The 57,671-nt window shown below is 56.0% G+C and carries 36 protein-coding genes, 1 pseudogene and 1 CRISPR repeat array (2 of these 38 cut by a window edge); of the genes and pseudogenes, 26 read left to right on the forward strand and 11 right to left on the reverse strand.

The annotated features are described in order from the left end of the window. The 3 genes from ACFFT4_RS15725 to ACFFT4_RS15735 all read left to right on the forward strand — a co-directional run. A protein-coding gene (locus ACFFT4_RS15725) for a carbohydrate ABC transporter permease (RefSeq protein WP_378049163.1) crosses the window boundary here: on the forward strand, positions 1-698 show its 3' portion. It extends 208 nt beyond the left edge of the window; 698 of the gene's 906 nt are visible here — the last part of the coding sequence; its start codon lies beyond the left edge, outside the window; the stop codon is at positions 696-698. A gap of 129 nt (positions 699-827) precedes the next feature. Continuing rightward, positions 828-2,435, forward strand: coding sequence for an ABC transporter substrate-binding protein (locus ACFFT4_RS15730; RefSeq protein WP_378049165.1), 1,608 nt, complete (start codon positions 828-830; stop codon positions 2,433-2,435). A 108-nt stretch (positions 2,436-2,543) separates the two neighbouring features. After that, positions 2,544-3,566 carry a LacI family DNA-binding transcriptional regulator gene (locus ACFFT4_RS15735; RefSeq protein WP_378049166.1) on the forward strand — a complete coding sequence of 341 codons (1,023 nt, stop codon included), beginning with the start codon at positions 2,544-2,546 and terminating at the stop codon, positions 3,564-3,566. Between the two features lie 897 nt (positions 3,567-4,463). Here the strand turns inward: ACFFT4_RS15735 and ACFFT4_RS15740 are convergent. Further along, entirely contained in the window at positions 4,464-6,422 is a 1,959-nt protein-coding gene (locus tag ACFFT4_RS15740) for a PAS domain-containing hybrid sensor histidine kinase/response regulator (RefSeq protein WP_378049168.1), read from the reverse strand. 607 nt (positions 6,423-7,029) lie between these two features. On the opposite strand from ACFFT4_RS15740, the pseudogene ACFFT4_RS15745 reads away from it, so the two are divergent. The 12 genes and pseudogenes from ACFFT4_RS15745 to ACFFT4_RS15805 all read left to right on the forward strand — a co-directional run. After that, positions 7,030-9,765: pseudogene (locus tag ACFFT4_RS15745) on the forward strand (DUF5695 domain-containing protein); the annotation flags it as partial. Positions 9,766-10,418: 653 nt separating this feature from the next. Beyond that, on the forward strand, positions 10,419-11,471 hold the full coding sequence (locus tag ACFFT4_RS15755; RefSeq protein ID WP_378049170.1) for a LacI family DNA-binding transcriptional regulator: 1,053 nt from the start codon (positions 10,419-10,421) through the stop codon (positions 11,469-11,471). Positions 11,472-12,062: 591 nt separating this feature from the next. Beyond that, positions 12,063-13,475, forward strand: coding sequence for an ABC transporter substrate-binding protein (locus ACFFT4_RS15760; protein WP_378049172.1), 1,413 nt, complete (start codon positions 12,063-12,065; stop codon positions 13,473-13,475). 72 nt (positions 13,476-13,547) lie between these two features. After that, positions 13,548-14,471, forward strand: coding sequence for a carbohydrate ABC transporter permease (locus tag ACFFT4_RS15765; RefSeq protein WP_378049174.1), 924 nt, complete (start codon positions 13,548-13,550; stop codon positions 14,469-14,471). Then, on the forward strand, positions 14,468-15,337 hold the full coding sequence (locus ACFFT4_RS15770; protein ID WP_378049176.1) for a carbohydrate ABC transporter permease: 870 nt from the start codon (positions 14,468-14,470) through the stop codon (positions 15,335-15,337). Before ACFFT4_RS15765 ends, ACFFT4_RS15770 begins: the two co-directional genes overlap by 4 nt. 96 nt (positions 15,338-15,433) lie before the next feature. Next, positions 15,434-17,392: a glycoside hydrolase family 127 protein gene (locus tag ACFFT4_RS15775; RefSeq protein WP_378049178.1), complete on the forward strand. Its 1,959-nt coding sequence runs from the start codon at positions 15,434-15,436 to the stop codon at positions 17,390-17,392. Positions 17,393-17,650: 258 nt separating this feature from the next. Continuing rightward, entirely contained in the window at positions 17,651-18,571 is a 921-nt protein-coding gene (locus ACFFT4_RS15780) for an ABC transporter permease (protein WP_378049180.1), read from the forward strand. 15 nt (positions 18,572-18,586) lie between these two features. Beyond that, the gene (locus tag ACFFT4_RS15785) at positions 18,587-19,432 is read left to right on the forward strand and encodes a carbohydrate ABC transporter permease (protein ID WP_378049182.1); all 846 of its coding nucleotides are present in this window, start codon (positions 18,587-18,589) and stop codon (positions 19,430-19,432) included. A 116-nt stretch (positions 19,433-19,548) separates the two neighbouring features. Beyond that, positions 19,549-21,123: a type 2 periplasmic-binding domain-containing protein gene (locus ACFFT4_RS15790; protein WP_378049185.1), complete on the forward strand. Its 1,575-nt coding sequence runs from the start codon at positions 19,549-19,551 to the stop codon at positions 21,121-21,123. A gap of 50 nt (positions 21,124-21,173) precedes the next feature. Beyond that, entirely contained in the window at positions 21,174-23,888 is a 2,715-nt protein-coding gene (locus ACFFT4_RS15795) for a cache domain-containing sensor histidine kinase (RefSeq protein ID WP_378049187.1), read from the forward strand. A gap of 3 nt (positions 23,889-23,891) precedes the next feature. After that, positions 23,892-25,412, forward strand: a complete 1,521-nt coding sequence (locus tag ACFFT4_RS15800) for a helix-turn-helix domain-containing protein (protein ID WP_378049189.1) — start codon at positions 23,892-23,894, stop codon at positions 25,410-25,412. Beyond that, a complete protein-coding gene (locus tag ACFFT4_RS15805) occupies positions 25,399-26,787 on the forward strand; it encodes a glycoside hydrolase family 32 protein (protein ID WP_378049191.1) in 1,389 nt (462 codons plus the stop codon). The genes ACFFT4_RS15800 and ACFFT4_RS15805 overlap by 14 nt, the downstream gene beginning before the upstream one ends. Positions 26,788-27,007: 220 nt before the next feature. On the opposite strand, the gene ACFFT4_RS15810 is transcribed toward ACFFT4_RS15805, so the two are convergent. Next, a complete protein-coding gene (locus tag ACFFT4_RS15810) occupies positions 27,008-27,094 on the reverse strand; it encodes a putative holin-like toxin (protein WP_378049475.1) in 87 nt (28 codons plus the stop codon). A gap of 214 nt (positions 27,095-27,308) precedes the next feature. On the opposite strand from ACFFT4_RS15810, the gene ACFFT4_RS15815 reads away from it, so the two are divergent. Continuing rightward, positions 27,309-28,886: an alpha-L-rhamnosidase-related protein gene (locus tag ACFFT4_RS15815; RefSeq protein WP_378049192.1), complete on the forward strand. Its 1,578-nt coding sequence runs from the start codon at positions 27,309-27,311 to the stop codon at positions 28,884-28,886. Here the strand turns inward: ACFFT4_RS15815 and ACFFT4_RS15820 are convergent. Beyond that, positions 28,874-29,875 (reverse strand): AraC family transcriptional regulator, encoded by a 1,002-nt coding sequence (locus tag ACFFT4_RS15820; protein WP_378049194.1) that lies wholly within the window; start codon positions 29,873-29,875, stop codon positions 28,874-28,876. The two genes, ACFFT4_RS15815 and ACFFT4_RS15820, sit on opposite strands and share 13 nt — an antisense overlap. Positions 29,876-30,465: 590 nt before the next feature. Here ACFFT4_RS15820 and cas3 point away from each other — a divergent pair. Genes cas3 through cas2 form a run of 7 tightly spaced genes read left to right on the forward strand, consistent with a single transcriptional unit; the run spans position 30,466 to position 38,403 of the window. Continuing rightward, positions 30,466-32,895 carry a CRISPR-associated helicase Cas3' gene (cas3, locus tag ACFFT4_RS15825; RefSeq protein ID WP_378049196.1) on the forward strand — a complete coding sequence of 810 codons (2,430 nt, stop codon included), beginning with the start codon at positions 30,466-30,468 and terminating at the stop codon, positions 32,893-32,895. A gap of 57 nt (positions 32,896-32,952) precedes the next feature. Beyond that, positions 32,953-33,672, forward strand: a complete 720-nt coding sequence (gene cas5c / locus ACFFT4_RS15830; RefSeq protein WP_378049477.1) for a type I-C CRISPR-associated protein Cas5c — start codon at positions 32,953-32,955, stop codon at positions 33,670-33,672. Beyond that, positions 33,669-35,549 (forward strand): type I-C CRISPR-associated protein Cas8c/Csd1, encoded by a 1,881-nt coding sequence (gene cas8c, locus ACFFT4_RS15835; protein ID WP_378049197.1) that lies wholly within the window; start codon positions 33,669-33,671, stop codon positions 35,547-35,549. Before cas5c ends, cas8c begins: the two co-directional genes overlap by 4 nt. Before the next feature lie 15 nt (positions 35,550-35,564). Then, positions 35,565-36,428, forward strand: a complete 864-nt coding sequence (gene cas7c / locus ACFFT4_RS15840) for a type I-C CRISPR-associated protein Cas7/Csd2 (RefSeq protein WP_378049199.1) — start codon at positions 35,565-35,567, stop codon at positions 36,426-36,428. Beyond that, positions 36,418-37,074 (forward strand): CRISPR-associated protein Cas4, encoded by a 657-nt coding sequence (cas4, locus tag ACFFT4_RS15845; RefSeq protein WP_378049201.1) that lies wholly within the window; start codon positions 36,418-36,420, stop codon positions 37,072-37,074. Before cas7c ends, cas4 begins: the two co-directional genes overlap by 11 nt. Further along, positions 37,071-38,102 carry a type I-C CRISPR-associated endonuclease Cas1c gene (gene cas1c / locus ACFFT4_RS15850; protein ID WP_378049203.1) on the forward strand — a complete coding sequence of 344 codons (1,032 nt, stop codon included), beginning with the start codon at positions 37,071-37,073 and terminating at the stop codon, positions 38,100-38,102. Before cas4 ends, cas1c begins: the two co-directional genes overlap by 4 nt. A 10-nt stretch (positions 38,103-38,112) precedes the next feature. Further along, the gene (gene cas2 / locus ACFFT4_RS15855) at positions 38,113-38,403 is read left to right on the forward strand and encodes a CRISPR-associated endonuclease Cas2 (RefSeq protein WP_378049205.1); all 291 of its coding nucleotides are present in this window, start codon (positions 38,113-38,115) and stop codon (positions 38,401-38,403) included. 233 nt (positions 38,404-38,636) lie between these two features. Then, a CRISPR array of direct repeats spans positions 38,637-39,587; the repeat unit is 32 nt; unit sequence GTCGCATCCTACGCGGATGCGTGGATTGAAAT. A 212-nt stretch (positions 39,588-39,799) separates the two neighbouring features. Here the strand turns inward: cas2 and ACFFT4_RS15860 are convergent. The 6 genes from ACFFT4_RS15860 to ACFFT4_RS15885 all read right to left on the reverse strand — a co-directional run bounded on the left by ACFFT4_RS15860 (position 39,800) and on the right by ACFFT4_RS15885 (position 47,497). Further along, positions 39,800-40,018, reverse strand: coding sequence for a hypothetical protein (locus tag ACFFT4_RS15860; protein ID WP_378049207.1), 219 nt, complete (start codon positions 40,016-40,018; stop codon positions 39,800-39,802). 149 nt (positions 40,019-40,167) lie between these two features. After that, the gene (locus ACFFT4_RS15865) at positions 40,168-40,995 is read right to left on the reverse strand and encodes a carbohydrate ABC transporter permease (protein ID WP_378049479.1); all 828 of its coding nucleotides are present in this window, start codon (positions 40,993-40,995) and stop codon (positions 40,168-40,170) included. Between the two features lie 87 nt (positions 40,996-41,082). Then, positions 41,083-42,003 carry an ABC transporter permease gene (locus tag ACFFT4_RS15870; RefSeq protein ID WP_378049209.1) on the reverse strand — a complete coding sequence of 307 codons (921 nt, stop codon included), beginning with the start codon at positions 42,001-42,003 and terminating at the stop codon, positions 41,083-41,085. A gap of 112 nt (positions 42,004-42,115) precedes the next feature. Next, a complete protein-coding gene (locus ACFFT4_RS15875; protein WP_378049211.1) occupies positions 42,116-43,762 on the reverse strand; it encodes a type 2 periplasmic-binding domain-containing protein in 1,647 nt (548 codons plus the stop codon). 421 nt (positions 43,763-44,183) lie between these two features. Further along, positions 44,184-46,532, reverse strand: coding sequence for a helix-turn-helix transcriptional regulator (locus ACFFT4_RS15880; protein WP_378049213.1), 2,349 nt, complete (start codon positions 46,530-46,532; stop codon positions 44,184-44,186). Between the two features lie 179 nt (positions 46,533-46,711). After that, entirely contained in the window at positions 46,712-47,497 is a 786-nt protein-coding gene (locus ACFFT4_RS15885; RefSeq protein WP_378049215.1) for a class I SAM-dependent methyltransferase, read from the reverse strand. Positions 47,498-47,733: 236 nt separating this feature from the next. Between ACFFT4_RS15885 and ACFFT4_RS15890 the strand changes: the two genes are divergently transcribed. Continuing rightward, positions 47,734-48,192 carry a GNAT family N-acetyltransferase gene (locus ACFFT4_RS15890; protein WP_378049217.1) on the forward strand — a complete coding sequence of 153 codons (459 nt, stop codon included), beginning with the start codon at positions 47,734-47,736 and terminating at the stop codon, positions 48,190-48,192. Here ACFFT4_RS15890 and ACFFT4_RS15895 read toward each other — a convergent pair. Then, a complete protein-coding gene (locus tag ACFFT4_RS15895) occupies positions 48,170-48,673 on the reverse strand; it encodes a hypothetical protein (RefSeq protein ID WP_378049219.1) in 504 nt (167 codons plus the stop codon). The two genes, ACFFT4_RS15890 and ACFFT4_RS15895, sit on opposite strands and share 23 nt — an antisense overlap. Before the next feature lie 124 nt (positions 48,674-48,797). Then, positions 48,798-53,813 carry an Ig-like domain-containing protein gene (locus tag ACFFT4_RS15900; protein WP_378049221.1) on the reverse strand — a complete coding sequence of 1,672 codons (5,016 nt, stop codon included), beginning with the start codon at positions 53,811-53,813 and terminating at the stop codon, positions 48,798-48,800. A 194-nt stretch (positions 53,814-54,007) separates the two neighbouring features. On the opposite strand from ACFFT4_RS15900, the gene ACFFT4_RS15905 reads away from it, so the two are divergent. Both ACFFT4_RS15905 and ACFFT4_RS15910 read left to right on the forward strand, forming a co-directional pair. Next, a complete protein-coding gene (locus ACFFT4_RS15905) occupies positions 54,008-55,129 on the forward strand; it encodes a response regulator (protein WP_378049223.1) in 1,122 nt (373 codons plus the stop codon). Between the two features lie 8 nt (positions 55,130-55,137). Continuing rightward, on the forward strand, positions 55,138-57,671 hold the 5' portion of the coding sequence (locus ACFFT4_RS15910; RefSeq protein WP_378049225.1) for an ATP-binding protein. Its footprint extends 535 nt past the window's final position; only the first 2,534 of its 3,069 coding nucleotides appear in the window; its start codon is at positions 55,138-55,140; the stop codon falls past the right edge of the window.

A 57,671-nucleotide genomic window follows, 5' to 3' on the forward strand; every position in this document is an offset into this window, starting at 1 on the left:
TCTTCGAAAACCCGAATCTGGTCGTCGGAGCGTATATGGTGACCATCGCGCTCACCGTGCTCGGAACCGCAGTCGGACTGTTCCTCGTGGCCATGACGGGGTACGCGCTGCAAAGGCCGGATTTTCCTTACCGGAACCGGATTTCCTTCTTGATCTACTTCACGACTTTGTTTTCCGGAGGCCTCGTTCCGTTCTACCTGCTTATGACGCAGTATCTGAGCCTGAAGAACAACTACCTCTCGGTGCTGCTGCCCGGCTTGCTCAGCCCGTTTCTCATCATCATGATGAAGGCGTTCGTACAGTCGATCCCGCATGCGATTACCGAATCCGCGAAGATCGACGGGGCGGGGGATTTCATGATTTTCCGCAAACTGATCCTGCCGATGACGACCCCCGCCCTGGCGACGATCGGGCTGTTCATCGCGCTCGGATATTGGAACGAATGGTACAACGCGATGCTGTTCCTGACCTCGGACGTGGAATACCGGCCTCTCCAGCTGTTTCTGTACAACGTGATCACGAGGGCGGACTTTATCCGCAATTCCTCGGCCGCATCCAACGTCCCGCTGCGCGACATGCCGCTCGAATCGATGAAGATGGCGACGGCGATCGTGGCGACGGGTCCCGTGATCCTGTTTTACCCGTTCGTGCAGAGGTATTTTATCAAAGGACTCACCGTCGGCGCGGTCAAAGGCTGAGGACCGGACAGCCGGAAGCAAGGCCTAAGCAGGATGTGCCGGAGGCGCCTCGAGGCGCAGCTCCTTCACATATTGGTGAAACCGGTTTCAGGAGCAAGGAGCAAAAACGAATTCAGGGGAGGAAAAAGGATGTTCGGAGCAAAAAGGATTCTGTTCATGGCATTATCGCTCGTTCTGGTCGTCGCTTTGGCCGCGTGCAGCGGCGGCAAGAAGGACAACGGCGGAAGCAAGGGAAGCGCCGAAGCGTCGGGCGGCGGCCAATCGTCGTCGGCCGGCGCCTCGACGGGAGACGGAGGCGTGGATACGTCGAAGTTCGTGAAAGTCAGCTATCTGGTGCTCGGGGACAAACCGACCAACGGCCAATTCGAGAAAGTGCTCGAGAAGGTCAACCAGTTGATGCGGGAGAAAATCAACGCGGAGCTGGAGTGGAAGTGGATCGAATGGGCGGATTGGCAGACGAAATACAACCTGACGCTCGCCTCGGGGGAAGCGATCGATCTGATCACGATCGCGACCGACTGGCTCGATACGTGGAACAACGCCCAGCGCGGCGCGTTCCTGAATATCGACGATCTGCTGCCGACGTACGCGCCCCGGACCTGGGAATCGATCCCTTCCGAGGATTGGGAGGAGAGCAAATTCAACGGCAAGATCGTGCTCATTCCCGAGAACGACTATACCCAATGGGTCAACCACGGCATCTACTACCGCGGCGATTGGGCGAAGGAGGCCGGCATCAACGAGCCGATCAAGGATTTCGAGACGCTCGGCCAGTATTTTCAATATGTGAAGGATAACAAGGAAGGCGTCGTGCCCTGGGATACGCAATCGGGCGGCATTGGCCCCTATATCGGCTTCACGCAATCGTATACGGATATGCTGGAGCTGCCGATCGGAACCGGGTATTTGCCGGTCTTCCACGCGAAGTCGTTCGACGAGAAGTACACGGCGACCAGCCCGATCTTCGACGACGTGTTTCTGAATATGGCGAAAATGATGAAGGACTGGGCGGACAAAGGCTACTGGCGCGAAGACGTTCTGAACTACAAGGGGGATACGAGGTCGCTGCTGCGAGCCGGCCTGACCGGGGCGGACCAGCACCATACGCAGACTTACGCTTCGCTGCGGGTAAACATGGACAAAGACCAGCCGGGCTCCGAGCTGCTGATGTTCCCGTTCTCTCGCACGCGCGGCAATCTTCCGGAGCTGTCCATTACGCACGGGGGCACTTCGGTAGGCGCGCACAGCAAAAATCCGGAGAGAGCGCTGATGGCGTACGACCTGATCCGCAACGACAAGGAAATCTATCAGCTGCTCAACTTCGGAATGGAAGGGGTCCAATACGAGATCAAGGACGGCAAAAGGGTGCTCCCGGCCGGCTATGACGAAGCCCGCGACGCCTTCTACTCCGACTTCTGGGGCGGACGCGTCGACCGGTTCGAGATTCCGTCGGACACGGTATGGGACGGCATCTCCACGCTTTACGACGAATACGACGGCTACAAGAAGCCTTATCCGTACGGCCGCTTCATTTTCGACAAGTCCACGATTGACGCCGAGCTGACGGCCATCTCCCAGGTGACGGGGGAGCTGGGACCGGCGATTCTCTGGGGCAAGGCCGGCGATCCGGCCAAGGCGGTCGAAGAGTTCCGCGCCAAGCTGAAGTCCGCCGGATACGACAAAGCGTTGGAGGAAATCCAGCGGCAGCTGGACGATTTCAAGAAGCAGGTCGAATAGGGAAAAGCGGGGGACGAAGCGGCCGATCCGCCTATGAATTTCTTTCCAATCCTGGTCTGGAAATGCTATGATGAACGAAAAAAGCGGTCGCGTTAAGGATGGATGGTTTTGAAGCAGGTAACGATCTACGATATCGCCCACGAAGCGAGAGTCTCGGTCGCGACGGTGTCGCGGGTGCTGAACAACACCGCGCCCGTCAAGCTCGCGACCCGGGATAAAATTATGGAGCTGATCCACAAATATCAGTTTCAGCCGAACGCGCTGGCCAGAAGCTTGTCGAAAAAAGAGACGGGAACGATCGGCGTCATCGTGCCGGACATCACGAATCCGTTCTTTCCCGAAGTGTTCTCCGGAATCGAGAAGGAAGCCAGGGACAAGGGCTACACGTTCCTGCTGTGCGACACGATCGGCAGCTACGAGCGGGAGTCCCAATACTTGAACATCCTGCGCGAGAAGCAGGTGGACGGCATTCTGTTCATGGGAGGCCGGATCAACCTGTCGCGGTGCAGCCCCGAGCTGGCCGAGGAGGTGCGGGAGGCGGCAAGCCGCACCCCGATCGTACTGATCAACGGCAATCTGCCGGGCAATTCGCTGCATCGCGTCTACATCGACGAGACGCTGGGCGCGGAGCTGGCGACTCGCCACTTGATCGGGCTCGGGCACCGGGAGATCGCGTTTATCGGCGGGCACGACAACATGTCGACGACGGCCCAGAAGGTTCGCGCGTTCAAGAAGGCGATGCGGGAGAACGGGCTGGACATTCCCCGGGAGTGGGTGCTGCACGCGGATTTCTCGATCGAATCCGGACAGCTTCTTATGAAGCGGCTGTTGGATGGGCCGCGCAGGCCGACCGCCGTGTTCTGCGTGAACGATTTTACGGCGGTCGGAGCGGTGAAGACGGCGACGCGGGCGGGCTACCGCGTCCCGGAGGACATCTCGATCATCGGCTTCGACGACATCCCGCTCGCCACCGCGATCAATCCGGAGCTGACGACGGTGAGCCAGAAGATGGAGACGCTCGGCCGAGTGTCGGTGCAGGTGCTCCACAAGCTGATCGGCAAGGAGAAAGTGAAGAAGCAGACGGTTATCGAACCCGAGCTGATCGTTCGGGAGAGCACGTCGGCACGTTGAACAAGCAGGGCGGCGGGAATGAAGGCTTCCCGCCGCCACGAATAGGAGCTGTCTCCTAGGGCGTGTATGCAAACCGCTCAGGGGCATCTATCACCGCCTTTTCGCCCCCTGCTGCGACCCTTTGACGTACCCCCGGTACGCCTTCACAAAAGTTCCTTGCATGGAACGAAAATTCGGCAATATCTGCTTTCCTCGGAGTATGCATACACGCCCTAAGCAAAGACGTACAAGATTATCGATGAAAAAAGAAGGGCATCTATCTCCTGGAGACTGCCTCATACGGTCCTGAAATGACCCTGTCACGGGTTTACCCGTTCAAAATTTCAGGATCGTATAGCAGCGGAAGGAGATAGATGCTCCTTATATGAGCCTGTCGATTAATGAGTCTCTATAAATCTCCCTTTTTTCTTGTTGAATTTCAGAAAAGCAACGGGCTGATGTACTCCAGAATCGTGTATCTCCCCACGAAATGCCTCTGTCCGAGCCCCAATGTTCTACAGAATCATGTATCTTCTCGCAATTCCGTCCCAGCGCCGCCCCAATGTTCTACAGAATTGATTATCTCCGTGCGAAAAGCTTCAATCCGCGTCCCAATGTTCTATAGAATCGTGTATCTCCTCGCAATTCCGTCCCAACGCCGTCCTAATGTTCTATAGAATCGATTATCCTGTGTTGCAGCTTCTCCATGGCTTAAAGTCGATTCTGGGCAGTTTTCGAGTACATTTGTTGGTAAAGCGCGCCCTTCTGGCAGCCGAAAATACAGGCGTATCCGCAGCATCGTCAAGCATTTTTTTCTGGCTTGGAATTAATCGACAGTCTCTATATTCATCCATCGATTATCGTTCAGTACGGCTTTGTTTGCGTAGGAGACAGCTCCTTTTTGCCATGAGGCCTGCTTTATCGCGTACGCCTGCCCGTATCCGGACGAATGTACTTGCGGATCGTATCGATCAGCTTGTCCCGTTCGGACGGCTTGGTCAGATACTCGGAAACCCCGAGCGCGTAGCCCTGCTGTCCGTCGTTGAGCATCGTCCAGACGATAACCGGAATATCGGCGGTGTCCGGATCGCTCTTCAACGCCGCGAGCACGCTCCACCCGTCGATTTCGGGCATGAGAATATCGAGGCAGATGACGTCGGGGCGCTGCGCCTTGGCCAGCCGGATTCCTTTTGCGCCGTTGCCGGCGTAGGACATGGTCCATCCGGTTTTGGCGATATACCGCTGCATCAACTCGCAGTTGGAGGTTTCGTCGTCGATCAGCAGAATGTTGACCGCGTCCTTCTCCCCAAGCGCGCTGCCGGAGCCGTCTTCTGCGGGCAGCAGAGCTTCCTTCGGTTCTTCCGTCGAGACCGGGAGCCAGCAGACGAAGCTTGTGCCTACCCCGAGCTCGCTGTCCACGCGAATGTCTCCGCCCATCATCTGGCTCAGCCGCTGGCTGATCGCCAGGCCGAGCCCGGTGCCGCCGTATTTGCGCGTCGTGGAAGCGTCGGCCTGCGTGAAGGCGTGGAACAGCTTCTCCATCTGCTCCGGCGTCATGCCGATTCCCGTGTCCCGGACGTAAAAGCTGTGTCCGCTCGCGCCATCCCGTTCTTCCCGGAAAATGCGCAGGGTGATGACGCCCGCTTCGGTAAATTTGTTCGCGTTGCTGAGCAGATTGATCAGAATTTGCCGCACCTTGAGCACGTCGGTCGTAATTTCTCCCTGTTCCGCGCACTCGTAATCCAGCCGGTTGCCCTTCTCCTCCGTCAGGGGACGAATCGTTGTGACCACGTCCTGAACCAAGCTGGGCAGGCTGCACGTTTCCAGATGCAGATCCATTTTGCCCGCCTCGATCTTGGAAATGTCGAGAATATCGTTAATCAAAGCAAGCAGATGGTTGCCCGCCTTGCTGATCTTCCCCGAATCTTCGACGAACACCGATTCCCCGAGCTCCTCGGCTTCTTCGCGCAGCATCTCGCTGTAGCCGATAATCGCGTTCAGCGGCGTGCGCAGCTCATGGCTCATATTGGCGAGAAACTGGCTTTTGATCATGCTGGCTTTGATCGCTTCGTCCCGCGTTCTGGCGAGCTGTTCGGTACGCTCGGCCAGCGCCTCCTCGGCCTTCACGCGGTCCGTAATATCGCTGCGGATGGAGATGAACTGGCGAGGCTTGCGGTCGTCGTCGAGGAAGGGCACGATCGTCGTATTCATCCAATACTCCGTGCCGTCCTTCGCGCGGTTTTTGACCTCGCCTCTCCATACCTCGCCGCGTTTGATCGTGCTCCACATTTCCTGGAAAAAGGCTTTCGGATGATAGCCGGAATTGATGACCCGGTGCGTTTTGCCGAGCAGCTCGTGCTTTTCGTATTTGGAGATTTCGCAAAATTTTTCATTCACGTAGGTGATAACTCCGGCGCGGTCGGTAATGGCGACAATCGACGATTCGTCCAGCGCCTTCTCGATGTCGCGCAGGTTTTCCATCGTCTGCACAAGCTTAAGCTTGCTCTCCTTGCGCTCCGATATGTCCGTGCCGACGGAGAGCGCTTGCTGCACGACTCCTTGCCCGTCGACCAGCGGGATGACGGTTAGCATAAGCGAAGCGTGGCCGCCGTCCTTGGCCGCGATGCCGATTTCTCCTCGCCACGTCTTCCCTTGCCCGATCGTCTGCCGCATCTCTTCCCAAGGCTGCTCGGGATTGAGGTCGGAAGCCAGCGATTCATACGTCCGTCCGATCAGCTCGTCCGGAGCGTACCTTGAGACGGAGCAAAATTGTAAATTGACATAAGAAAAAGCTCCATTGCGATCCAGGATTGCCACGATGGAAGATTCCTCTAGCACAGTTGATGGGAACATGACATCCTTGATTTTCGACAGCATGGTTATCCACTTCGCTTTCCTTCGTTATGCCAACGATAGATTCCATTCTTTGGAACAGGCTTTGACGCTCTCATTGTAGCATACGACTTATTTCTACAAAAGACAGAAAAGGGTTCGTTTCGGCAGGGGCCGCAGATCGTTCCGAGATCCGGACGTCAAAATCTTCTTGCAAAAAATCCGGCACAGTGATATAAAAAAGTTAACTTTATCTAAACGTTTAAATTCAGACGCATATACGACTCTCCAGGTTAGACCCTCTCCACATCAGGAATCTTCCTTCAAGAGGCTGTAAACGCACTGTACAAGCCTTTTTCAAAGCATCTCATCTCATGAATGCTCAAAGCAACTTTCCAATGAATCGTTCCGGTTTGCGGCTTATCGCCCCATTAAGATAAACGTTTAAATTCTAAGATTTGTTTTGTGAGGATCGATGGAGTTCCGAGGTCGGCTTCGTCAATATGAAAGCGGTTTATTTTCGAATTCGCGCGGAAGGTGCGATCCGGACTGAAAGCCGCCATTAAGGGAGGTGATGAGTATAAGCTGATCCGACAGGCAGTAGAGGGGCAAGGAATGGACGCAATTTTCAAATCAAAGGAGGCATTTATGGATGATTCCACGTCTGACGCTCGTGCAAATTCCTAAACGCGCGCTGCTGGGGTCGGTTTTGTTGGGAGCGGCGCTGCTGTGCATTGCGCTGTTCCCGCGATCGGCATCCGCCTATACGCTGTCGAACGGCACGTTCGAGGTGCAGACCGGCACGCACGGAGAAATAACATCGCTGAAAATCGTCGGAGACAACTATCCGACGAACTATGTCATGAACGCGACGAACGCGCCCCAGCAGAACACCTCCGATCATCAGTGGTTCGGAGAATTAATGTTCAAGTACCGGCTCGGCACGGGGGCCTGGCAAACCGCTCTGACGCAAAGCTCCGCAGACGGCAGAACGCAAAGCCAGAGTGGAACGACGGCGACGATTACGTATCAGAATTCCGCCAACGCGAACGGAGTCAAAAACTTCCGTCTCGTCGAGACGTATTCGCTCGTGAACGATTATCTCCTCTGGCAGATCCAACTGACGAACACGAGCGCGCAAGCGATCGAGTTCGGCGACATCGGGCTGCCGCTGCCGTTTAACGAATATTGGTCCGGGGGCGGCAACGAGCAAATCTACGAGACCCGGGTCGTAACGCACTCCTTTGTCGGGAACAACGGCTCCTACATTACGGCCGGCAGACCGAGCGGCATCGGCCCCTACTTGCTCATGGTGCCGGACGCGTCGACGGGCGCGGGCTTCGAATATCAGGACCGCTGGAGAGTCGAGGAGCATCCGGGCAGCAAGTGGGCCGGCGATCAAGGCGGCTGGTCCGAAGGTCTTAACGTGTTCTACATTCACTCCAATGTCATCAAGAGCACGAATCGCGGCTACCTGCCGAACACGAGCCTGACGCTCGCGCCGGGCGCAAGCAAGACGTATGCGTTCAAGATTATCAAAGTCGCGAACGAGAACGCGGTCAAGGACCGGCTCTATAGCGAAGGCATGGTCGACGTCACGGCGATTCCCGGCATGATCGTGCCGACGAACCAGACGGCGAAGTTCGACTTGCATACTTCGAAGACGATCACCTCGGTTACGGCGCAGTATCCGTCCGATACGACGATTGTTTCCCTCGGCACGACGGGTACGAACCATAAGCTGTATTCGCTCAAAATGAACCGTCTCGGACCCAATCTGATCACGGTTAACTATGGCAGCGGAGAAAAAACGGTGCTCCAATTTTACGCGATCGAGCCGATCGCGAACGCGCTGCAGCGGCATTCGACGTTCATGGTTAACAGCACGCAGTGGAATGTGCCGGGCGACATCCGCGACAAGGTGTTCGACGACTGGATGATGCAGAGCAATTCCAAGCGGAACGTCTTCAACGGCTATTGGGGCTGGGGAGACGACTGGGGCTATACGCACGCCCAGTTCCTCGCCGAGAAAAACGTGCAGACGCCGGTCGCTTCGGAGGTTACGGCCGTCGACCAGTATTTGCAGACGGCTATCTGGACGAACCTTATGGCGACCAACCATTCCGATTATTTAATCCACGACTTCCTGATGCCGGCGCCGAACACGACGCCGACGTATCGCGGGTACGCGTATCCGCACATTTACAATACCTATTTCAGCATGTACAAGATTGCCAAGATGTACCCCGATCTTATTACGTACACGAACACCAGGCAGACGTACCTGTCTCGCGCCTACAACATTTTCAAAGCGCTGTACGACGGACCGGTCGCGTACAATTGGAACACCGGTCTCATGGGAGAACAGACGACTCCCGAGTTGATCAAAGCGCTTCAGGAAGAAGGCATGACGGCGCAGGCGAACGACGTGATCGCGAAAATGGCGACGAAGTACAATAACTTCAAGAACACGACTTATCCGTACGGTTCGGAGTACAATTACGACAACACCGGAGAAGAAGCGGTCTACATGCTCGCCAAGATGAACAACAACACGTCAATGATGGGCAAGATCAACGCGAAAACGCGCGCGACTCGCGGCCATATGCCCGTGTGGTACTATTATGCGGACCCGGTCACGATTACGGGGGAAAACTGGTGGAACTTCCAGTATACCGTCTCGCTCGCCGGCTATGCGATGGACGATTGGGTGCGCAATTACTCGGCGAACCCGGAAGTCGACCAGCGGATGACCTACGCCGCGAAGATCGCCAACGTGAGCGCGATCAATTCCGGACAAATCAGTTCGGACCCGGCGGATATCGGAGCCGTCGCCTGGACGTATCAAGCGGAGAAGGGCAACTATCCGGCGCTCGGACTCGGCGGCGGCGCGCTGCAGAACGGCTGGCGCGGCATGTCCGGCGAAGCCGATCTCGGCTTGTTCGGCGCGATCCGAATTCTGAGCTCCGATGTCGCGATCGACCCGATCTTCGGCTTGTACTGCTACGGCTGCGACGTGACGGAGTCCGGAGGCAGCTATAGCATCGTACCGAAAGACGGTGTCAATCAGAAGCTGAATCTGATTACGCAGAAGCTGAACATGACGCTGGAGCGGGACAAATATACGTCCGCAACGGTCGCTCTCGCCAAGAACGCCGTCAACTTCACCCTGCAGAACGTAACGCCGGGCAAAGCGCACAACACGAAGGTAACCTTCACGGGACTCGTCGCGGGCAATTACCAGGTGCTCGTCAACAATGCGGTCGTCGGTTCGGTTACCGCGCAGTCTGGAGGGACGACAACGGTGAACCTCGGCATCGGTACGGCAGCCTCTTACGACATAAAGCTTCAACAAGGCGGCGGAGGCGGGCCGACGATAACCGATATCGCGCCGCAAGCGACCGCGACAACGTCGTTCGTCTCGTCCTGGGAGAGCCTCGCGGGGCTGAACGACGGCTATGCGCCGACGAGTTCCAACGATCGCGGTCATCCGGTATACGGGAACTGGGACAACCCGAACACGACGCAATGGGTGCAGTATACGTGGAGCTCGGCCCGCACGATTTCTTCGGTCGAGGTATATTGGTTCGACGACGATCAGGGCATCGATCTGCCCGCATCCTATACGATCCAATATTGGAACGGCAGCGCCTGGGTTAACGTGAGCGGCGCTTCGGGCCTCGGTCTGCTGGCCAACCAATACAACACGACGACCTTCAATCCGGTCTCAACGACGCAAATCCGGTTGAACGTTACGGCGAAGGCGACGACTTCGACCGGCATCGAGTCGTGGAGAGTAAACGGATATTAAAATAGCCGAAGAGGCGGTCCGACAAGCGAAACTGCTTGATGGGACTGCCTCTTTTCCGATATTCGGAGGCTTGCGGGACATCGAGGCGATCCGGGCCGAAAATATAAACGATTAGATTTTATGCGCTGCGGGCTGCCTAAATCAGGAGGATAGCTTGCTTTTATCGCAAACGGAATGATATAACAAGAACAATATTGTATCTATCCGTAACGATGAAGGTGGCGAGAACGGTGTCGGAGAAGGTGAGCATTAAAGAGATCGCAGCCAAAGCGAATGTGTCGATCGCTACGGTCTCCTATGTATTGAACGGCACGCGCAACGTGCGCCCGAAAACGAAGGAACGGGTACTCCGGGTGATCGAAGAGCTGAATTATCAGCCGAACGACATCGCCAAAAGCTTGAAAAGCAAAAAAACGAACACGATCGGAGTCATCGCGGAAGACGTCACGGTGTTCAACGTGCCCGAAATTATCGACGGCATCAACGATTACGCGGATGGCCATGATCTGCACATCGTGCTGACGAACCTCCGGCTGCACAAGCGGGTCGGCCATCATTACGCCGACGTCGAAGCGTACCGCAAATATGCCGCGAATGCCGTTTCCGATCTGATGTCCAAGCAGGTCGAGGGCATTATCTATGTCGGCATCCATCCGCGGGATGTGACCGGACTGATCGATACGAGGGACAAGCCGATCGTATATACGTACTGTTATACGCAGAACGATCTATCCATCCAATACAACGACGAGCAGGCCGCGTACGATTCGGTTTGTTACCTGCGAGACAAAGGCCATCGCCGAATTGCGGTCATTACCGGACTGATGGATTCCATTCCGTCGCGGCTGCGGTTCAATGGCTATTATAAAGCGGTCATGGAGCACCAACTGCCGTTCGAGCCGCAGCTGATCAAGGTCGGGGATTGGGGACTGGATTCGGGACTGCGGGCGACAAAAGAGCTGCTTGAATTGGCGGAACCGCCGACAGCGGTGCTTGTCATGAACGACGTGATGGCGGCAGGCACATTGCGGGCGGCGTGGGAAAAAGGAATCCGCGTTCCGGAGGAGCTGTCGATTATCGGATTCGACAACAGGGAATTCAGCGATTATTTGAAGCCGCGTCTGACGACGATGGATCTCCCCCTGCACGAGATGGGCTACTCGTCCATGAGATCGCTCATGCGGATGGTCAACGGGGAGCCGATCGAACCGGTACCGATGCCGGCATGCGTCATGCTGGAGAGAGAGTCGGTGGCTCCGCCCAATGGCGTCCAGACAAGTTAACCCGGCAGTCTCTGCAGGAGCTCACGCGGAGCCGCGCCGTTTACCCCGGTCCCTATCCTTGGTCAGGTCGAAGAACGACGACGGGGATGGGGATTTATTTGTGCGCGATTCAGAAAGTATAGAATTCGCTATCCTTATCTGAATCGTCTCCGACAAAATTGCCCGAAAGAAAAATAAGCGCTTGCATAAAAATTGAAACCTGTGTTATAAAGAAGTTGCAGAGTTTTTAAACGTTTAGATAACAGCCGAAAAACGAAAATCCGGCACGCTTTACAGGTGGATGTATCTGTTTTATACCGATTCTCTCGACTTATTCGAAAGTTTTGGAAATGTAATCGCTTCCCGATGGATGAGAAAACCCCGAGCCTTATGCAGACTCTGCCAAAATCTAAACTTTTTATTCAAATTAAGATAAACGTTTAGATCTTTGGTGGCCAACGCTTGGTCCTTGTTTCGCCGCAGCACTTGAGTAAAGGATCGGGCGGACGATAAGATGCTGAACGTTTAACTCGAAATCTTGGAATTTCCGAGCCGCCGGGTCAAACGGTTAGACATATAAAATTCTTTAAGCCATGAAGGGAGAGCGGGGCAATGAAAGCAAGAAAGAGACTTGGGGTAGGTCTTCTGGCCGCTATGCTGGCAATCGGCGCGACAGCTTGCGGGAGCAACGAGAAAAATACGGAGAAAAGCGCGACTCCATCGGGAGCGGGCGAGTCGAGCGCACCGGCGAGCGAGCCGTCCTCGACGAAAAAGGTCAAAATTACCTACTCCATGTGGGGAAGCGCGGAAGAAGGAAAGACCGTCCAGGAAACGGCGGACAAATTCAATGCTTCCCAAGACAGAATCGAAGTGGAAGTGGTGGCAATTCCGTGGGAGAGCTACATGACGAAGCTGAATACGCAGGCAACGGGGGGCCAATTGCCGGATACGGGGATGTTAAAGGAGGATGGCGTCATCCAGTGGTCCTCCGAAGGAATGTTGAACGACGTAAGCGCCATGTACGAAGGAAGCGACAGCAAGCCGCTGGATAGCCTGGCCTACAAGTATCAAGGCAATACCGTAGCTTACGCCGCGGCCAACGAAATCCTCCTCCTGTATTACAACAAGGACATGTTCGACAAAGCGAATGTGCCTTATCCGCCATCCGTGCTGGATCAAGCATGGACGTGGGAGGACTTCGTGGATACGGCCAAAAAGCTGACGATCGACAAGAACGGCAAGCACCCCGGCGAGGACGGCTTTGATTCCCAGAGTATCGTTCAATACGGCGCATCCGTCGAAAACCTGCCGTGGCAGCTGGAAACTTGGGCCATCAGCAATGGCGGCGCATTCTACAACGACGACGGAACGGCGGTCAGAATCGGGGAGGACGCCAGCGTCGAAGCGATTCAGAAAGTCGCGGACCTGTACTTGAAGGAGCATGTCGCTCCGCTGTCCGTCGGTCAAACCGATGACGGTATTCAACGCACCGTTATCGCGGGAACGGTGGCCATGGCTACGAACGGCCAGTGGAACGTGGGAACCAGCTTGAACACGGCCAAGGAGCAAGGCCTGAATTACGGCGTAGCCGTATTGCCGTACATGAAGGAGAAGGTCACCCTCAACACGGGCGGAGCGAACGTCGTTTTCTCCCAGACCAAGCATCCGGAAGAAGCGATGGAATGGCTGAAGTGGTACACCTCCGAAGAAAACAATTGGGGACTGATCAGTTCGGGCATCTGGATGCCGGTGCTGGAAAAATGGTATACCGACGAAACGCTCACACGCAAATGGGTCGAAAATCCGAACTTCCCTCCGTATGACGAATACAAATCCGCGGTCGTCGATTATGCGCAATCGTCCGCCGCGAGACCGGCCTCCTGGTTTTACACCAATCATACGACGGAGTTCAATACCCTGCTCGGCTCGATTCTCGGGGACGTCTGGACAGGCAAGACAACGGCCGCGGACGCGATCTCCAATAATCTCGAAGCCTTGAAAGCCGCTCATTCGGGCAACCAATAACAAGATCGGAAGGATGGCCGCCGTTAGCGAGATTCCGGCGGTCATCCTTCACGCATAGGGTGGGAGCGAGAAATGGAAACGATCGGTAAACCGCTAAAACGCCGTTCCCGAATTCATTCGAGCGAGCAACGCGTAGCTTATATCTGTTTGATTCCCGCGTTCCTCGGGCTGATCCTTCTGACGTACGCGCCCCTTCTCGGGGTGCTGGGAATCAGCTTGACGAACTGGACTGGGCTGAAGGACCCGGAATTCGTCGGCTTCGATAATTATATCAAGCTGTTCACGACCGATCCCTATATTAAGGACTCTATTATCGCGACGATTTACTTTGCCGTTTTATCCGTAGCCGGAAGCATGATCTATTCCTTATTCATTGCCATGCTGCTTAATCGTAAAATTCCGGCAAGAGGATTTTTCAGAGCCGTATTTTATGTGCCGTTTGTTTTGCCGGCCGTCGCGATCTATGTCGGATGGTCCTGGCTTTACGAGGCGAATTTCGGATTCTTCAACTATCTTCTCTCCGAAATCGGTTTGAATAAAATTCTGTTTATCGCGGATTCCCGTTACGTAGTCCCATCGCTTTCCTTGATTGCGGTCTGGCTGGCGGGCAACTTGATTGTCATTTTCCTGGCCGGGCTCCAGAACGTTCCTAGCGTCTATCACGAAGCGGCGGAGATGGACGGCGCGAACGGCTGGAAACGCTTCAGGCACATCACCCTGCCCTGTATGACGCCGATCATCTTCTACAACCTGCTGATGAGCCTGATTGCCAACCTCCAGGTTGTTACGCCCGCTCTTGCGCTGACCAACGGCGGTCCCGGCAATTCTTCCCGATTCATGACCTATCTGATGTACGATCAGGCTTTCGTCAATTACAAGCTGGGCTATGCCTGCGCGACGACTTTTATTATTTTCGCCATTCTTGCCGTCTTTACCGCGGTTTTGTTCAAGACGTCGAATCGGTGGATCTTCTCTGAGGGGGGCGACGACAAATGAGCGAATTGGTATACGGCAGACTTAAAAGCAAGAAACGCAGCGAACGAATGGCGAACGTTCTCACGTTGGTCCTTGTCTTGTTCTTTGCCATTCTCGTGCTCTTCCCGATCTGGTGGATTTTTCGTACGTCTCTGATGACGAGCGCCGAGATTTACAGATTTCCGCCGTCTCTCCTCCCGGCAGACTGGCTGTTCTCCAATTATGAGAAAACGCTGGAGATATTCAAGTTCTGGAAATACCTATGGAACACGATGGTCATCATCGTTCCCTCATGTTTGGCAGGAACGTTTACGGCGACCCTGTGCGGGTATGCCTTTGCAAGGCTGAGGTTTCGGGGCAAACGGTTGATCTGGGCCCTGTGCATCGGCTCCATGCTGCTGCCTGCCATGGTTACGCTCATTCCGCTGTACATCGGATGGACGCGGGGGCTGGGGCTTCAGGACAGCTACCTGCCGTTGATTTTGCCCTATTTCTGCGGTGGCGGCGCTTTTAATATCTTCCTGGTCCGTCAGTTTATCCTTTCGATTCCGAGAGAGCTCGATCAAGCGGCCACGATCGACGGAGCCGGATATTTCCGAATTCTGTTCAGCATTATTATGCCGGCCATTCGGCCCGCGATGATCGTCGTCGCGCTGTTTATCTTCATCGGTCTGTGGAACGATTTGCTTCAACAGATGATTTACATCAATTCCAGCGACAAATACACGATAGCGTTGGGACTTACCAATTTCAGAGGCCAATTAAAGCAGGAATGGTCGCTGACGATGGCAGCCACGTGCCTGTCCTTTGCTCCCGGCGTTCTTTTCTACCTGATCGGCCAAAAGTACTTTGTCGAGGGCATCACGATGACCGGGATGAAAAATTAGTCCGGACGAGCGGGCTGGCGGCTTGAGCGATCCGGGGCGCTGAGCAGACAGATAGAACAACTTCAATTTGTGCAACAAAGCGGGGAGGAACCGACTGTGACGATTCAATCTACGAACATAACGCCCCTAAGTCGGGTGTCCATACAAGACGACTTTTGGATGGAATACGTGAACCTGGTGCGGGACGTCGTCGTTCCGTATCAGTGGGAAGCGTTGAACGACAGAATTCCGGATGCGGAACCGAGCAGCGCCGTTCGCAACTTCAAGATCGCGGCCGGGGAGGAGCAGGGCGAATTTTACGGGATGGTGTTCCAGGACAGCGATGTCGGCAAGTGGCTGGAAGCGGTCGGGTATTTGCTAAGCTCGCGTCCCGATCCGGCGCTTGAGCGGATTGCCGACGAACTGATCGATACCCTCGCGAAGGCCCAGCGTTCCGACGGCTATCTGAATACGTACTTCACCTTGAAGGAACCGGAGGGCCGCTGGACGAATTTGGCGGAATGCCATGAGCTGTACTGCGCGGGCCATCTGATGGAAGCGGCGGTGGCCTATTATGAAGGAACGGGCAAGCGCAAGCTGCTCGACGTCATGTGCAAGTACGCGGATTACATCGATACCGTATTCGGGCCGGAACCGGGCAAGCTGAAGGGCTACGACGGCCATCAGGAAGTCGAGCTGGCGCTGGTGAAGCTGTACAGGGCGACGGGCAACGAGAAATATTTGAACTTGAGCCGGTTTTTCCTGGATCAGCGCGGGGCGAAGCCGAACTTCTACGAAATCCAGCTGGCGCAGCGCGGCGGCAAAGTTCATTATCCGAATCTCGATATCGCCCGCCGCTTGTCCTACAGCCAGTCCCATCTGCCCGTTCGCGAACAGCAGACGGCGGAAGGGCACGCCGTCAGAGTCGTCTACATGTGCGCGGGAATGGCGGATATCGCGAAGGAAACCGGGGACCGCGGCATGCTCGAAGCCAGCCGCAGGCTGTGGCGCAATATCGTGGACAAGCGGATGTATATTACCGGCGGCATCGGTTCGATGGAGCACGGGGAAGCGTTCACCTTCGATTACGACCTGCCGAACGATACCGCCTACGCGGAGACTTGCGCCTCGATCGGCCTCATTTTTTTCGCGCACAGAATGCTGCAGCTCGAGCCGAAGAGCGAGTATGCCGACGTCATGGAGCGGGCGCTGTACAACACGGTGCTGAGCGGCATGTCCAAGGACGGTCGGCACTTCTTCTACGTGAATCCGCTTGAGGTGTATCCGGAAGCTCACGGCAAAAACGCGATTTACAATCACGTCAAGCCGGAGAGGCAAGGCTGGTTCGGCTGCGCCTGCTGTCCTCCGAACGTCGCGAGATTGCTCGGCTCGTTGGGGAAATACATCTATTCCGCGCACGGGAACACTCTGTATACCCATCTCTATATCGGAAGCCGGATCGAATGGGGGACGGCAGAGGGCCCGGTTGCGGTCGAACAGGAAACCCGGCATCCGTGGTCGGGAGATGTCCGTCTTCGAATATCGGCGGATAAGCCGTCCGTTTTCGAACTGGCGCTTCGCGTCCCGGATTGGTGCGACGGATACGTCGTACGGATTAACGGAGAAGCGTGGACGAAGACCGAGAGCCTGGACGGCGACGGATACGTCAAAATCGCGAGGAGTTGGACCGAAGGCGACACGGTTGACCTTGATCTTCATATGTCGGCGAGGCGGATGTCCGGTCACCCGATGATTCGCCAGGTCGCGGGCAAGACGGCCATCCAGCGAGGGCCGTTCGTCTACTGTCTGGAGGAAGCCGACAACGGCCCGCATTTGCACGAGGTCGCGCTGCTCAAAGACGGGAAGCTGCAGACCGACTTCGAGCCGGACTTGCTGGGCGGACTCGAGGTCGTGACGGCGGAAGGCGTTCGGATGAAGAGAGAGTCGGGAGACGATCGGTTGTACGAGCCTGATGTCTCGTACCGGGTCGAACCCGCGGCCCTTCGCTTCATCCCCTATTACGCCTGGGCGAACCGCGGCCGGGGAGAGATGACCGTGTGGGTGCGCAGTTTGTAAGGGAGGTGCATAAACTGAACGAATCCGAGTCCATGGGACGATAGCCGTCCTGCGGGCTCGTTTTTATTTTCCGAGTTCGGCCTCAACTTCCTTGCGTCCCGCCCGAGATGCCCGACAACGTCATACGGCGCTCTCGATGGATAGCAAAAAAAAGTCCACCCTATTCCATAAAACCGTTACCTGTTCACGAAGCCATGCAGGCTTTAAGCTTAGATCAACTTATTAAAATCGCTTTCATAAAGCGGATGGGGAGGAAGCATGAACCATTCGAAGGCGGCCGTTAACTGGCGGGCGCGAGTGAGGAAGGACCGTTATATTTACGCTTTCGCGATTCCGGGATTGCTCTTCTATTTGGTATTCAGTTATTTGCCCTTGTACGGCGTCACTATCGCTTTCAAGAATTTTCAGATCACCCGCGGAATCTTGGGCAGTTCATGGGTCGGCCTGAAGCATTTCGAGCAGCTGTTCACGACCCCGGGCTTTACCGACGCGCTCGTGAATACGATTACGATCAGCTTTCTGAAAATCGCGATCTCGTTTCCTTGTCCGATTATTCTCGCCATTTTGCTGAACGAGCTGAGAAGCAGGCGGTTTCGCTCGCTGACCCAAAGCCTGATGTATTTGCCGTATCTCATTTCCTGGATCATCATCGGGGGGATCGTCTACAATTTCCTCTCCATGGACGGGATCGTGAACGAAATCCGCTCCATGTTCGGCTACGAGCCGATGCTTTATTTGGGCGAAAAACAATACTTCAGGGCAATTCTCGTCGTCAGCGACATTTGGAAAAACTCCGGCTGGTACGCGATCATTTATTTGGCGGCATTAACGAGAATCAATTCCGAGATTTACGAATCCGCTACCGTCGACGGGGCAAGCTGGCTGAGGAAGACGTGGCATATTACGCTCCCCGGCATCAAGGACGTGATGATTGTGCTTCTGATTATCAGCATGGGCCACTTAATGTCGGCCGGATTCGAACAGGTTCTCGTCCTGTACAATCAACGGGTCTACGAAACGGGAGATATTCTGGACACGTTCATCTACCGCAACGGCATCCTGCAAAGCCGGTTCAGCTTTGCCGCGGCGGCCGGACTCGTGACCTCGGTCGTCTCCGCGATTCTTCTCCTCGCGACGGACCGGATCGCCAAGAGAAGCGGAGAACGCGGATTAATCTAGATCGGAGGCGCCAGCTTGAACAACAAGAAGTCTTTTTTTCGAACCCTGAACCTGGTATTCTTCGCGCTGCTCAATATCGCGATGATCTACCCTTTTTGGCATACGCTTGTCGGCTCCATGATCTCGTTCGAAGAGTACTCCAACTATAAGCTGCTGCTGTTCCCTCGGGAACCCAACTTCGACGCTTACCGGGAAATCATCGAGCGGGGAGATATTTTCCGACCGCTGCAGAACACCGTAGTCATTACCGTCCTCGGCACGTTTCTCAGCTTGTTCGCGACGGCGTGGACGGCTTACGGCCTGTCCAAGGATTTTCTGGGCTCGAGGGCGATCATGACGATCATCGCGTTGACGATGTTTTTCAACGGCGGGTTGATCCCCCAGTACCTGCTATACAAGCATTTGGGCCTGCTCAACAGCATGTGGGTGTATATCGTGCCCGCCTTGATCAACACGTTTTTCCTGATCATCATGAGGACGAATTTTTCCGGCTTTCCGAAGGAGATCGAGGAGTCGGCCAAGGTGGACGGCTGCAACGAATTCGGCATTTTCTTCCGGATCATTCTGCCGCTCTCCAAGCCGGTAATGGCCACGATCGGATTGTTTTACGCCGTCGGATTCTGGAATACGTTCTATGCTTCCCTTATGTTCGTTACGGAGGCCGGGAAGAAAACGCTCTACGAGTATATTTACAAAATCGTGTCGAACCAAGAGGGCTCCCAGTTCGCGACGTCGGTCGCTTTCGGGGAAGCGACGAAGTTCGCCAACATCGTCATTGCCGTCGTTCCGATTATGCTCGTCTACCCGTTCCTGCAGAAATATTTCGTGAACGGAACGATGGTCGGAGCGGTAAAAGGGTAAAGCCAACGCGGCCTGGAAAGGAGTTGATGCATGAACGGGGATACTTCAGTCAATCGCAATGGGCATCGACGCGAGGAACTTTTTCGTACATTATTTAATCTATGGGGGTTGCCAATTTGAAAACACGGGGCTTTATTCTTGCATTGATCGTCGTGCTTCTGGCGGGCGCGCTCGGCGCTTGCGCCAAAGACGCCGAACCGTCCGGCAGCGCCGGCCCGGCCGCTTCGGGAAGTCCGACCGCCGCCTCCGGATCGGAATTCGAGGAGAAGAAGGACATCGAAGTGATGGCCTGGTGGCCGATCGTCGTCAAGCCCGAGGACGAGGTCATTAAATTCATTAACGAAAAATTCAACGTCAATCTGAAAATCACGGTCGCCGATTGGCAGCCGAACATCGACAATCTGGCCATGCGCGTAGCTTCCGGAGATTATCCGACTTACGCTTTGATGCCGTGGTACTGGGTCGGAGACCTGGGCGTCCAGTACAAAGCGCTGGTGGAAGACAAGGTCGCCCTTAACGTGACGGAGCTGGCCGAGAAGCACGGCTTCACCCGTATTCTGGACCAGCTCAAGCAGGCGGATGAGCTCGGCGTCAATCCGATCTACGCCGACGCGAGCGGCGACTATTATTCGATCCCCCGCAACGACGGATATCCGAATCCGGGACTGTTCATCCGCCAGGATTGGCTGGATCAGCTGAATCTCGCGATTCCGACATCCTGGGACGAAGTCGAAACGGTGCTGAAGGCGTTCGTGGCCAACGATCCCGATGGCAAGAAGAACGTAGGGCTGACCCTGAACGGAGCCGACGGTCTCGGAACGTTCGATCAGATTCTGACCGCGTTCACGGGCGTGCATCCGGTCGGCTGGACGAAGCAGAACGGCCAATGGACGCACAGAGCGCTGCTGCCCGAGTTCAAGGACGGGGTGAAATACTTGCATCGTCTGTACGAGGAAGGCTTGGTCGACAAGGAGTTCGGCTTCCTGAAAGCGTCCAACGCGCGGGAGAAGTTTACGACCGGCCGCGCGGGAATGATCATTCACAATGCGAACGGAGTCGATTACCGCGACTTTATTCAAGTTCCGTTGACGCAGTACAATTCGTCGGCCGAGGTGACGCTGGCCGTGCCGTTCCCTTCCGGGCCTAAAGGCCAGATTCGCGCTTCGGGCAATCCGTACGGCTCCACGGGCATCCTGTTCGCCAATAAAGACGAAGAAGCGAGCGTGCGCATGCTGGCGATTCTGGATTGGCTGCTCTCCGACGAAGGAACGAACCTGAGCTTAAACGGCGTGGAAGGCATTCATTACGACCTGCAGGACGGCAAAGTCGTATACCGCGAAGACAAGTGGCAGGCCGACTTCGGCGGCATCGAGCACCACTTTATCCGCCATCTGATATTCCCGGGCATCGCGAAGGAACAATCGCCCAGGGTGCTGCCGATTTTGCAGGATAACTACAACGACGTCATCGAGCACGGCGTCCGCGAGGAGATCGTCGGCGTGAATACGGAAAACACCGCGAAATTCGGCCCCAAGATGTCCGAGGTCTATACGAAGTGGATCACGAATTTCGTCATCGGGGACGCGGATATCGATTCCGAATGGGAGAAGTTCATCGCGGAATGGACGTCGTACGGCTACGAGGATATCATTAAAGATATCGAGAATTTCGAGGCATCCAGCTCCAATTAATCTCCTTGCCGTTATAGCCTTGGGATTTGATCGCTGCGAGGAACGCGTCTATGACATTGAAACGAAAAGTATTTTTGCAGGCGCTCATGCTCTTGCTCCTATGCGACGTTCTATCGTCGGGGATCAGCTTTGTCGTATCCAAACAGTTGGTCTCCGACCAGATCATCGCCTCGAAGAGGAACGAGCTGACGGCGATCGACGATCGAATCCGGGATACGTATATCGTCGTCCGCGAGAAGCAGGACTTGCTCGCGGACGATTACGATCTGCAAGCCAGAACGGCGGCCGTGGAGCAGCAGTCTTCCTCCTACGAGAAAACCGCGCAGATCGAGAGGGTTCTCAACCAGTTAAGCGTAGAGCTGTACAACCTGAAAGAGCTGGAAAGCTTAAACGTCATTTCCGGCCGCTGGGTGATGAGCGTGGGCATGACGGACTCGGTCGGCTTCACGGCCGAGGGCACGGAGCTGAAGCCGAATCTGGACACCGCCGCCCTGAAGCGCGAAGCGCTGCCGATGCTGTCCCGCATTCATTTCGAGAAAGCGCTTTCCGCCGAGCATGCCGTCGTGTCGCGCATTACGGATAACAGTTACCTGGTCGGCATTATCGATTTCGGGGAGCTCATCACGGATAAGCGGATGAACCTGCAAATCCGCAATAAGGAAGGGCGCTCCTTATACGAGCAGAACGCTCCGGACTCCGCCCGGGAGGGGCAAGCCCGGCGATCTTCTTACCTGGAGATTCGGTATTCCTCGCCGCAGAGCGATATGGAATACTCCTTGTTTCTTAACGAGAAGGATATCGAGGAGAAGTTCCGCAAGCCGTTGTTGATTATTATCCTTCTAAGCTTGTGCATCTTCGTGGCGTTCGGCGCGCTTCTCTATATGAATACCGACAGGCTGCTGAAGCCGATCAGTTCGTTCAGTACCTTGTTGACGCATATCGAGCATGCGTCCCAGACGGACGAAATCGACCGGTTCATCGAGGAGTACAGGCGTAAAGGCCGAATGAGGAAACGGCTGTACGTCTACTTCTCCTTGGGCATCGTGCCGCTGTTTATCGTCATCGTCGCCAACTTCGTTTTTTTCAGGGATGTCGTGATTCTGGAAGCCCGAACGAAGGACGACGGAACGATCCGCGAAATTCGCAGCAATATCGAGTACAAGATGGAAAGCTACGGCATTCTGATGAAAAGGCTGTCTCTGGATTCCTCCATTCAGAACGAGCTGCTGCGGTTGGCGAAGAGCGAGGCCGCGCACGAAGACAGCATAGGGATGTCCGATTTGGTGCTGAACAAAGGCATACTGGCGCAGAACATCCGGTACATCCGGTTTTACGACGAGCGGCACCGTCTTCTCTATACGAGCGACAATGCGGCGAGCTCCGGCGAGAACGAAGCGCAGTGGCAGCGGGCGTTGGCGGATCGGTTAACGCCTTATTATTGGACCGTCGAGAACGAGGAGGATGCCGAGCTTCGTCATCTCGTTCTCTACGGCAAAATTAAATACTTGCCGAGATCAGGCCGCGAGATTCGCGCCTTCAGGCAGATCGGGTACGTGGAAATGGCGATGATGCCGTTCTTCGACGAGAAGATCGGCTTCTCTACCGAGCAGTCGAATCGCGCCATGTACGTCTTCGACGGCGACGGAAACATGCTGTACACCTCCAAGCCTCACGATCACGACTCCGAGCGCAAGGTGCGGCAGTGGCTTGAAGGCGGGAGCCTGCGCCAGAACGAAGCCGAATTCTTCGAAGAGCAAGCCGTCGACGGCATGACGATCGCCAGCGGCAAGATCCAGGGGGCGGACTGGCATATCATATACGCGATGCCTTCGAATGACGGCCTCGCGGGGAACGACCGCATTCTCGTCAACAACCTGATCGTCGTCGCCGTCATGCTGCTGCTAGCCATCGCGCTGTCCGAATGGCTGGCCAAGCAAATTTTAAGGCCGATAGAGAAGCTGATCCGGCTTATGGAGGGCATGGACAGACAGCGGTTGAACCATCGGGCGCTCTACCTGGGCAACAACGAATTCGCCCATATGGCGCTAAGCTTCAAGAATATGCTGGCGCGGCTTCATTCGATGAGCGAGGACATCAAGGCCAAGGAGCTGGAACGCTTCGAGCTGGAGAAGCGCAAGAAGGAAGCGCAGCTTACGGCGCTTCAATCCCAGATGAATCCGCATTTCCTATACAACATTTTCACGTCCATCCATCTGCTCGTCAAAACGAACCAGAACGCCAAAGCGTCGGAAATGATTATGGCGACCGGCAGGCTGCTCCGCTTCGGCCTGTATCGCGGCAACCAGATCATCAGCGTCGCCGAGGAGCTCGAGCATGTCGGCGCCTACGTGCGGATTCAGGAAATTCGCTATCACGCGAGAGTTCGAGTGGACCTGGAATGCGAGGAGGGAATCGGGAGCTATCGCATGCCGAAGTTTCTGCTGCAGCCCGTCGTCGAGAATGCGTTCGAACACGCCTCCAGCCAAGACAAACCGCTGTCGCTTGCCGTGCGTCTTGCCCGGGACGGAGACTCCCGGCTCCTCATTCGCGTGGAAGACGACGGAGTCGGCATTCCAGAGGACCGATTGGCCTCGATCCGGGAGCGCCTAGATCATCATACGCCGTCCGATCATATCGGCTTATTGAACGTTCACGAGCGAATTCGGCTATTTTACGGCTCCGACTACGGGCTCGACATTCGCAGCGTCGGGGGCGAAGGCACCGTCGTCACGCTCACGCTTCCATTGATAAAGGAGGATTCTTAAACCGTGTTCTCTCTGATCATCGTAGACGACGAGGAAATTTTGCGAGAAGGGTTGAAGGAGGCCGTTCCTTGGGAGAGTTGGGGGTTTCGGGTGGCGGCGCTGGCCGCCAGCGGGGAAGAAGGCTTGGAATTGTTCGAATCGATTCGGCCGGACGTTCTGCTGACGGATATCAAGATGTACGCGTTCAGCGGTCTCGACCTGCTGAAGGCGGCGAAGGAAATCCGGCCCCAGTGCGAGGTCGTGCTGCTGAGCGGCTACGAGGAGTTCAGCTTCGCCAAGCAGGGGCTTGAGCTTGGAGCTTCGGCGTACGTCCTGAAGCTCAACCTGTTCGACGAATTGGAGGAGACGTTCGCCAAGCTTCGGTGCCAACTGGACGCGAGACAAGAGGAGGAGCGGAGGAGGAAGGAAGCGGAGCGGGAAAATGCTGCGGCCGAGTTGGTCAAACGGCTGAGAGGGGAGACTTCGCCTGGCGAAGGGCTGTCGGGCTTCTACAGCGTCGCGACGATAGGCGCGGCTTCCGAAGAACGCAATCGGCTGCTGCCGGAGGCCGAGAAGATCGCGGCCGGCTGCGGCTGGAGGGTCGTTCCGATCGGGACGAAGTACGTCGCCGTCTGTATCCCGCACGTCCGGGCGGCGGAGAGCCCGGAAGCCTTGCGGACGGAAATCCATAGCCGGCTTCGCCGTTTAACGGAACCGTATCCGGATGCGATTGCGGGAATCGGCTCCATCGTTCGCGGGGCGGAAATCGAAGTCTCCTATCGTCAAGCGATGAAGATGGTCGATTACGGCCGTCTCCATGGAGGAGGATGGGGGTTCGTTTACGACGAGATCGCCTCCTCGCTGGCCGGGGAGCCGCTGGAAGCGCCGAAGTACGAGGATATTCGGCTGTGGATAGACTTGAACCGCGCCGATGAGCTTCTTCAGGCGTTGGAGCGGTACTTGACGGCGGTCGTGAACCATCTTAAATTCGCGATCCCCGACGTGAGGCTCGTGGCGATGAACGTGCTGATGGGCTTGAACAACCGGATGAAAGAAAGCGGCGTCGAGACGGACCCCGATTCGGAGATCGACGTTCTGGTGGCGGCGCTGAACCGCATGGACAGCATCGCGGATATTCGCGATTGGCTCTTCGAGGTCGTCCGCCGATTGACCGGATCGTCCGTGCATGCGGAACGGGATAACGGCGACTTGTTCGAGCAAGCGATCCGTCTCATCGACCGAAACTACCAGAACGACATCTCCCTGCAAGGCATTGCGCAGTCCATGTACGTGAGCCCCTCCTATTTTTCGGCCAAATTCAAGGAGGCGGCCGGCGTGAACTTCGTCGACTATGTCAAAAGGAAGAGGGTGGATCAGGCCGCCGCCCTGCTCGTCGGAACGAACAAGAAAATCGCGGACATCGCCAAGGAAGTCGGATATGCGGACGAGAAATACTTCTCGCGCGTCTTTAAGCGGGTGAAGCAGCTTTCTCCCCAGCAATTCCGGGAAGAAAATATAAGGAGCGATCAATATGGATCGATATAGACCGATATTCCACTTTACGCCTCGGCGCAACTGGATGAACGACCCGAACGGCCCGTTCCATCTGAACGGCGAGTACCATCTGTTTTATCAGCATAATCCGTTCCTTCCGGAATGGGGGGATATCCACTGGGGGCATGCGACAAGTCCGGATCTGGTCAACTGGACCCGCAAGCCGATCGCGTTGACGCCTTCGCGGGAGCTGGGGGAATGGCACTGTTACTCGGGGTGCGCCGTTATCGACGGCGACGAGGTGAAGCTGTTCTATTCGAGCATCGGGCGCGACGAACGGAACGCGACGACGGGAGCGCAGCAATGGATGGCGAAAAGCAAGGACCTGCAGGCGTGGCAGAAGCCGGTCTCCAACCCCTTGTTGACTTCGGAGCTGCATGGAGACGTCCAAATTACGGAGTGGAGAGACCCGTTTGTCTGGAAGGACGTAGACGGATGGAAAATGATCGTCGGCGGAATACACGAGGGCAAGGGCTGCGCGTTCCTGTATCATTCCGACGATTTGGAGAGCTGGAGCTACCAGGGGATTTTCCATCGGGGCGAGGAATGGATCTGGGAATGCCTGCATCTGTTCCGGTTCGGAGAGAAAACGGTGCTGTTCTATTCTCCGAGCGCGCAGGTGCGTTACATCACTGGGACGATCAATGCCGACGGAGCGCTGGAAGCGGACTACCGCGGAACCGCCGATTACGCGGGCTTCGAAGGCTACTACGCGTCGTCGGGCTTCGTAGACGAGCAAGGACGGTGCGTGCTGCTCGGCTGGATGCCGGAGGGAAGGGGAGAGGATTTTCCGGAGCCCGCGGAATGGGCGGGGGCGTTGGCTTTGCCGCGCCTCGTGTCCTTGAATGCGGACGGCTCGATTCGGATGTCGCCGCTTCCCGAGCTCTCGCAGCTGAGGGGCGAGCGTCAGGCATGGGATAACGTTCGCTTAGGGGCGGCTCCTGTCGATGCGGGGATGCGTTCGAATACGTTCGAATGCGCGCTGGAGCTCGAGGGCGCAGGCGGCGCGAGCGGCGCGGTAACGCTATCCGTGCTTCAATCCCCGTGCGGCCGGGAACGGACGGATATTGTCGTGGACTTCTCCGGCGATCGAATCGTTATCGACCGCTCGCAATCGAGCCTGTTCCTCAATACGCACAAAACTCCGGTCGAAGGCAAGCTGCCCTCCGGCGCCCGCGACTCCCTCGAGCTGCGGATCTTCGTCGACCGGTCGACCGTCGAAGTGTTCGCCAACGAAGAAACATGCCTGTCCGCTCGGGTGTACCCGTCTTTGGCCGACAGCGACGGCATCCAGATTCGTTCGGACGGAGAGGTTCTCTTGAAAAATTGGCAGGTATGGGCGATGAACTCGGCGGCTATTGGGTAGGGGATCGTTCGAAGGGGAATGGGAAGCGGCTCCGGCTTGGGAAATGACAACTTGTTGGAAAAGTATGACGTTTCTGAGTAGGCTATGCTATAATATACTCAGAATGAGATTCATGTTAAAGGAGCCGTGCGGCTAACACGACTCCCCACAACAGCCGCTATTAAGGGCGGTAGGCTTCAGAAAAGGTTGGAAATAGACCGATTCCTTTGGCTAGGGCGGTCTATTTTCGTTTAAAGGACAGTATCGCAACGATCAGCGAACCGAACGTTAGCATAAGTATAAGTCCTTCGAATACGGTCATGGGCATCACCTCCCTTCCGGGAGATTAGCCGACCGCCCTTGCAAGCCTATACTGTTGTATGTCCAATTATACTATATTTTGTCAATCGAGCGACGAAAATTGTCGTTCTTTTTTTTTGGCCAAATCCGGTCATCGGATAAAAAAACAAGGCGATCGGGCATGTTGCCGGCGGACGAAAAGAGGTAGGTTGGAGGAAACGTTACGATGGAGGTCGAGGATCATGTCGAATCAAGCCGAATTTCAAGCGGTTCGGACGACGATTGTGCGCAACGAACGGTTCATTTGGATTGCAGATGAGCTTAAACCCGGATTATTTAGCGAGGAGGTCGAACCGGCTCAGCTTGCGAGAGTCGAAGCCGACGATACGGCGATGCACGGATGGCGTGCGGTGCGCGATGCGGAGATCGGCTCGCTTGAGAGCCGGGAGCTCGGGAAGGGGCAGTCGGTGATCGCCGATTTCGGCGATCACCGCGTCGGATACTTGTCGTTCGAGGTTAGGCCGGTCGGCAGTCCTCCGGATGCGCCGCTGAAGCTGAGAATGACGTTCGGAGAGATGCCGGTCGAGATGGCGGTGCCGTTCGCAAGCTACGACGGTTCACTCAGCAGCTCGTGGCTGCAGGAGGAGACGCTATACGTAGACGTACTCCCCGGGAAGGTGAGTTTGCCGCGGCGCTACAGCTTCCGATATGTGAAGCTAGAAGTGCTGGACACTTCCCCCAAGTATCGCGTAAGCTTTTTTAATTTGAAATGTATGACCGTTACTTCGGCGGACAGAGCGAACGTTATCCCGTTCGATCATGTCGATCCGCTGCTGCGGGATATCGACCGGATCAGCGTGAGAACGTTGGAGGATTGCATGCAGGACGTATTCGAGGACGGACCGAAGCGGGACCGCCGATTGTGGCTGGGCGACTTGCGCTTGCAAGCGCTGGCGAATTACGCGACATTCCGCAACGAAGCGCTCGTTAAGCGCTGCCTGTATCTGTTCGCCGGGGTTTCCGACGAACGCGGGCGGGTATCCGCCAATCTGTTCATTGCGCCGGAGCTGATCGCGGACGATACGTATCTGTTCGATTATTCGTTGTTTTTCACTGTAACCCTGTACGATTATTATGAAGCGACCGGGGACAGGGATACGTTGCAAGAGCTATGGCCGACTGCGCGCCGTCAAGTGGAGCTGGCGTTGGAGAGGCTGGACGACAGCGGTATCGTGCGGGACGAGGAAACGTGGTGGTCGTTCATCGATTGGCATGAATCGCTAAATAAGCAAGCCCCGTCGCATGCCGTTCTGATTTACGCGTTGCGTCGGGCCATTCGTTTGGCCGAGGCGGTCGATTGCGGTAGCGTCGGCGAATTCGGACGCCGGCTCGCAGATGCCGAGAGGGCGGCAGTGGAATCCCTCTGGGATTCGGAGCAAGGCCTTTTCGTCAGTGGGGAAGGACGTCAGGTATCCTGGGCCGCGCAAATCTGGATGGCACTTGCCGAAGTTCTGCCGTCGGAAGAGAACAGAACGCTGATGCGGCGCTTGCTGAGCACGAAGCCGGACATCGCGCCGACGACGCCGTACATGTACCATCATCTCGCGGAGGCGCTTCTTGTTGTCGGCTTGAAGGACGAGGCGGTGGACCTCGTCAAGCAATATTGGGGAGGCATGCTGAAGAACGGGGCCGATACATTCTGGGAGCTGTACGATCCGGGCAATCCGGATTTCTCCCCGTACGGTAGCCCCCTGATCAACAGCTACTGCCATGCCTGGAGCTGTACGCCGGCTTACCTGATCCGCCGTTACGGATTATAAGACCCCGAGCGCGGAGCGTTTCGGAAATCATGGGGCGTCCGGCCGAAGCGGGCTTTGAACTTCCGGTAGAAAAATCCAAGGCTTTCGTACCCGCACTGCCTGGCGACCTCATCGACGCTTGCGTCGGTTTCCATGAGCAGCCGAGCTGCCCGGTTCAGCCGCTGTCGCTGCACCCAATCCGTGTAGGTGAGGCCCGTTCGGCTTTTCAACAGGCTGCCCAAGTATTTGGGACTGAAGTGGAAGCGTTCGGCCAGCTCGGCCAGCGTGCAGCTTCCCGGATTTTCTTCCATATAGAGTAGCACATCGCGGATCACCCCTTGAGGAAGCGACGGCTCCGGCTCATAGTTGAGATCAAGGTCGTAGATACGCATCAGCTCGATGAGCAAAATAGGCACGCAGTGACGCAGCAGATCGGCGGAATGTCCGTCCGGGTCGAAAAATTCGCACATCATATCGCGCATCAGACCGTGCAGCTTCGCATATGGTCCGGGACGAAATACGATGTATCTTCCGTGCCGCTGCCGCTCGGACAGGGTATGGGCGATAAAGCTTGCGACCGCTCCTCCTTCGGGCATGCGGTCCGGGTAAGCGGATGCGAGCGCCTCCTTGCGCAGCAGCAGGTTCACAAGGATATCGTTTTCTTCCAACGGCGCGATGCCATGCGGCACATTGCGATCCATTAAGCAGGCGTCGCCCTGGCGCAGCGTCAACTGCCGGCCGTCGATCCGCTGCTCGCACGAACCGGAGTACATATAGTTCAACTCGATAAAATCGTGCTTATGGACGGGCATGACGGCGAATCGGTGATGCTTGTGTACGGACACCGAATCGTTTCCGAAAAAATACTTGCCCTGCATGCGGGGAATTCCGTCGGGCTCGTCCGCAAGCTCTCCGCCGTCGAAGTCGTTGACATTCTCGCGCGTACGGAGCTGAATGCGTTCGACCGCATCCAGACCCCGAAGCAGCTCGTCCAATTGAAGATGGTTCATGCGCAACCCTACTTTTTTGAATATTGATCAAAATATAACATATGCGGGGCGGGATTGCTTCAATTCGTCCCCCCGGGGATCGGTATCCATTCAGTGTGACGGCAACGTTGCAAAAATGCGGCTGGTGATTTACACTTAAATCATAAAAAAGAACGGTGCGCCAACACCGTTCTCCCGCACAACGCTTGAGTGGGAAGCCTCCGAGCAAAGAAAAGAAATTTGAGTATGACAGAAAATAACCTGCCCCCTTGGCGCTAACCTTAGGGCAGGTTATTTTCGTTTTAGGTAAGTTAGTAGGGCTAAGAGGAACATTCCTAGTCCGATAACTTCTAAAAGCGAAAACGACATATACATCACCTCCTGCTGGAGGTATGTATTTCCTACCCAAGGCGGTTGTACATGGAAAATTATATCATAAAAACATCCTCGTAAAAAATGTCGAACTGCATTTATCCGTGCTCCTCCTGTTTTTGTATTAATCCTCCATGAATCTTAAGTCCTATGAATATTTTCATGCGAAATAAAGGAATTTTAGGGATTTTTGTTGAATATAGGGATATACGTCTCAACAAAAGTGAGAAGGTGATCCCTTGGTCGCAGAATATGTCGCACATGTACGAGCCGGCGATGGGGCAAGTCAAAGTGTGAAGGGGCACTTGCTGGAGGTCCGGCAATTGGCGGAAGGTTCCGGGGAGAAGATTGGTGTTAGGCATATTGCCGGTCTTGCAGGAGTGCTCCATGATCTGGGCAAATACACGCGGGAATTCCAGCAGTACCTGGAGGAGGCAGTGAAAAATCCGGATGCTCCTCCGAAGCGAGGAAGCGTTGACCATGCCACAGCAGGAGGGAGGCTGCTTTACGAAAGGTTGCATTCGGGTCAGCCGGATCGCTATCCGTGGATTTTAGCAGAGGTGGTCGGAAATGCTATCATTTCTCACCATGCTTATCTTCATGATTATTTAAATGAGAGTCTGGAATCGGATTACTTGCGTCGTGTTCGGGACAAGGAGCTGCGCGAGTTTGCGGAAGCCAAGGGGCGGTTTTTCGAGGAAGTAATGAGCGAGGCGGAGTTTAGTCTGTACGTCTCCAAGGCTGTTGAAGAATTGGAGGCTTATCTGACCCGGCCTTCCCCGGAAAGTCAGGAAAGCAAGCTCATGTTCCTAACCAAATATGTGTTTAGTGCATTAATTGACGCCGATCGTTCCAATACGAGAGCCTTTGAGGAAAACCAGCCGCTTGAACCGGAAGAGGACCGCAAGGCTCTATTTGACATGTATTACGATAAATTAATGAGGAGAATCGAGAGTTACGAGCAGAATGCCGATGCGGGATCGCCGATCAACCGCTTGCGCAGAGAGATGTCGCAGCAATGCGAGCGGTTTGCGGAAAGACCGCCAGGCATTTATACCTTGTCGATTCCGACGGGCGGCGGCAAAACGTTAGCCAGCCTGCGCTACGCTCTTCGGCATGCGATCGACTATGGAATGAAGCGGATTATCTACATTGTACCGTATACGACGATCATTGAGCAGAATGCCGCGGATGTGCGCAGTATTTTGGGGGATGACGGGAACCTGCTGGAGCATCACTCCAATGTCGCCCAGGATGGAGACGACGAAGACGAGGATGAAGATGGAAGGATCACGGTGCGGCAGAAGCTCAAGCTGGCAAAGGACAACTGGGATTCGCCGATTATTTTCTCGACGCTGGTGCAGTTTCTGGATATTTTCTATGCGAAAGGGAGCAGGAACATACGCAGGCTGCACAATTTGAGTGAAGCGGTCATTATTTTCGACGAGGTACAGAAGGTCCCGACGAAATGCATTTCCTTGTTCAATCACGCGCTTAACTTCCTGAAAACATACGGGAAATCCAGTCTGATTCTGTGTACAGCGACGCAACCCGAGCTTGGTTTCGTTGAGCGCAGGTTGGAGATGAGTGCGGATGGAGAAATGATTGGGCATCTGGGTCAGGTCGTCAAATCCTTCAAACGTGTGGACATTATTGACGAAGCAACGGAGGAAGCGTACAACAGCGAGAAGCTGGCGGTTTTCGTTGCGGAGAAAATCGGTGAGGTTCAGAGCGTGCTGGTCATTCTGAACACGAAAACCGTAGTCAAAAGACTGTTTGGGTTGCTGGAGAGTAGCAACGTTCCAGTATTCCATTTAAGCACCTCGATGTGCGCCGCACACCGAAAACAGATTCTCGATCAAGTGAAAGAACATCTGTCCAACGAAGAAAAAGTCATTTGCATTAGCACACAGTTGATTGAAGCCGGTGTAGATGTCAGCTTCGACTGTGTTATTCGCTCGCTTGCCGGGCTGGATTCCATCGCTCAAGCGGCAGGAAGGTGTAACCGCCATGGGAAGCGGGACATACAGAATGTGTACGTGATTGATCATGCCGAAGAGAATTTGAACCGACTGCCGGAAATCGAAGCGGGGAAGAGGATCACGCGGAAAATTTTGACGGACCTCAAGCTCGACCCCGGCAAATATGGCGGGCAGATTTTGTCGGTTGAGGCGATGGAACGGTATTTTAAGGAGTTTTATAAGGGGTTCGAATCCAGCTTGAACTATTCAGTTCGCCAGCTTCAGAAGGATATGGTCGAGTTGTTGATGGCGGATAGAAAGAGCAACTCCTATAACCTTGCGTATACGGGAAGCAAAGGCCAGTCCCTGCCGTTGTTTATCGTCAACAGCTACCGAACTGCAGCCGAGCATTTTGAAGTGATCGAGAGCATGTCGACATCGGTTCTTGTTCCCTATGGGGATGAGGGCAAAGACCTGATTGCCGAGCTGAACGGAGCGGGGACGATCGAGAACCTGTCGCAGCTGCTGCGCAAAGCGCAGCAATACTCGGTCAACGTGTTCAAATACGAATTGGACAAGCTGGCGCAAAACGACGGCTTGGTCAGTCTGTTGGACGGGAAGGTGTGGGCGCTGCGGGAGGGGGCGTATCATCGGGAGTATGGTTTGGATGTGGAAGGAGATAGTGGATTCGATCTGAGTATGTTTTGAAGGAGCGGGAAACCTGTTTCAAATTGTAAAAGATAATAGGGAAAGGAGGTGTTTCCTATCAGAAACTCAATAGAGTTCACCTTGTTCGGCAAATACGCCCTATTCACCGACCCGCTAACAAAGCTTGGGGGAGAGAAACTCTCTTATCAAGTCCCGACCTATCAGGCGATTAAAGGCGTGCTCGAATCAATTTATTGGAAGCCTACCTTAATCATGATTGTGGATGAAATCCGGGTGATGAAGGCGATTCGCATGGAGTCGAAGGGCATCCGCCCGATGGAGTACGGCGGAGGCAACACGTTGGCTAACTATACGTATCTGAAGGATGTCGAATATCAGGTGCGGGCACACTTCGAGTTCAACCTGAACCGTCCGGATATGGCTTACGACCGGAACGAGCATAAGCACCACAATATCCTTAAAAGAGCTTTGAATGTGGGAGGACGCCGGGATATTTTCCTGGGCTCCAGGGAGTGTCAGGGTTATGTGGAGCCTTGCACATTCGGAGAGGGAGAGAGCTTCTATGACGGCTACGGCGACATCCACCTCGGCACGATGGTTCACGGCCTTAACTATCCCGACGAGACAGGCAGAGATCAAATGGAAGTTCGTTTGTGGAGCCCGGTCATGAGGAACGGCATCATCGAATTTATCCGACCTGAGCAATGTACCCAAGTGCGAGCGATTGCGAATATGCTGCCCAAGCGCTTCGATCCAGCCCAAGTTGAATCGGCGGACGAGTTGCTTGCACAATTGGAAGTGGGGGGGAATCCATGAGTTGGCTGTTAAACCTGTATCAAACCTATGAGTCCAATCTGGACCTCGTCGGCGAAATCGAGAAAAAATCATACAACAATCAGGAATTTACGCTGCTGCCGATCTCCCACACGACGCAAAATGCCCACATTGAGGTGCAAATTACTCCGGACGGAGAATTCCATTCCGCAGAAGCGATTGATAAAAACGATGCCAGCACGTTGATTCCCTGCACCGAAGATTCCGCCAGCCGCGCCGGAGCGAAGGTTGCTCCTTATCCGCTACATGACAAGCTGAGCTATGTTGCGGGTGATTTTGTCACCTACGGTGGGGAAGCCAAGAAGGAAGATCCCTTCGCGGCTTATATCAAGCAGTTGGGAGAATGGGCCGAATCGCCGTATGCTGTACCTAAAGTCATCAGTATCTATCGCTACTTGCGTAAAGGCAGGCTAATCGAGGATTTAGTGAAGGAACGGATTTTATACACAGATGCGAATAAACGGCTGCTCGACAAGTGGGAGCAGGAGGGTGTGAAGCCTCCTATTTTCTCCGTAATGGTTGGCGGCCCGGAGGGCTTGTTCGTTCGATTTAATGTCCGTTCGGACGATGATTTTAATGTCGTGTGGAAAGACCCGGAAATGTACGATTCTTTCGTTCAATACTACGGCAGTCGGTTGAGCGACGAGGACTTGTGTTATGTGACGGGGCGGCGGCAGCCGGGTACGGACAAGCATGCGAATAAAATCCGCAACGCAGGCGATAAAGCGAAGCTGATCTCGGCCAACGATACGAGCGGGTTTACGTTCCGGGGGCGGTTCGCTCTGAGCCGGGAAGCGGCGAGTATCAGCTACGAGGTATCTCAGAAAGCGCATAATGCGCTGAAATGGCTGATTAATCGCCAGGGCAAAATCATTGACGGACGTGTATTTTTGGTCTGGGGCAATGATGAACTTGATCAGCCTGGACTAACCGAGGATTTGTTCTCTCTTGCACCGGAAACCGCACAGGTTAAGGAGAGAATATCGTATACCTATCCCGAGTACGCGAGAGAAGTCGCCAAGGCGCTCGACGGGTATCGAAGCCGAATTGCGAAGGAATCCAGAGAGAACGTCAACATTCTAATTCTGGATTCCGCGACAACAGGACGTATGGCCGTACTCTATTACCGGAATATGGACAAGCAGTTATACATCGATCGGCTGGTCAAGTGGCATTCCATGCACGTCTGGCTGCATCGTTACCGTAAAAATGAAGCCGGAGAGTTCATCCAATTTTACGGGGCGCCTGCGCCGAGGGATATTGCTTTTGCGGCTTATGGACCACGAGCGGACGAGAAGATTGTCAAAGGGCTGGTAGAGCGTATTTTCCCATGCATTGCAGATGAGCGGAAGGTTCCCGAAGATATTGTTAGAAGCGCGTTTTATCGCGCTTCTAATCCGGTCGCGATGGACAACTGGGAATGGGAGAAAACGTTAAGTATCGCTTGTGCTCTGATTAATGGAGAGGAGGAATTAAACGTGGCAATAGACGAGGGCAATAATCAACGGGATTATTTGTTCGGTCGCTTGCTGGCCGTTGCTGACGTACTTGAACGAAGAGCGTTGGGTTCGGAGGAAACACGCGCGACTAATGCTATTCGTTATATGAACGCTTTTGCCAGGCATCCGGAGAGAACCTGGAGCACGATTCAGTCCTGCTTGCAGCCTTATCAGGCACGACTGGGTACGAAGGGAACCTATTTGTCGAAAATTATAGATGAAGTGGCTTCAAAGATTCAGATCGCAGACTTTAACAACAAGCCGCTGTCCGGGCTTTACTTGCTGGGCTTCTACAGCCAGCGCCACGAACTGTATCAGAAGAAGGACAACCATGAAGACGCAGCGGAAGCATCCAAATAAGAGGGAGAGATCGAGATGACGATTTTGGATCATAAAATCGATTTTGCAGTTGTTCTGTCCGTAACGAAAGCAAATCCCAACGGCGATCCGTTAAACGGCAACCGTCCTCGGCAAAATTATGACGGCTACGGAGAGATTTCGGACGTTGCAATCAAGCGTAAAATCCGCAACCGGCTTCAGGATATGGGGGAAGCGATTTTCGTGCAGTCCAACGATCGGAAGTCAGATGCCTATGGCAGCTTGAGAGAGCGTGCCGATGCTAACGCCGAACTGGAGAAGATTTTGAAATCGAAGTCGGCGTCCAATGATGAGTTTGCCAGAATCGCTTGTTTGGAATGGCTGGACGTTCGCAGCTTCGGGCAAGTATTTGCCTTTAAGGCGGACAAGGGCGGTTCCAGCGTATCTGTCGGCGTCAGGGGACCGGTGTCGATCCATACGGCGACAAGTCTCGACCCCATCGACATTACCAGCACGCAGATTACGAAGAGCGTTAATTCCGAGCCAGGTAAGGAGAGAGGCTCCGATACGATGGGGATGAAGCATCGGGTCGATTCCGGGGTTTACGTTTTCTACGGGAGCATCAACACGCAGTTAGCCGAGAAAACCGGTTTTACGAATGAAGATGCCGCGAAAATCAAGCAAGCGCTGATCACCTTGTTCGAGAATGACGCTTCCTCGGCCAGACCGGAAGGGAGCATGGAAGTTCACAAAGTATACTGGTGGGAGCATCGCTCCAAAATGGGCCAATTTTCATCCGCGAAGGTTCATCGTTCCCTGTCTTGGGAGAAACTGTCCGAGGAGCCGAAAGGATTCACCGACTACGAGTTCAAGGTGCAAAGGCTGGAAGGGCTGACTATCGAGATGATCGATGGACAATAAAGAAGACGAATATTTGATGCTGTCGGGCATACAGCATTTTCAGTTTTGCAAGCGGCAGTGGGCCTTCATTCATATCGAGCAGCAATGGGAGGAAAACGTTCGGACGATTGAAGGCCAGCATCTGCATCGGAAAGCGGATCAGCCGTTTACGCGGGAAAAGCGGGGAGATCGACTAATCGTTCGCGCAATGCCGGTGAAGTCGAATCAGTTGAAAATTACGGGGATTTGCGACGTGGTCGAGTTTATCCGCGATGATCGGGGCGTGGAGATTGCCGGCGCCGAAGGGAAGTTTCTCGCGTATCCGGTGGAGTACAAGCGGGGCCGACCGAAGTTGAAGGACGAGGATGTTCTGCAACTGGCTGCGCAAGCGATCTGTCTGGAGGAAATGCTGCTCAGTCCCGTCGATATCGGCTACTTGTTTTACAACGAAATCAAGCAAAGGGTCGAAGTTCCGCTAACGATCGAAGTCAAAGAGAAAGTGAAATCGGTCTTTGCGGAGATGCAGGATTATTACCAACGCCGACATACGCCGAAGGTGACAACCGGTTCTTTCTGCCGCAGCTGCTCTCTTGAATCGGTTTGTCTGCCGGAATTAATGAACAAACGAACGGTGAAAAGCTATGTCGAAGGGAAAATCAGAGAATGAAGAAGCTGCTTAACTCTTTGTTTGTGACTCAGCCGGACGTTTATTTATCGCTCGACGGCGACAATATCGTGCTGCAGAAAGAGCAGGAGAAGCTGGGGCGGGTACCACTGCACAATCTGGAATCTGTCGTTTCGTTTGGATATACCGGCGCTAGCCCTGCTCTGATGGGATACTGTGCGGAGCGCAACATATCCATGGTTTTTCTCACCATGAATGGTCGATTCCTCGCTCGCGTCATTGGAGAAAGCCGAGGGAACGTAGTTCTACGGAAGAGGCAGTATCGAGTTTCGGAGGATGAGACGCAGTCCGCGCATATCGCACGTAATTTTATTGTTGGCAAAATCTATAATCAGAAGTGGATGATCGAGAGAGCAACCCGGGATTATCCGATGCGCGTCGATGTGGAGAAGTTCAAGGAGGTTTCCCAACAACTCTCCGCGATTATTCTGGAGGTTCGAGCCTGCGAGGATTTGGAAAGATTACGAGGTTTGGAAGGGCAGGCCGCTATAAGCTACAACAAACTGTTGGACCAGATGATCCTTCAGCAGAAGGAAGACTTTTATTTCCACATACGCTCCCGACGGCCTCCGCTCGACAATGTCAATGCGATGCTGTCCTTCGCGTACACGCTCTTGGCTAACGACGTTGCATCGGCGCTGGAAGGCGTCGGTCTGGATGCTTATGTCGGGTTCCTGCACCGCGATCGTCCGGGGCGTGCCTCCTTGGCTCTGGATGTTATGGAAGAACTGAGAGGCGTCTATGCGGACAAATTCGTTCTTACTCTCATTAATAAGCGTATGGTGAGCAAGGACGACTTCCTGAAGAAAGAAAACGGCGCCGTTATCATGAAGGATGAAGTTCGGAGAAGCTTCCTCAGTGAATGGCAGAGCAAGAAGCAAGAAAAAATCACGCACCCGTATTTGGGAGAGAAAATTTCCTGGGGACTGCTGCCCCATGTGCAGTCATTGCTGCTGGCCAGATATTTGCGCGGGGACTTGGACGAATATCCGCCTTTTTTATGGAAGTAGGTGAGCGGGAGTGCTCGTACTTATAACTTACGATGTCAGTACCGTCAGCAGCGCTGGACAGCGCAGGCTGCGGCAGGTTTCGAAAGCCTGTCTTGCTTATGGGCAACGTGTTCAAAACTCTGTCTTCGAGTGTATCGTTGATGCCGCACAGTTCACGTCATTAAAGCTTAGGCTCATTGAACTTATTGATGAAGAGACGGACAGCCTCAGATTCTATCAGTTGGGCAACAATTACAAGAGTAAAGTGGAGCATGTAGGGGCCAAGCAGTCTCTCGACTTGGAAGGGCCTTTGATTTTCTGACTGGCGGGTAATAAATGCCTCTTGGATATAGTGAATCAAGGGTGTATAATCGGTGCGAACCTCTGGTGCGAATGTGAGGCTCACATGATTTTCCCGGGGGATTCGCACCAAAAATAAGTGAGTTTTTGGTTATTATTTACATTTTGTGGATAATCGGTTGTGGGTCTGAGTTGATTAATGCGATTTGAAGCCTGAAAAGGGATTGTATTTCCCTTTTTGTTCCAAAAATCGCTGTCGCATCCTACGCGGATGCGTGGATTGAAATAAGCCCGTTGTGATGGACAAGCGATCGTCTGGCGTCGCATCCTACGCGGATGCGTGGATTGAAATCCGATGGTCCTAGACCGTCTGGACCGATAATCAGTCGCATCCTACGCGGATGCGTGGATTGAAATCTCCTCTTTAGGTTATACCTAATTATAACATGTAAGTCGCATCCTACGCGGATGCGTGGATTGAAATCCATTTTTACGGGGAATGATGTGGAGGAATACAGGTCGCATCCTACGCGGATGCGTGGATTGAAATGGAAATCATCAGCAGGGCGCGAGCGGCTTTCGATGTCGCATCCTACGCGGATGCGTGGATTGAAATAAAAATGGGGTTAGCTGGAATCGTCAATTGTATCGTCGCATCCTACGCGGATGCGTGGATTGAAATTTGTATTGCCCAATCGTTACTATTCCATAACTTTGTCGCATCCTACGCGGATGCGTGGATTGAAATAATCACCGCATCGCGGGGCCATTCCTCCGGTCCGTCGCATCCTACGCGGATGCGTGGATTGAAATACGGAACATGGTATTCCGATGGTGCGCGTCTCTAGTCGCATCCTACGCGGATGCGTGGATTGAAATGTTAGAATAAGCAAAGAAGTCTCTAAGGGTAAAGTCGCATCCTACGCGGATGCGTGGATTGAAATAACATTCCGCGACCGCCTAAACCGCCCGAGTAGAGTCGCATCCTACGCGGATGCGTGGATTGAAATTCGTCGAACGTGTCGTTCATATCGGGTTTAGCCAGTCGCATCCTACGCGGATGCGTGGATTGAAATGCTCTACGGTAAATTCGGCCAGCGCGGCGAACATGTCGCATCCTACGCGGATGCGTGGATTGAAATTCGCGGCTCGTCCGCTTGCTGTCCCGGCTGTCGTCGCATCCTACGCGGATGCGTGGATTGAAATATAGAGCGGGTCAGTCAGATCATGACCTTGATTGTCGTAACCCACGCGGATGTGAAATTGAAATGAAGGTCCCGAGACGGGGAGCCGCGATAAGGAATGTCGCATTCCACGTGAATGAGATTCTTGAGAAGATTGATATAAAGAAGAACCATGCAGAATGGAAACAAAGAGACACCCCGGAAAACCGCTCCCGGGGCGTCTTTGTCTGCCTATTAGAACAATTTTTTAATGGAGCCGAGCATGTCGCCGGCTTTGTCGGCGGTCAGCTTCGCTTTAACGCCTTCGATCAGCGCGTTGATCTGGTCGTTCGGAAGGTCGATTCCGATGACGGATTCAACGGCTTTTACAGGGTCGCTCATAAACTTGGAAGAGAACTCTTTGTCCTCTTTAACGCGGGCTACGATCTCTTCGATCTTTCCTTTAATATCCATCCGGTTTCCTCCTTGTGTTCATGTTGCCTGGCAATCCCATTATAAGCGTATGGGACGCAGATCGAAATGGAGGGGAATTCCAGACGAAAGTTCTGACAAATCGTAATCCGTCTTTCGGGCCGGCGGATACGGAACGATTCGCCGCGACGTTATCCTTTCAGAGCGCCGATCATGACGCCTTTCACGAAGAAGCGCTGAATGAAAGGGTAGACGCACAGAATCGGTACCGTGGCGACCATGATGGTCGCGTACTTGATCGTGGCCCCGATCTGGAACTGCTCGCCGACCGCTGCTCCCGAGGAGAGCGTGTCCGTCGAGCTCAGAATGAGAATTTCCCGCAGGTAAATCTGCAGCGGGAACAGCTCCTGCTGCTGAATGAAGATGGAGGCGTAAAACCAGCCGTTCCACTTCTCGACCGCATAGTACAGCCCCATGACGGCCAGCACAGGCAGCGACAGCGGGATAACGATGCGAAACAGAATGACGAGGTGGTTCGCCCCGTCGATCTTGGCCGACTCCTCCAGGCTGTCCGGGATGCTTTGGAAGGAGGTTCTCATTACGATCAGATTAAAGGTCGAGATGGCAAAAGGCAAAATCGTCGACCACAGCGTGTTCGTCAGACCGACGCCTTTGACGACCAAGTACAGCGGAACGAGACCGCCGCTGAAAAACATCGTGAACGTCGCCATAATCATGAAGAACTTGTTCCACATGACGTTCTTGCGCGAGAGCACATATGCGCCGATCGCCGTCATCAGCAGATTAAGCGCCACGCCGACGATAACGATAAACAGCGTATTCCGGTAGCCGATATAGACACGCGGATCGGCAAAGACGAGCTTGTAGGCTTCAAGGCTGAAGCCGAGCGGCTTCCAGAGCAGGCCCCGGTGCGAGACGATCTCGGCCGGGCTGCTGAACGAAGCGAATATGACGTGCAGAAGCGGATACAGGGTCACGACGACCAGCGCGAGCAGCATCAGATTGATGGCAAGCAGCGTGATCCGATCCGCCGGGCCGTTCTTCAAGGCCGACACCTCCTGGTGAACATGAAGCATGCTGCTTGCTTACCACAAGCTGTTTTTCGTAATTTTGCGGCTGAGCCAGTTGGCCAGCACGAGCAGCGTCAGATTGATGACAGAGTTGAACACGCCGACCGCGGTGCTGTAGCTCCAGTTGAACTCCAACAAGCCTTTGCGGTAGACGAACGAAGAGATGACGTCGGCCGTCTCGTAAGTGATCGGATTGTACAGCAAAATAATTTTCTCGAAGCCGACGTTCAGCAGGTTGCCGACGCGCAGAATGAACAGAATGACGATTGTCGGCAGGATACCGGGAAGGGTGACGTACCAGATCTGCTTCAGCCTGCCGGCTCCGTCGATGCGCGCCGCTTCGTACTGATCCTGATCGATGCCCATCAGTGCCGCCAGGTAAATGATCGATTCCCAACCGATCTTCTGCCAGATCTCGGACAGAATGTAGATGGGACGGAACAGGCCGGCGTGCTGCAGCATGGAAGTGCCGTCTCCGCCGAAATACGAATAGAGCGTATTGATGACGCCTCCGCTGTCCGTAAAATCGCGGATCAGGCCGGCGATGACGATCATGGAAATAAAATACGGCATATAGGTAACGGTCTGGACGAACTTTTTGTAGCGCTGGCTGCGCACTTCGTTGATCAGGAGCGCAAGCAGGATCGGCGCAGGAAACTCGAAGAGCAGGGAATAGACGCTGATAATGATCGTATTGCTTAACACTCTCAGAAAATAGTAACTGTCGAAGAACGCCTGAAAATGGTCGAATCCGACCCACGGACTGCCCAGAATGCCTTTGGCCGGCACGTAATTTTTGAAGGCGATCAGCACGCCGTACATCGGCGTATATTGGAAGACGAGATAGTACGCGACAACGGGGATCATCATCGCGTACAAATATTTGTTCGTCAGGAAATCCCGGACGAATCTTCTGCCGAAAGCCGTTTTGTTCATGCTTCACCTTCCTGACCGAAGCGTCTGTCCCATAAGTATTAGAGAGCCCACCTTAATGGATCATTTTGGTCGCTCCGACTTACGGGACAGGCCGCTTTCGCGAACACGTTTTTTAGCGTTGGGAATACCGGTCCAGCGCCGTTTGCTGAATTTCGACGGCCCGGTCGATCTTGAGCGACTTCAGCTTGTCCATGTAGCCGTCATAAGCGTCGATCGGCTCGTTGCCCAAAATGATCTTGAGCGTCATCTCGTCGACCAGCGTGTTCACGTCGTTCATGATTTGCGCCAGCTCGGAGGCTTCCTCCGGGGTCGGCGTGACCGGCGGCACCTTGTACTTGTCGATGTCGGTTTTGGACCATACCTCAAGCGCCTGCTTCTGCTGCGACAGCGCCAAATATTGCGTAATGTACCGTTTGTCCTGAACGAACGGTCCGGCGAAGTTCGCACGAATATACAGGGACATCGCCTGGGACGGAGACAGCTTCTCGGGGTTGTTCATCAACAGATCCGTATAGACGGGAGCGCCGTCCTTCATCTCGTAGCTGACGCCTTCCTGTCCGAAGTTGAAATACATATGTCCTTCCTCGCTGTAGCCCCAATCCAGCAGACGGGCCGCCAGTTCGACGTTCTGGGAGCTCGACGTGATGGCGACGTTGCCGTTGTTCGAGAACTGCGGATCCTTCTGGCCGAATTTAGGCATATCTCCTTTGCGGAGCACGGGATACGGCGCGGCGACGAGCTCGGCGTCCGAGTCCTTCTCCTGCAGCAGCGGCATCCATTTGCCGATGCCTCCGCCCGAGTTTTGCACGGTTGCCCCGGTCTCTCCGGTCGTGATGTTGGCGTCCAGCGCCTTGCCGTCCACGTTGGCGATGTTCTTGTCGAGCAGGCCTTCCGTGTACCACTGGCGGAACGTGCTCAGAAACTCCTTGTAGCCGGGCTGCATCGGGCCGAAGCGAACCTGGCCGTCCTCCTGGAACCAGCCGCGGGTCGTATCGAACGCGCCGACGAACGCTCCGTTATTGAGAAACTCTCCCGAGAAAATGTAGGACAGCGGGCTGACCGCGCCTTTCTGTTCCTTGAAAGCCTGCAGCGTCGTATGCCACTCTTCGATCGTTTCGGGCACCGGAAGGTTCAGTTCCTTCAGCCAGTCGCCGCGAATGATCGGCCCCTGGTACACCTGCAGCATCGGATCTCCGCGCAGGAACGGGAACGTGTAATAGCTGCCGCTGTCCGTTTTCAGCATTTTGTCGATATCGGGATGCTCCTGCAAAAACTTTTTGAGATTCGGAGCATACTGGTCGATGACGTCGTTCAAGCGCAGGATGTATCCGTCGGCGATCGCTTTCTCGGGACCGCCCGGGAAGTTGAACCAGTCGAACTCGATCATGTCCGGCAAATCCCCGGAAGCCAGCAAAATATTGAGCGCATCCTTGGATTGTCCCGTCGGCGGGCTGATAAACTTCAGCGGCACGCCTGTGCGCTGCTGCCACTCCTGGAAGAAAGGAACCTCGTCGATAGTCGACTTGGTCGTGTTGTATTCGGCCCAGTAGGTCAGCGTCTTGTCTGTCTTTAATGGATAGGATACCTCCGCGCCTTCCTGCGAAGGAGCGTCGGAGCTTGCGGCGGGGGCGGAGGCGGACGGAGATGCCGCTTCCTTGTCGTTGCCGCCGCCCGAGCAGCCGGCCGCGACGAAGGTCATCATGGCCGCGGTCAGCGCGAGCGCCGCGGCTTTGGACGTTCTCGAAGCTTGGAACTTCATACTTGGTATACCCTCCCGTATAGTCGTCTTGATTTTCTTTGAAATGCAATATGCGGTATGTTCGGTAAGCTTGCGCAAGGTAACCGCCCGGGGCGGATGCTTCGCGATATTCGTAAGCGGTGAGGCGCCTCGTTATCGATTATGCGCCGAAGCCGCTCTGGAAGGGAATCGTCAACATGCCAAGCGGCATCGTCCAAATCTCGTCTGGCATCGACGAAATCGCAATCGGCATCGGCAATTTCCCGAAAATCGCCCTTTTGGCCCATGAAAGATCCCATAAAGAATAGGCACAAGAATATCCTTCCACTCCTATACGATCGTAAAACGCGGAACGGAAAACCCGCTGCAAGACGATTTCACGATCGTATGAGGCAGTCTCCAGGACATACCTGCGCCTGTATCGGCAACTGTTCGGAACTTTTCAGCTCAGCTTCTGAAATTGTCCCGGGGTAATTCCTTCATATTTCTTGAACGTGCGGATAAACGTATTGATGTCGTGGAAGCCGACCTGGGACGCGACCGACTTGATGCTCTCCTTGCTGCCCTGCAGCAGCGTCTTGGCTTCCTCGATGCGAAGGCGGTTGATCGTATCCAGCAGGCCTTGTCCGGTTTGATCTTTGAACAGCTTCGACAGGTAGGTCGGAGTCATTCCGAAGCGCTCCCCGATCATCGAGATGTTCAGGTTCGCTTCCCGATAGTTGGCCGAGATGAAGGCGAGAATTTCCTGGCTGCGCTCCAATAGCGCCAGATTGCGGGAGGAGCTGCTGCTCTCCTTCTGCCTGCTCCGCGCGAAGTCGCACGTCTCCCGGACGGCTCTGGCGAGCTGGATCTCCATCTCTTGACTCGACTCGCAGTTGACCAACTGGGCGATGCGGGCGGCCAATCCGTCCGCGGGGCCCCCGATCTCTCCGACGGCTTTGAGCAGAGTGCCGACCAGATCGTGCATCAGACAGGTGACCCATTCCACGGACAGGGAGGCGCGCTCCCGGCTCCGGGCCAGCAGCCCTCGCACGATTTCCTCGGCTCCGTCGGCTTCCCCGGCTTTGATCAAATTGATCAGCTGCTGTTCGACCTGGATCGGGTAGTAGTAATCGGACGGGGGAGCGAGCGCTTCTTCCCGCCGCAGCTCGTCGTAATCGGACACGTCCTGGTCTCCGACGACGATCCGGTATTCCATGGCGTCGACCGCTTCCCGGTAAGCCTCGGCGATCTCCTGACGGGACGACTTGATGCCGCTCAGAGAGACGAGGGTGTCGATGCGGAATTTCTCCTCCAGAAAACGGGACGCCCGAAGGGCGATCTCCCGCAGATCCTCGCGCAGCCCTTCGTGCGGACCGTCGGTCAGATTGATCAGGCACGCGATGTTGTCGTCGATCTCGCAGGCGAAGCCCTGATGCTTCTCGCCGGCCAAATCCTCAACGACGTTGGCGACGATGAATTCGAGCAGGCGCGACTTGTCCCGGACCGATACGGCGTCGATATGCTCGAAGAAGCGTTCGTCGTCGACGTAAAACAGAATAACGGCGAACCTCTCCGAGCGAAAATGGACGTCGAAGGCGGTCAGCGATTCGTCGAGCGCGAGCCGGTTGTCCATTCGTCCTTTCAGCATGCGGGTCAGCATATTCGAACGAAGCATGGTGGACTGCTGCTTCATTCGCGAATAAATCCGGCCTTTCTCGTCCAGCGTATCCGAGATCGCTTGCTGAATCCGGTGGAACTCGTCCCCGACGGGAGCCGCTTCCCTTTTCTCGACCGTCTGGAGCAGACGGAGCAGCCGCTGAATCGGGCTGTAGTTCCGCAGCAAGAACAAGGCCGACAAAATAAGGCCTCCGACGATGCTGATCAGCATGCCGATATACATGATGCTGCGCAGCGAGTCGGTTTTCTGCCAGACCAGGGTGCTCGGGACGACGGTGGCGTAGATCAGCTCCGAATTGCTCGACTTGATGTACATGAACTCCGACGGCTCGCCCTTGTATTCCTCGAACGCGGAGCCGCTCTGTCCTTCGAAGGCGATGTTGGACAGATAAAGCGGCTGCTGGGTGCTGTCCGTCGAGACCAGCACTTGCTTTTCCGGATTCAGGACGAGCACCTGGCCTTCGCTGAAGGCTTGAACGTTGCGAATCGTCTCCATTAATTTCGTCGTATCGAGGAGGACGACCGACGTGCCGGGAGAGCTCTCCAGCCGTTCGCCGGGAAAGGATTGAATGTAAGCCAGCGTGCTGGGCTTGGCGTCCTTGCTGGCCAGCTTGATGAAGCCTCCCGCGTTTTTGCGCTGCAGCAGGTTCAGCCAGATCTCGTAGGAGATGGCGTCGTTCTCGTGGATCGTCTCGTAAGCAAGCTTATGGTCGCGGTAGATGCCCGGTTCGAAAATGAGGTCCATGTTTTTCCAATAGACGTAATACGTTCGAATGGAGGGGTACAAGGTCCGATAGATGGCCAAGTCCTTCGCCGCGACGTGCAGATTGTACAGCTCTCCGTCCAAGCTTTCCGGGCCGGAATAGAGGCTGGAGTACATGAAGGCCCGGAGCCGCACGTTCCAGATCAGCTCCGTCGTCAGCCGTTTTACGCTGTCGACCTGGTTGTCGATGACTTCGCGAACCTCCTGCAGCAGGACGTTGTTCGCATGGTGGATCTCGCTCTTGAGCAGCTCTTGGGAGCGGGAATAGACGAAGCCGCTGATAAGAAGAGGGACGAACAGGACGGCCATATAGGATAACAGCCAGGTCAGGATAACGCTCCTTCTCCGGAGCAGGAACCTCTTCCACATGTAAAAATAGATCCTCCTTCAGGGGCATGCCGAACGAATCGTTTTCTACAATGTTCGACAAGCCCTCCCGGAACTCCTTTCGGTTCGGGCGCTTTGCGTCCCGGCCCAGGCTGCCGGCTTTGCTAGGAAAACCGGCGCCTGTCGTCGACTGGGGGCTGCCGTTCCGTCGACTGACCCAGTCAGGGATGAAGCGGAGGCAGCTTCGCCTCGATTTTATCTGCGACCAGGGTGTAAAACTCCGGAAGGCCGGGAGCGGAGGAGGCGGGAAACTCCTCGAAGGCTCGGACGAGCAAGCCTGTCTTCGAGATCGCCGCTATGATGTCTCCGACCGTCCACCCGCGGGTCATCACCTTGTTTAAGCCGCCGCGATCTTCTTCGGGCAGCAGTTGGGCGAACGCTACGTCTCCTTCCCGAAACGTGCGATCGAAGTAGTCGCCGGGCGTCCGACGCTCCTCGAAGCTTTTCCATATGCGGGCAAATGGGTGGAAATCGGTCAGGAGCAGCCGTCCGCCGGGCTTCAGCCTTTCGCAAACCGTCGAGAAAATCGGATCGAGCTCCGCGAAATAATGCAGAATGCCGAACTCCATAAGCACGATGTCGAATTGTCCCAACTTTTCTTCATCCGGGATATCCGTTGCGTCGGCGCACAGGTAGTCGATTCGAACTCCTGCGGCTTCGGCTGTCCGCATGGCGTACAGGTGGTTTTCCTCCGAAATATCCACGACGGTTACGGCGGCCCCCATGAGCGCAAGTGAGACGGCTTTGCGGCCATTCGAGCCAAGAAGGTTGAGCACGCGCCGACCCGCAGGGTCTCCGATGTATTTCAGCCAGTAACGCAGAAGATGTTTGTGTGTCCGTTTCAATTCCTTCGCGAGAGCCTCCGGCGTCCCGTACGTCCTTTCCCAGGCCTGATATGCTTTCGTTTCCCATGCCGTCTTGTTGGCCGCGGACAGTTTCTTTTGCATGAACGTCCTCCTTTTTGGCCACTTGGCGCATTTTTCCGTTTTTGTCCCGGGGTTACATTGTAGCAGCCGAAAGCGGGCTGTCAACTTTCTTCCTAGTTTTTCCCCGAGTGCTCCGCCAAATCCTCTTGTGAAACGCAGGAAGGCCGCTCGTTTGCTCGTGGACGGCCGGGACGGAGATTTGATATCGTTAAAGCATTCGGAAAAAGTAACCGGCTTGGACTGCAGGGGGGATAAATGTGAAAATCAAACTGGACAATTTGACGGGTGAAGAGGTGAGGGAGCTGATTCGGCAGCATCTGGCATCGATGATGGAGACGTCGCCTCCCGAAAGCGTTCATGCCTTGGATCTGAGCGGGCTGCAGCGGTCGGACGTCACCTTCTGGAGCGTATGGGAACAAGGCGAGCTGATGGGCTGCGGCGCGCTGAAAGAGCTGGATGGGCGGCACGGGGAGGTCAAATCGATGCGAACGGCGTCGGCCCACTTGAGAAAAGGCGTCGCCAGGCGGATGCTGCAGCACATCGTGGACGAAGCCGGAAGGCGCGGCTATCACCGGCTCAGCCTGGAGACGGGAGCGACAGAGTCGTTCGTCCCGGCCAGAACGTTGTACGAAAGCTTCGGTTTTCGCTACTGCGAGCCGTTCTCCGACTACGCGGAGGATCCTTACAGCGCCTTTATGACTCTTGAATTGCAATAGAGGAGGAGCGGGAGCCGATGGGCGTCGGCTCCGGCGAATCGAATAAGCCTGCCACACGTGCGTATTCGCCTATCAGCGGCCCCGACGCATCGAATAAGCCCGCCACAGGAGCTTGTTCGCCCATCCTCGGCTCCGGCGCACCGTATAAGCCCGTCACAGGAGCTTGTTCGTCCATCCTCGGCTCCGGCGAATCGAATAAGCCCGCCACGCGTGCGTATTCGCCTATCAGCGGCCCCGACGGATCGAATAAGCCCGCCACAGGAGCTTGTTCGTCCATCATTGGCTCCGGCGAATCGAATAAGCCTGCCACGCGTGCGTATTCGCCTATCAGCGACCCCGACGGATCGAATAAGCCCGCCACGCGTGCGTATTCGCCTATCAGCGACCCCGGCGAATCGAATAAGCCCGCCATGCGTGCGTATTCGCCTATCAGCGGCCCCGACGGATCGAATAAGCCTGCCACAGGAGCTTGTTCGTCCATCCTCGGCTCCGGCGAATCGGAAGGAGATAGATACATCTGATATCCAGCTGTCGATAAGCGTTCAGTACAGCGCTGTCTATTTATAAGAGAGCTCCGTTTTATGGCTTTCCGAGCGGCCCGGATTCTACCGGTTGGGGTTAATCAACTTTGCAGCGATGAGCAGGTTGCGGATAAGGGCCGCGGTTTCCGCTCTGGCGATCTTCTCATTCGGCTTAAGCTCCGCGTTCGAGCTCTCGACGATGCCGAGACGAAGAGCGGAAGCGACGGCCTGCCGGGCCCAGGCGCTCACCTGGCCGCCGCCCTGGACGGAGGCCAACGTGGCAGCCGTCTCGGCTTCGCCGACCGCCGGCTCCGATCCGGCGATCCGCATAGCGCGGACAGCCATGACGATCGCTTCCTCCCGCGTAATCGTCTCTCCCGGACGGAAAGAGCCGTCCTTGTATCCGAGGACAAGGCCGTATTCCGCGGCGCTGGCGACCGAGCCGGCATACCAATCTTCTTCGCGGACGTCCGTGAACGGGTATGCTTTGCCGGATTCGGGCAGAACAAGACCAAGCGCTCTTACGATGATCGCCGCGAATTCCGCCCGCGTTATCGAGGCCAGCGGATTAAAGCGTTCCCCGTCGACCCCCGTTACGATCAGCCGCGAAGCGAGATCGTTCACCGCCGTTCGGGCCCAATGCACTTGCATATCCTTGAACGCGACCGAATTGTAGATCAGGGCATACGAGCTGTTGGTAAAACTGCGGACGATGGCATAGACTTTCCCGTCCCGCTCGGTCACATAGGTCGGAACGTGCCGGAGCTTTCCGTCCGCTTCAAGCACGACGGCGGTCGTGACGCGGGAGGAATCGTAGCCTTCGGGAAGCGGAATATCCCGTTCTACATAGGCGTCGAACCGGTCCAGTTTCACCATCCTGCCTTCATATTCAAGCGTAACCTCGTAATCGACCGGAGGAACGACGACGTCGAAGCCTCCGGTTTCGCTCAACAGATCCAGCTTGCTTGCCGCTGCCGCATCGCTTCTGGAGATCGTCGCGCGCACCGTCGTTCCCGCGAGCTCGATCTCTTCCCCGAACAGCGCGAGTCCGCGATCGATCGGCACATTCAGGGCGGGCAGCCTGTAGCTGCCGTTTGGCGTCTCTACGACAAATACCGCCCGCTTGTCCGCCAACGCCTTTAACGCGTCTCCCGGCAGCTCCACAGACACCGCGTCCGCCGCGTTTCGCACGGCGACGACGACGATCGTCTCGTTCCCTTCGCCGGCCAATCTTTCCTGCAGACGGGCCGAATCCACATGAACGGTCACGAGAGTCCGGCCTGCCTCGACCGTCTCCGATGAAGCCGCAATCCGGCCCGTTGTCCGGCCGTTGACGACGATGTCGAAGCCCGCCTCCTGATCGGGTTTGTCCGCGGGGCTTTCGTCGACAGAGGAACCGCCGTCCGAGCCGTCCGAGGAGCTGCCGTTCGAAGGATTGCCGCCCTGGGAGCCCCTGGGCTGCCGGGTTACCGCGATGAAATACGTTTTCGACGTGACGTCGTCCTGTGCGGTAACTTCCACCTTGATCGTGTTGCTCCCTGCGGCGAGACCGATCGCGGGGGAAGGGCTGCCGCCGGGCACGGTAATGCCGTTCACCTTTAATGAAGCTTCGGGATCGTATACCGCGGCGGTCACCGTAACCCGATCCACGGCGTTCGGAACGGACGCCGAGTAGGCAAGGACGGCGGGATCGAACGCCGGGTTCAGCGAGCCGCTCGACAGGGCCAGACCGCTCAAGTCCGCGTTATCTCGCGAATCGGCCGGCGGAGCCGCCCTCGTCCCGAAGGTCCAGGCCGCCGCATCGGAGATGCCGGCGTAATTTCGGCCCACCAAGCTTCGGAACGCGCCCGGCTCGATCAGAACGTAATAGGCCGTGCCGTAGGACAAATTTTGCGCAGGATCGATGGTTACCGTGTTTCCGTCTACCCGGACTGCTGCCGGGTCCGAGGCGTTCAACGTTTCCACGACACTGTTATCGGACGCTTTGCGGATCGAGATCGTTTTGCCGCTGGCCGCTTCCACATTTTCGCTGAAGATCAATTGAAGGTTCGAGTCGACGGCGACCCCCGCGGAGCCGGAGATCGGTGAATACGATGCGACGGTCGGAGCCGCGTCGGCGGCCGTTCCGAACTTCATGACCGAGGCCCGGTCAGCGGCATCCACGAACATCACGTACGGCACTCCGTCCGCGACGACCAGCGAAGGCTGATAGGCCCGTCCCGCCGTAAACCTCGACTCGCCGACATACGCCCACCGCAGCCCCGTATACTTGAGCACCGACAGCTTTCCGGTTCCCCATTCCCAATAGGCCGCATAAGGCTCGTCGCCGTCCACGAACAAGGAAATCTCGTAGGCCTGATCCGCGGAAAATCCGGAGGAACCAACCTGGACCCATCGGCCCGGGACCGAGTCGTATTTCATGACCGCGGCTTTCTGCTGATCGTTCTCGTAGGCCACGTAAGGCGTTCCGTTGCTGACGCGCAGCGTCGTCTCGAAGGCCAGCCCCTGCGTAAACCCGGGCTCTCCGACCTTCTGCCATTCGCCTGCCAGCTCGTCGTATTTGACGACGGTGGCCCCGAAGCCGACGGCATATCGATAGTCCTGATACGCCAGATAAGGAACGCCTTCGTAGACGGTCAGCGACGGCGAGTATACCGTGTCTTCCGACAGAACCGAAGTCCCTACCGGCACCCATCCCAGAATGTCGTCGTACTTCATGACGGCGGCTTTGTCGCCATGCGACTTGTCGATGAAGGCCACGTACGGAACGCCGCCGTAGACGAACAGGGACGGTTCGTCCGCGCTTCCCGGCGTAAATCCGGGAGCGCCGACGACAGTCCATTCATCGCTGGCCGCGTCGAACGTCATGACGGTCGCACGGCCGGAACGGGAGGCGTCCAAGTAAGCCGCATAGAGCGTTCCGTTCTCCGCGAAGAGGGAGGGCGACTTTGCCGCTCCGCCGGTGAAGCCTTGCGGCCCCACGAGTTCCCAAGCTCCCCGGGTTTCGTCGAATTTCACGACGCTGAGCTTGCCCGATGCGGAGTTGTCCCGATAGGACGCGTAGAGGACGCCGTCGCTTGCGTACAGGGACGGGGAATCCGCGCTGCCGGCAATCGGCGATTGGCCGACGTGAATCCACGTCTTTCCCGTTTCCCTCTCCGTCTCGAAAGGCCATGCCGTCGGAGACGAGAAGCCGGAGAACGGTTCGCCGTCCGCGCTTTGGAACGCGCCGGGGTCGATCTGAACATAGTAGCCGGTGCTGTAGGACCAGTCCGCTGCCGGCCGAAGGGTTGCGGTTTCGTTCGCGATGCGCACCTTGGCCCCGTCGTCCGCCGCGATCGTCTCCACGAGTCCGTCCCCGGACAGCTTGCGAATCCGGATTTGCTTGCCGGGAACGGCCGTTACCGGCTCGCTGAACGTCAGCGTAAGCTCTGCGTCCGCGGGGACGTTGGCCGAACCGCCGGCGGGAGAGAGCTGAAGCGCGGTCAGACTGGACTGAACGTTGTTGACGGCCGGAATCGACGCGTCCGCCATCCTGTTGCCGGCCAAATCCGCAATCGGATGACTCGCATCGTACTGCACGACGACTGTATTTCTGGCCGTTACCGCCTGAGCAAGCGTCAGGTCGACGCGACGTTCCCCGACTGCCGCGGCGGAGACGACGGCGACGGGATTTCCGTCCACGCTTGCTTGCAGACGGTCGAGCGCGTCTTGTTCGGCCGCGATTCTTTCATGGAAAACGACCGCGACCCGGTCGGGCGCTTCGTCGGCAATGTAGGCTTCCTTGACCGCGGGGGGCGTCGTGTCCGCGTAAGCCAACGACGGGTAACCCTCTCTGTCGTCGAGAATCCAACGCGAAGCGAAATCCCATGCGGCATCATACGTCGCTTCCCGTCCGAGAGCCTCCGTCGGCTTCGGCGTGCCGCGGTCCTCGTCGGAGCGGCCGGATTTCTGCGCATCGTAATAGCTGGAGACGACGCTTCCGGAATCCTTCGTGCCGACCAACCCTCCGGCCGACCACGTGTCTTCCACGCGTCCCGCCGAATAGCTTTCGGTCACCGCGGCGTCTCCGGACATATAGCCGACCAGCCCTCCGACGAACATCGCCGGGCCGCCCACGTCTCCTTTCGCATAGCTCCGGCTGACCGTCCCGCCGTCCAGCTTGCCGATCAAGCCGCCGACGCCGGAGCTCGTGCCGAGGACGTCTCCTTCCGCGCGGCTTTCGCCGATATCGCTGGCCGCCGCTTCTCCCACCAGCCCGCCTGTATTGTCAGAGCCGCTTACGCCGCCTATCGCATAGCCGCGATAGATCGAAGCGCCCTCGGCCATCCCGGCGAGGCCTCCGGTATTAAAGCCGAACGGGCCGCCCGCAACGCTGCCGGACGAGCCGCTGTTTTCGATACGGCCCTGCAGCTTGCCGACCAGCCCGCCGACGTTATAGCTGCTCGCACCGGAATCGGGATCGGGGCCGCTCACGTCCGCGTTCGAGCTGCTGCCGCCAATGAGCGAGCCTGGGCCGGCTAAGCCTGCCAAACCGCCGACCTGGTTCGGTCCCGACACGCTGCCGACGCCGACGTGAACGTTCGTCAATGTGCCCTGCAGCTCCCCCGCCACCGTGCCGACTCCCTGCGACATGAAGGAGCCGTCTTCGATCCGGACCCCTTCGAACCGGATATTTTTAACGACCGCTTCCGCTCCGACGATTCCGAACAAGCCCGAATACATGAAGAAATCCGTCGTCGCGATATGCAATCCCGACACCGTATGGTCGTCCCCGTCCAGCTGCCCGGTAAACGGACGGTACATCCACCAGTCGGCGTCCCAGCCAATCGTCTCCCATTGCCCGGTCAGCGCAATGTCCGCACCCAGCTTGTAGTGGGCGTTCAAATCGCTGCGCATGCCGTTGAACTGGGCGGCATCGGTAATGATGTAAGGATCCGACGGCGTTCCCGATCCTTCCATCGCTCCGGGAGACGGATCCGCGTATGCGCGCGAAGCGGGGAACCAAAAGGAGGGGATCGACAACAGCAGCGCCAACAACAACGACGCCGTTCGCCATCCTTCGCGTTTATTCGTTTTAATCGCCAAATCCGAATTCATGGACAGGTGCACTCCTTTGCGCAAGCTTATACGGTGCATTCTACAATAGGACAGCTTAACAAGCCCTTAACTTGTTTGGATTTTGTTAAGGTCGGATTTGATAGAATGAGAGGATACGCAGCGAATAATGTCGAAATAACGAAGGACTGTGGATCAAGCCCCGAGAGGCGCAAGACGGGCGCAGGAGGTTTAATGTGCTGAGGGTAATGCTTATCGACGACGAGGAGAACGCTTTGGATTTTCTGGAAATTTTGCTTCGGGAGATCGGCCGGACCGAGATCGCGGGGCGGTACCGGAACGCGGTCGAGGCGCTGCAGGCTCTGCAGTCGCAATCCGTCGACGCGGTGTTCCTCGATATCGAGATGCCCGGGCTGTCCGGCATGGAAGCCGCGGAGCGGCTTCGGGAACGCGATCCCCACGTTCAGATCGTGTTCACGACCGCTTACGCGGAGCATGCGGCGAAGGCGTTCGATTTGCGTTCGACCGATTATTTGCTGAAGCCGTTTACGAAGGAGCGGCTGAACGATTCCCTGGATCGGATCGTTTTATCGAAGAAGTCGTTCGGCCCGCGCGAGCCGGCAGTCGAGTACCCGCAAATCCGCTGTCTCGGAGGCTTCAATATTCAATTAAACGGCTTGGGCGAGAGGCTGCCGTGGCGCACGAACAAGGAGAAGGAGCTTTGCGCGCTCCTGGTCCACCACGAAGGCCGGCAAATCGAGACCGCCGCGATTCTGGAGGCGCTCTGGCCGGAGTACGATCTCAATAAATCGAAGACGTATTTGTACACCTGCATTTCGTTTCTCCGAAAAAGCTTTCATAAGTACGGCATTCCGATGTCCGTCAACAAGGTGGAAAAAGGTTACGCGATCTCCCTAGGCGCATTGCGAACGGATGCCGCCCGGCTCGAGGAGCTGCTGCGCGCGGCGAACGGGGACGCGCCGCTCGACGACGGGCTGTATTCGCAATTGAACGGATTGTACGGAGGCGCTTATATGGGCGATTGCGGCTACGATTGGGCCCAAGAGAAGCAAGCGGCGCTGGCCTCCCGTTATGTGGCCGTTCTGCGGCTGTTTTACGCCGGCTTCCAGGGACGGGAGGATGCCGAGTCGGCGGAAGACGCTTTGGAGCGGATAGTCGCCAGCCAGCCGGATTCGGAGGAGGACGGAAGGGAGCTGATCCGTCTCTACATGGACACGCGCCGCAGAAACAAGGCGATCAAGGCGTGCCGGCAGCTCATTCATAACGTTCGCTCGATGCTCGGCGTCGAACCCGAGGAAGCGACGATGCGGCTGTATCAAGATCTTATGACGAAGTAGGGAGAGCCTTGGGGAGAAGCTGGAAAGCCGCGGGGATTACGCTTCTTATTTTGGCGGTTACTTATGTGCTGCTGTTGAAGCTGTTTACCTCCGAAGAGTCCGGCGCGCCGTCGGCGAAGCGGGGCGTGCTGGATTTGACGGAGTGGAGCTTCGCCGGGGACGGGCCGGTCATGCTGCAGGGAGAATGGGAGTTTTATCCCGGCGAGCTGGTCGACCCCGGAGCGGCCGCACAAGCGGCGACGGCAAGCGGGCCGGAGTGGATCGACGTTCCCGGAACCTGGCTGCACCGGATGAACGCGATCGGCCGGGCGACCTACCGGCTGCGGATCGAGCTGGACGGGCGGGAAGCGAACCGTACGTTCGGGCTGAAAACCTCTTCGATCCAATTGGCGGGCCGGATCGTCGTCAACGGAGAGGTCGTCGGGGAGAACGGCAGCGTGGACAAGCCGTATGTCGGCAAAAACAAACCGTTCGTCAGCTACTTCCGGCTGCGGCCGGGAACGAACGAGATTCTCGTGCACGCGGCCAATCTTGAATTTCCCCCGAGCAGCGGCATCAAGCAGCACATCGCGTTCGGATATTCGTCCGACATCGCCGGGCTGCGCGACCAGGGAATCGCCTACGACTGGATCTCGTTCACTTCTTTTTTAATAATGGGGCTCTATTTCATCGGGCTGTATACGCAGCGCAGAGAGGATTTCTCCCTGCTGGCGTTCGGATCGTTCTGCGTGCTGATCGCCGTTTACACGTCGACAAGCGGAGAACGGATTATTTATTCGCTGTTCGACGGAATGCCGTTCTGGCTGTTCGTTCGGGTGCAGCTGATGTCGGCCGTCGCGGCGGGCGTCTCGATGCTGCTGTATTTGCTCTTCGCGTTCCGGCCGTATTGCCCGCAGCGGTTCGCGTACGCATCGCTCGGAGCCGGCGCGACGCTGTTCCTGATTGCGGCGGGGCCGCTTACGGGCTTTCTGGAGCTTGGTCCGAACACCTTGATCCTGTTTACGGGATATGCCACTTTTCCGCTGGTTTACGGCACTTACGTCTTCGTGTCGGCCGCGCTCGACAAGGTGGAGGGAAGCGTCTACCTGGTCGTTGCCGCGCTCGCCTTGAACGGCTACGCGCTGCTGCAAAATTTGAAAGTCTACACCGCGCTGGAGCATTCGTTCATTCCGTTCGAGCCGTTCCTGTTCCTGCTGATGATCGCCTTGCTGATGTCGCTGCGGTTCTCGAATGCCTTCCGCAAAGTCGAGGAGCTGACCGGCAGCTTGATCAAAATGGACGAGCTCAAGGATGATTTTCTCGCCCGAACGTCTCACGAATTCAAAACCCCGCTGCACGGGGTCATGAACATCGCCCAATCGATGCTCGACGACGAGAACGAGCCTCTGACGGCCGGGCAGCAGGGAAAGCTGCGTCTGCTCGCGGGCATCGCCGGGAGGTTGACGCAGCTCGTCTACGACATTCTGGACCTGTCCAAGCTGAAGCAGGGGCAGCTGACCGTCCAGCCCGTCGCCGTGGACGTGCGTTCGGCGGTCGAAGTCAATCTGCGGATTTATTCCTATTTATTGAAGGACAAGCGGATCGACTTCGTGAACCGGGTTCCCGGGGAGCTGCCCTTCGCGCTGGCCGACGAGGTCCGATTTAATCAAATTATCGGCAACCTGATCGATAACGCGGTCAAGTACACGGAGCAGGGCAGCATCGAGGTTTCGGCGGAAGCGCGGGAAGACAGGATCGCGATCTCGGTCAAGGATACGGGGACGGGCATGAGCGAGGAGCGGCGGCGGGCGGCGTTCGAACCCTTCGTCTCGTTCGGCGGGAGGGAGGCGCATTCGGTCGGGCTGGGACTGCCTATCGTACGGCAGCTGCTGGAGCTGCAGAACGGCGACATCTCGATTGCTTCCCGCGAAGGAGAAGGAACCGAGGTCACCGTGCTGCTGCCGACGGCGGACTCGGCGCGGACGGGAAAGCCGTCCGCGGAGCCTCAAGGCGTCGGCGTATCGCCGGGCGGCAAGCTGCATCCGATGGAGGATTATTCGTTCAAGACGCCCTTCTATTCGGATGGCCCGGGCCATCATACCGTGCTGATCGTAGACGATCATTTTCCCAATCTGACGATTATGATGGACGCGATTCGGCCGCTGGGATGCGACGTGATCGCGGTGAAGAACGGCTACGAAGCGCTGGAGCAAATCGGGAGCAACCGGGCGATCGACCTGGTCGTGCTGGATTTGATGATGCCGGGCTTGTCCGGCACGGAAGTGTGCCAGACGATCCGCCGGAGCTTTACGCTGCTCGAGCTGCCCGTGCTCATGGTGACGGCGGCGTTCCAGGCGCAGGACAAGCTGGCCGCCTTCGTGGCGGGAGCGAACGATTTCCTGCCGAAGCCGTTCGATCTCGCCGAGCTGAAGGCTCGCGTCAAGTGCCTGCTGGACATGAAGCAGTCGCTCGGAACCGCGATCGAGATGGAGATGGCCTTCCTCCAGTCGCAGATCAAGCCGCATTTTCTGTACAATGTGCTCAATTCCATCGTCGCTCTGAG

Source organism: Cohnella cellulosilytica (assembly GCF_042431195.1).
GTDB classification, from domain to species: domain Bacteria; phylum Bacillota; class Bacilli; order Paenibacillales; family Paenibacillaceae; genus Cohnella; species Cohnella cellulosilytica.

Excerpts from the sequence above, each read along its gene's own strand:
- cas4 (WP_378049201.1), top strand. The coding sequence starts at position 36,418 with ATGGACAATAAAGAAGACGAATATTTGATGCTGTCGGGCATACAGCAT.
- ACFFT4_RS15740 (WP_378049168.1), bottom strand. The coding sequence starts at position 6,422 with ATGCTGTCGAAAATCAAGGATGTCATGTTCCCATCAACTGTGCTAGAG.
- ACFFT4_RS15795 (WP_378049187.1), top strand. The coding sequence starts at position 21,174 with ATGACATTGAAACGAAAAGTATTTTTGCAGGCGCTCATGCTCTTGCTC.
- ACFFT4_RS15765 (WP_378049174.1), top strand. The coding sequence starts at position 13,548 with ATGGAAACGATCGGTAAACCGCTAAAACGCCGTTCCCGAATTCATTCG.
- ACFFT4_RS15870 (WP_378049209.1), bottom strand. The coding sequence starts at position 42,003 with ATGAACAAAACGGCTTTCGGCAGAAGATTCGTCCGGGATTTCCTGACG.
- ACFFT4_RS15860 (WP_378049207.1), bottom strand. The coding sequence starts at position 40,018 with ATGGATATTAAAGGAAAGATCGAAGAGATCGTAGCCCGCGTTAAAGAG.
- ACFFT4_RS15780 (WP_378049180.1), top strand. The coding sequence starts at position 17,651 with ATGAACCATTCGAAGGCGGCCGTTAACTGGCGGGCGCGAGTGAGGAAG.
- ACFFT4_RS15895 (WP_378049219.1), bottom strand. The coding sequence starts at position 48,673 with ATGGACGAACAAGCTCCTGTGGCAGGCTTATTCGATCCGTCGGGGCCG.
- ACFFT4_RS15760 (WP_378049172.1), top strand. The coding sequence starts at position 12,063 with ATGAAAGCAAGAAAGAGACTTGGGGTAGGTCTTCTGGCCGCTATGCTG.
- ACFFT4_RS15805 (WP_378049191.1), top strand. The coding sequence starts at position 25,399 with ATGGATCGATATAGACCGATATTCCACTTTACGCCTCGGCGCAACTGG.
- ACFFT4_RS15815 (WP_378049192.1), top strand. The coding sequence starts at position 27,309 with ATGTCGAATCAAGCCGAATTTCAAGCGGTTCGGACGACGATTGTGCGC.
- cas1c (WP_378049203.1), top strand. The coding sequence starts at position 37,071 with ATGAAGAAGCTGCTTAACTCTTTGTTTGTGACTCAGCCGGACGTTTAT.
- ACFFT4_RS15885 (WP_378049215.1), bottom strand. The coding sequence starts at position 47,497 with ATGCAAAAGAAACTGTCCGCGGCCAACAAGACGGCATGGGAAACGAAA.
- ACFFT4_RS15730 (WP_378049165.1), top strand. The coding sequence starts at position 828 with ATGTTCGGAGCAAAAAGGATTCTGTTCATGGCATTATCGCTCGTTCTG.
- ACFFT4_RS15810 (WP_378049475.1), bottom strand. The coding sequence starts at position 27,094 with ATGCCCATGACCGTATTCGAAGGACTTATACTTATGCTAACGTTCGGT.
- ACFFT4_RS15880 (WP_378049213.1), bottom strand. The coding sequence starts at position 46,532 with ATGTGGAAGAGGTTCCTGCTCCGGAGAAGGAGCGTTATCCTGACCTGG.
- cas8c (WP_378049197.1), top strand. The coding sequence starts at position 33,669 with ATGAGTTGGCTGTTAAACCTGTATCAAACCTATGAGTCCAATCTGGAC.
- ACFFT4_RS15875 (WP_378049211.1), bottom strand. The coding sequence starts at position 43,762 with ATGAAGTTCCAAGCTTCGAGAACGTCCAAAGCCGCGGCGCTCGCGCTG.
- cas7c (WP_378049199.1), top strand. The coding sequence starts at position 35,565 with ATGACGATTTTGGATCATAAAATCGATTTTGCAGTTGTTCTGTCCGTA.
- ACFFT4_RS15820 (WP_378049194.1), bottom strand. The coding sequence starts at position 29,875 with ATGAACCATCTTCAATTGGACGAGCTGCTTCGGGGTCTGGATGCGGTC.
- ACFFT4_RS15865 (WP_378049479.1), bottom strand. The coding sequence starts at position 40,995 with ATGCTGCTCGCGCTGGTCGTCGTGACCCTGTATCCGCTTCTGCACGTC.
- ACFFT4_RS15770 (WP_378049176.1), top strand. The coding sequence starts at position 14,468 with ATGAGCGAATTGGTATACGGCAGACTTAAAAGCAAGAAACGCAGCGAA.
- ACFFT4_RS15900 (WP_378049221.1), bottom strand. The coding sequence starts at position 53,813 with ATGAATTCGGATTTGGCGATTAAAACGAATAAACGCGAAGGATGGCGA.